Annotated in this window: 43 protein-coding genes and 2 pseudogenes (2 of these 45 running past the window's edge); 22 read left to right on the plus strand and 23 right to left on the minus strand. The window is 62.5% G+C overall.

All coding sequences use genetic code 11. The annotated features are described in order from the left end of the window. Positions 1-501, minus strand: the 5' end (the start) of a protein-coding gene (locus tag I8746_RS08480) for an aldehyde dehydrogenase (RefSeq protein WP_161774042.1). It extends 993 nt beyond the left edge of the window; only the first 501 of its 1494 coding nucleotides appear in the window; its start codon is at positions 499-501; its stop codon lies beyond the left edge, outside the window. A gap of 403 nt (positions 502-904) precedes the next feature. Here I8746_RS08480 and peaA point away from each other — a divergent pair, with 403 nt between their 5' ends. The 5 genes from peaA (at position 905) to I8746_RS08505 (ending at position 7235) form a co-directional block, all read left to right on the plus strand. Further along, the gene (gene peaA / locus I8746_RS08485; protein ID WP_221100452.1) at positions 905-2470 is read left to right on the plus strand and encodes a quinohemoprotein amine dehydrogenase subunit alpha; all 1566 of its coding nucleotides are present in this window, start codon (positions 905-907) and stop codon (positions 2468-2470) included. A 48-nt stretch (positions 2471-2518) separates the two neighbouring features. Continuing rightward, entirely contained in the window at positions 2519-3949 is a 1431-nt protein-coding gene (gene peaB / locus I8746_RS08490; protein WP_019437499.1) for a quinohemoprotein amine dehydrogenase maturation protein, read from the plus strand. Between the two features lies 1 nt (position 3950). Further along, the gene (qhpC, locus tag I8746_RS08495) at positions 3951-4274 is read left to right on the plus strand and encodes a quinohemoprotein amine dehydrogenase subunit gamma (RefSeq protein ID WP_014590799.1); all 324 of its coding nucleotides are present in this window, start codon (positions 3951-3953) and stop codon (positions 4272-4274) included. Between the two features lie 31 nt (positions 4275-4305). Next, a complete protein-coding gene (gene peaD, locus I8746_RS08500; RefSeq protein WP_221100453.1) occupies positions 4306-5427 on the plus strand; it encodes a quinohemoprotein amine dehydrogenase subunit beta in 1122 nt (373 codons plus the stop codon). Positions 5428-5561: 134 nt separating this feature from the next. Next, positions 5562-7235: a fatty acid CoA ligase family protein gene (locus tag I8746_RS08505; protein ID WP_012052164.1), complete on the plus strand. Its 1674-nt coding sequence runs from the start codon at positions 5562-5564 to the stop codon at positions 7233-7235. A gap of 134 nt (positions 7236-7369) precedes the next feature. Here I8746_RS08505 and mobA read toward each other — a convergent pair whose 3' ends face one another. The 3 genes from mobA to I8746_RS08520 form a co-directional block, all read right to left on the minus strand. After that, the gene (mobA, locus tag I8746_RS08510; protein ID WP_012052165.1) at positions 7370-7945 is read right to left on the minus strand and encodes a molybdenum cofactor guanylyltransferase MobA; all 576 of its coding nucleotides are present in this window, start codon (positions 7943-7945) and stop codon (positions 7370-7372) included. 61 nt (positions 7946-8006) lie between these two features. After that, on the minus strand, positions 8007-11135 hold the full coding sequence (locus I8746_RS08515; protein WP_012052166.1) for an efflux RND transporter permease subunit: 3129 nt from the start codon (positions 11133-11135) through the stop codon (positions 8007-8009). Positions 11136-11146: 11 nt separating this feature from the next. Then, complete coding sequence (locus I8746_RS08520) at positions 11147-12322, minus strand: efflux RND transporter periplasmic adaptor subunit (protein ID WP_017148311.1); 1176 nt, start codon at positions 12320-12322, stop codon at positions 11147-11149. Positions 12323-12567: 245 nt separating this feature from the next. On the opposite strand from I8746_RS08520, the gene I8746_RS08525 reads away from it, so the two are divergent. The 4 genes from I8746_RS08525 (at position 12568) to ilvA (ending at position 16989) form a co-directional block, all read left to right on the plus strand. Continuing rightward, positions 12568-13269 (plus strand): response regulator transcription factor, encoded by a 702-nt coding sequence (locus I8746_RS08525; RefSeq protein WP_003253889.1) that lies wholly within the window; start codon positions 12568-12570, stop codon positions 13267-13269. 6 nt (positions 13270-13275) lie between these two features. Beyond that, positions 13276-14574, plus strand: a complete 1299-nt coding sequence (locus I8746_RS08530; protein WP_012052168.1) for an ATP-binding protein — start codon at positions 13276-13278, stop codon at positions 14572-14574. A 243-nt stretch (positions 14575-14817) separates the two neighbouring features. Further along, the gene (locus I8746_RS08535; RefSeq protein ID WP_003253887.1) at positions 14818-15249 is read left to right on the plus strand and encodes a PACE efflux transporter; all 432 of its coding nucleotides are present in this window, start codon (positions 14818-14820) and stop codon (positions 15247-15249) included. Positions 15250-15429: 180 nt separating this feature from the next. Then, on the plus strand, positions 15430-16989 hold the full coding sequence (ilvA, locus tag I8746_RS08540) for a threonine ammonia-lyase, biosynthetic (protein ID WP_012052169.1): 1560 nt from the start codon (positions 15430-15432) through the stop codon (positions 16987-16989). A 126-nt stretch (positions 16990-17115) separates the two neighbouring features. Here ilvA and I8746_RS08545 read toward each other — a convergent pair whose 3' ends face one another. The 3 genes from I8746_RS08545 to I8746_RS08555 form a co-directional block, all read right to left on the minus strand. After that, positions 17116-18297: a hypothetical protein gene (locus I8746_RS08545; protein WP_012052170.1), complete on the minus strand. Its 1182-nt coding sequence runs from the start codon at positions 18295-18297 to the stop codon at positions 17116-17118. A 51-nt stretch (positions 18298-18348) separates the two neighbouring features. Next, a complete protein-coding gene (locus tag I8746_RS08550) occupies positions 18349-18828 on the minus strand; it encodes a VOC family protein (RefSeq protein ID WP_004577478.1) in 480 nt (159 codons plus the stop codon). 110 nt (positions 18829-18938) lie between these two features. Continuing rightward, positions 18939-20558 carry an NADP-dependent glyceraldehyde-3-phosphate dehydrogenase gene (locus I8746_RS08555; RefSeq protein WP_012052171.1) on the minus strand — a complete coding sequence of 540 codons (1620 nt, stop codon included), beginning with the start codon at positions 20556-20558 and terminating at the stop codon, positions 18939-18941. A gap of 451 nt (positions 20559-21009) precedes the next feature. Here I8746_RS08555 and I8746_RS08560 point away from each other — a divergent pair, with 451 nt between their 5' ends. The 3 genes from I8746_RS08560 to I8746_RS08570 all read left to right on the plus strand — a co-directional run bounded on the left by I8746_RS08560 (position 21010) and on the right by I8746_RS08570 (position 24408). Then, entirely contained in the window at positions 21010-22164 is a 1155-nt protein-coding gene (locus I8746_RS08560) for a hypothetical protein (protein WP_017148312.1), read from the plus strand. A gap of 229 nt (positions 22165-22393) precedes the next feature. Next, positions 22394-23512 carry a glycosyltransferase 61 family protein gene (locus tag I8746_RS08565; RefSeq protein ID WP_221100454.1) on the plus strand — a complete coding sequence of 373 codons (1119 nt, stop codon included), beginning with the start codon at positions 22394-22396 and terminating at the stop codon, positions 23510-23512. 47 nt (positions 23513-23559) lie between these two features. Beyond that, a complete protein-coding gene (locus I8746_RS08570) occupies positions 23560-24408 on the plus strand; it encodes an AraC family transcriptional regulator (protein ID WP_012052174.1) in 849 nt (282 codons plus the stop codon). Here I8746_RS08570 and I8746_RS08575 read toward each other — a convergent pair. Next, complete coding sequence (locus I8746_RS08575; RefSeq protein WP_221100455.1) at positions 24373-24954, minus strand: LysE family translocator; 582 nt, start codon at positions 24952-24954, stop codon at positions 24373-24375. The two genes, I8746_RS08570 and I8746_RS08575, sit on opposite strands and share 36 nt — an antisense overlap. Before the next feature lie 291 nt (positions 24955-25245). Here I8746_RS08575 and I8746_RS08580 point away from each other — a divergent pair, with 291 nt between their 5' ends. After that, complete coding sequence (locus I8746_RS08580) at positions 25246-26817, plus strand: TerC family protein (protein ID WP_012052176.1); 1572 nt, start codon at positions 25246-25248, stop codon at positions 26815-26817. On the opposite strand, the gene rarD is transcribed toward I8746_RS08580, so the two are convergent. Further along, complete coding sequence (gene rarD / locus I8746_RS08585) at positions 26780-27667, minus strand: EamA family transporter RarD (RefSeq protein WP_003253870.1); 888 nt, start codon at positions 27665-27667, stop codon at positions 26780-26782. The genes I8746_RS08580 and rarD overlap by 38 nt on opposite strands. Before the next feature lie 33 nt (positions 27668-27700). After that, positions 27701-29287, minus strand: a complete 1587-nt coding sequence (locus I8746_RS08590) for an EAL domain-containing protein (RefSeq protein WP_088512683.1) — start codon at positions 29285-29287, stop codon at positions 27701-27703. 298 nt (positions 29288-29585) lie between these two features. Between I8746_RS08590 and hppD the strand changes: the two genes are divergently transcribed. Continuing rightward, a complete protein-coding gene (gene hppD / locus I8746_RS08595) occupies positions 29586-30662 on the plus strand; it encodes a 4-hydroxyphenylpyruvate dioxygenase (RefSeq protein ID WP_003253865.1) in 1077 nt (358 codons plus the stop codon). 20 nt (positions 30663-30682) lie between these two features. Here hppD and I8746_RS08600 read toward each other — a convergent pair whose 3' ends face one another. Both I8746_RS08600 and I8746_RS08605 read right to left on the minus strand, forming a co-directional pair. Next, the gene (locus I8746_RS08600) at positions 30683-31489 is read right to left on the minus strand and encodes a CSS-motif domain-containing protein (protein WP_012052178.1); all 807 of its coding nucleotides are present in this window, start codon (positions 31487-31489) and stop codon (positions 30683-30685) included. 129 nt (positions 31490-31618) lie between these two features. Further along, positions 31619-32305: a type 1 glutamine amidotransferase domain-containing protein gene (locus tag I8746_RS08605; protein ID WP_012052179.1), complete on the minus strand. Its 687-nt coding sequence runs from the start codon at positions 32303-32305 to the stop codon at positions 31619-31621. A gap of 139 nt (positions 32306-32444) precedes the next feature. Between I8746_RS08605 and I8746_RS08610 the strand changes: the two genes are divergently transcribed. Then, on the plus strand, positions 32445-34562 hold the full coding sequence (locus I8746_RS08610; protein WP_221100456.1) for a PAS domain-containing sensor histidine kinase: 2118 nt from the start codon (positions 32445-32447) through the stop codon (positions 34560-34562). A 6-nt stretch (positions 34563-34568) separates the two neighbouring features. Here I8746_RS08610 and I8746_RS08615 read toward each other — a convergent pair whose 3' ends face one another. From I8746_RS08615 to gspG, 7 genes are all read right to left on the minus strand, one after another. Beyond that, positions 34569-36185, minus strand: coding sequence for a response regulator (locus tag I8746_RS08615; RefSeq protein ID WP_012052181.1), 1617 nt, complete (start codon positions 36183-36185; stop codon positions 34569-34571). Positions 36186-36263: 78 nt separating this feature from the next. After that, entirely contained in the window at positions 36264-37319 is a 1056-nt protein-coding gene (locus tag I8746_RS08620; RefSeq protein WP_221100457.1) for a tetratricopeptide repeat protein, read from the minus strand. A 224-nt stretch (positions 37320-37543) separates the two neighbouring features. Further along, positions 37544-38959, minus strand: coding sequence for an efflux transporter outer membrane subunit (locus I8746_RS08625; protein WP_003253851.1), 1416 nt, complete (start codon positions 38957-38959; stop codon positions 37544-37546). Beyond that, complete coding sequence (locus I8746_RS08630; RefSeq protein ID WP_003253849.1) at positions 38956-42135, minus strand: efflux RND transporter permease subunit; 3180 nt, start codon at positions 42133-42135, stop codon at positions 38956-38958. The genes I8746_RS08625 and I8746_RS08630 overlap by 4 nt, the downstream gene beginning before the upstream one ends. A gap of 12 nt (positions 42136-42147) precedes the next feature. Further along, on the minus strand, positions 42148-43389 hold the full coding sequence (mexE, locus tag I8746_RS08635; RefSeq protein ID WP_003253847.1) for a multidrug efflux RND transporter periplasmic adaptor subunit MexE: 1242 nt from the start codon (positions 43387-43389) through the stop codon (positions 42148-42150). A 191-nt stretch (positions 43390-43580) separates the two neighbouring features. Continuing rightward, a complete protein-coding gene (locus I8746_RS08640; protein WP_161774062.1) occupies positions 43581-44771 on the minus strand; it encodes a type II secretion system F family protein in 1191 nt (396 codons plus the stop codon). Positions 44772-44782: 11 nt separating this feature from the next. After that, positions 44783-45208, minus strand: a complete 426-nt coding sequence (gene gspG / locus I8746_RS08645; protein WP_012052184.1) for a type II secretion system major pseudopilin GspG — start codon at positions 45206-45208, stop codon at positions 44783-44785. Positions 45209-45393: 185 nt separating this feature from the next. Here gspG and I8746_RS08650 point away from each other — a divergent pair, with 185 nt between their 5' ends. The 4 genes from I8746_RS08650 to I8746_RS08665 all read left to right on the plus strand — a co-directional run bounded on the left by I8746_RS08650 (position 45394) and on the right by I8746_RS08665 (position 50809). After that, positions 45394-45987, plus strand: a complete 594-nt coding sequence (locus I8746_RS08650) for a lytic transglycosylase domain-containing protein (protein ID WP_014756921.1) — start codon at positions 45394-45396, stop codon at positions 45985-45987. Positions 45988-46161: 174 nt separating this feature from the next. Continuing rightward, complete coding sequence (locus I8746_RS08655; RefSeq protein ID WP_010954289.1) at positions 46162-47613, plus strand: HAMP domain-containing sensor histidine kinase; 1452 nt, start codon at positions 46162-46164, stop codon at positions 47611-47613. A 306-nt stretch (positions 47614-47919) separates the two neighbouring features. Further along, positions 47920-49413 carry a sensor histidine kinase gene (locus I8746_RS08660; RefSeq protein ID WP_012052187.1) on the plus strand — a complete coding sequence of 498 codons (1494 nt, stop codon included), beginning with the start codon at positions 47920-47922 and terminating at the stop codon, positions 49411-49413. Next, the gene (locus tag I8746_RS08665) at positions 49382-50809 is read left to right on the plus strand and encodes a sigma-54 dependent transcriptional regulator (protein ID WP_017148317.1); all 1428 of its coding nucleotides are present in this window, start codon (positions 49382-49384) and stop codon (positions 50807-50809) included. Before I8746_RS08660 ends, I8746_RS08665 begins: the two co-directional genes overlap by 32 nt. 14 nt (positions 50810-50823) lie before the next feature. Here the strand turns inward: I8746_RS08665 and I8746_RS08670 are convergent, their stop codons facing one another. The 3 genes from I8746_RS08670 to I8746_RS08680 form a co-directional block, all read right to left on the minus strand. Continuing rightward, positions 50824-51126 (minus strand): hypothetical protein, encoded by a 303-nt coding sequence (locus I8746_RS08670; protein ID WP_012052189.1) that lies wholly within the window; start codon positions 51124-51126, stop codon positions 50824-50826. Between the two features lie 86 nt (positions 51127-51212). Next, positions 51213-52565 (minus strand): GntP family permease, encoded by a 1353-nt coding sequence (locus I8746_RS08675; protein ID WP_003253832.1) that lies wholly within the window; start codon positions 52563-52565, stop codon positions 51213-51215. 111 nt (positions 52566-52676) lie between these two features. Next, a complete protein-coding gene (locus I8746_RS08680) occupies positions 52677-53216 on the minus strand; it encodes a gluconokinase (protein ID WP_003253831.1) in 540 nt (179 codons plus the stop codon). 206 nt (positions 53217-53422) lie between these two features. On the opposite strand from I8746_RS08680, the gene I8746_RS08685 reads away from it, so the two are divergent. The 3 genes and pseudogenes from I8746_RS08685 to I8746_RS27510 form a co-directional block, all read left to right on the plus strand. Then, positions 53423-54442, plus strand: coding sequence for a LacI family DNA-binding transcriptional regulator (locus I8746_RS08685; RefSeq protein ID WP_012052191.1), 1020 nt, complete (start codon positions 53423-53425; stop codon positions 54440-54442). A 318-nt stretch (positions 54443-54760) separates the two neighbouring features. Beyond that, a pseudogene (locus I8746_RS27505) lies at positions 54761-55438 on the plus strand (PAS domain-containing protein); the annotation flags it as partial. A gap of 105 nt (positions 55439-55543) precedes the next feature. Continuing rightward, positions 55544-55975 (plus strand): annotated as a pseudogene (locus tag I8746_RS27510) (methyl-accepting chemotaxis protein); the annotation flags it as partial. Here the strand turns inward: I8746_RS27510 and I8746_RS08695 are convergent. Next, positions 55950-57671, minus strand: the 3' portion of a protein-coding gene (locus tag I8746_RS08695) for a transporter substrate-binding domain-containing protein (protein ID WP_014756915.1). 1551 nt of this gene lie beyond the right edge of the window; only the last 1722 of its 3273 coding nucleotides appear in the window; its start codon lies beyond the right edge, outside the window; it ends in the stop codon at positions 55950-55952. The pseudogene I8746_RS27510 and the gene I8746_RS08695 overlap by 26 nt on opposite strands.

Below are 57671 nucleotides of genomic sequence, written 5' to 3' on the forward strand. Positions count from 1 at the left end.
GCCAACCACGCCCACTGCCTCGCGGCGCACGAAGCCGTGGAACTGGTCGTTAGGCATCAGCGGCATGGACGCTTCGACGGTGCTACCCTCGATCTTGGTGGCCCAGCCCGCCATATAGCGCAGGAAGTCGATGGCCAGTTGCACGTCCATCACCTGGGCCACGGCGGCGCTCTTGCCATTGTTCAGGCATTCCAGTTCGGCCAGCTGGCGCGCATCGCGCTCCATCAGGTCGGCCAGGCGCCACAGCAGGTTCTGCCGCTCGCGCGGGCGCATGCGGCTCCAGGGCGAGTCGTCGAAGGCCTGGCGCGCAGCGCGCACGGCGCGGTCGACATCTTCGGCCTCGGCGGCCGGCACTTCACCCAGCACCTCGCCGGTGGCCGGGTTGCGGAACGACAGGGTGCGACCGCTGGCGGCGTCCTGCCAGTCGGCACCGATGCGCATCTTCAGCTTGCGTTCGAGAAAGGCGCGGGTGGCGGGCAGGATGGGCAGTTCGGAAAGCATGGGGCTGTGCCTCTTGTCATTGGATGTGACGGGCACTGGCGCAATGGCCGTGCCAACCTGGGCCGATGGCCGCAAAGCGTTGTGGGCGTTGGGTTTTGCCTGAGCGCAAGGCTGCGATTGCCAGGTTGCGCTGTTGCACATTGAGACGGTGTGAGACGGTGGTGAAACAGTGGCTGTTCGGTCTCTTCGCGGGCCCTGTCTCAACATGAAACACCCTGTCGCGAAATGGCACGCTGCAAATGGCCATCCCGGCTCCTGGCCAAGCCCCGAAAACCGCTTAAAGGGTTGAAAGGAAACGCTTTTACCCTAACTGGCACAGTTCCTGTATCACAACCGTCACATGCACACCTGCTGTACCAAAGCGTGCGAAAACGATAAGAACAACAACCGTGGAGGTCTGACCTTGAAGACGACTCGACTCCGGCGGCATGCGGGCAAACTGGCGCTGGTCGCCGCCGCGCTGCTGAGCACCCAGGCCATGGCGGCCGAGCAGGGCCCGAGCCTGTTGCAGAACAAGTGCATGGGGTGCCATATCCCCGAAGGCAACGACACCTATAGCCGCATCAGCCACCAGCGCAAGACGCCGGAAGGCTGGCTGATGAGCATCGCCCGCATGCAGGTGATGCATGGCCTTCAGATCAGCGACGACGACCGTCGCACGCTGGTCAAATACCTGGCCGACAAACAGGGCCTGGCGCCCAGCGAAACCGATGGCGTGCGTTACGCCATGGAGCGTCGGCTCAATACCGTCGAGCACTTCGACACCCAGCTCAGCGAGACCTGTGGCCGTTGCCACTCGGGTGCCCGTGTCGCTTTGCAACGGCGCCCGGCCAAGGAGTGGGAACACCTGGTCCACTTCCACCTTGGCCAATGGCCGTCCCTTGAATACCAGGCCCAGGCGCGTGACCGCGACTGGCTGCCGATCGCCCTGCAGCAAGTGGTGCCGGACCTTGCCAAGCGCTTCCCGATGGACAGCGCGGCCTGGGACGAATGGCAGAAGGCCAAACCCAAGGCGGACGTACTGCCGGGGCAGTGGGCATTCAGTGGCCATATGCTGGCCAAGGGCGATGTACGTGGGGTGATGAGCGTCACGGCCGGAGAGGGCGATACCTTCAAGGTCGAGGTCAAGGGTGCTTACGCCGACGGTACACCGTTCAACGGCAGCGGCTCGGCCATCCTGTACAACGGTTATGAATGGCGGGGCAATGTGAAGGTTGGCGATGCCAACCTGCGCCAGGTGTTCGCCGCGCTGGATGGCGAAATGAAAGGCCGTATGTTCGAAGCCGATCACGATGAGCGCGGCCTGGACTTCAGCGCCGTAAAAGAAGGCAAGGCGCAGTTGCTGGCGGTACAACCGGCGTTCATCAAGGCCGGAGGCGAAAGCGAAATCACCCTGGTTGGCAGTGGCCTGACTGGCAAGCCGGACCTGGGTGCCGGGGTGGAAGTGACCGAAGTGCTGGAGCAGACCCCGACCCTGGTAAGGGTCAAGGCCCGTGCCGCGGCCGATGCCAGGCCAGGGCTGCGCGAGGTGGCGGTAGGTGCGCTCAAGGGCGTGAACCTGGCGGTTTACGACAAAGTCGATGAAGTGAAGGTCGTGCCGGCGTTCTCCATCGCGCGCATTGGCGAGAACGGTGCCTCCGTGCCGAAAGTGCAGGGGCGTTTCGAGGCCGAAGCCTGGGGCAAGGATGCCAATGGCCAGCCGCTGCGTATCGGCTACCTGCCGGCCAGCTGGAAGGTCGAGCCGTTCAACGAGCGTGCTGTCGAGGATGAAGACGTCAATTTCGCCGGGCAGATGCAGGCCGACGGTGTGTTCGTGCCAGGCGGTGCCGGGCCCAACCCTGAGCGCAAGATGATGACCAACAACGCCGGTAACCTGAAGGTCATCGCCACGCTGGCCGACGGTGGCCAGACCGGCGAAGGGCACATGATCGTCACCGTACAGCGCTGGAATAACCCGCCGCTGCCGTAACGGCAGGCTACAACGGTTTTCCAACGGATCGATTATCGGGAGGTCGCCATGGGCGTACTACTGAACCTGGTCGAACGCAACCTGCACGAAGTACAGGTTGATGCCGACCGCATGCTGTTCCATATCCCCAGCAGTTCGCTGTTCACCGCTGACGCGGTGACCGGCGGCATCATCGACACCTTGCGCCAGCAAGGCTGCTCGGCCGAGGAGCTGATGCAGCGCCTTGGCCAGCAGTTTGCCGGCGACGATATCCAGGACACCCTGCGCGAGCTGATCGCGCTGGAGCTGGTCAGCGACGGCTCGCCGCTGACCCCGGAAATCGCCCTCAGGCAAGTCGAGCGCACCGCTCTTAACACCGTGGTGCTCAACGTCAACACCGGTTGCAACCTCAGCTGCACCTATTGCTACAAGGAAGACCTGGACAAGCCTTCCGCCGGCAAGAAGATGAGTACCGCCACCGCCGAAGCCTCGGTGGAGATGCTGCTCAAGGAATCACCCAACGAGCAGCGCTACAGCGTGGTGTTCTTCGGTGGCGAACCGCTGTCCAACCGGCCGTTGATCGAACACATGGTGGCTTACTGCGAGCGGCGGTTCGCCGAAGCGGGCAAGCAGGTGGAGTTCATCATGACCACCAACGCTACTTTGCTGACCGAAGAAATCATCGATTGGCTCAACGCCCACCGTTTTGGCCTGTCGATCAGCATCGATGGCCCCAAGACCGTGCATGACCGCAACCGTATCACCGTGGGCGGGCAGGGCACCTATGACGTGGTGCGGCGCAAGGCCGACCTGCTGCTGTCGCGCTACACCAGCCGGCCAGTGGGTGCGCGGGTTACGCTGACCCGTGGCATTACTGACGTTGAAACCATTTGGAACCACCTGTTCAACGAAATGGGTTTCGCCGAGGTCGGCTTTGCCCCGGTTACCTCTGGCGACATGGCCGACTTCAACCTCACTGGCGACGAGCTGGTGCAAGTCTTCGCCAACATGAAGGCGCTCGGCCGGCGCTACCTGGAGGCGGCACTGGAGCACCGCAACATCGGGTTCTCCAACCTGCATCAGCTGATCACCGACATCCACGAAGGCCACAAGAAGGCCCTGCCGTGTGGCGCCGGGTTGAAGATGCTGGCAGTGGACCACGAAGGTGAGTTGAACCTGTGCCACCGCTTCACCGGCTCCAGCCTGCCCACCTTCGGTAACGTGCACCAGGGCGTGAAGCAGGCGCAGCTCAACGACTTCCTGTCGCAGCGCCTGGACCGCAGCAACACCGGCTGTGAAAGCTGTCGCATCCGCAACCTGTGCTCCGGCGGCTGCTATCACGAAAGCTATGCGCGCTACGGCGACCCGCAGCACCCGACGTATCACTACTGCGAGCTGATGCGCGACTGGGTGGACTTCGGCATTGAAGTCTACAGCCGCATCATGGCCGCCAACCCGGCCTTCATCGATCGCTACATCACCCCGCGGAAGGCGCACTGACATGAAGCACTTGAAGCCCCTGAACAACAAGGCGCGCATCCTGGAGCAGGCCGCCGCCGAAGACCGTGTCGAGGAAGTGATGGCAATGAGCGCGGTGGCCGGCTGCACGGCCACTACCGACCCCGGCTGGGAGGTGGACGCCTTTGGCGGCGTGAGCTCGCTGTGCCAGCCGATGGAGGCCGACCTTTATGGTTGTTCCGACCCTTGCTGGTGGCCGGCCCAGGTGCCGGACATGATGAGCACCTACCAGGACTGGAACGCCCAGGCGACCAACTCGGCAGAGGACTGGCGCAACCTCGGCACCGTGTTCCCGAAAGACAAGTGACGGCCCAACAAGAATGACAAGGGGAAACCGCATGAAAGCTGGACGCTGCGCGCCATTGGCGCTCACCATCGCCGCCATGGCTTGCGCCGGGCTGGCACAGGCCGACGACACTGGCCCGGCACTCAAGGCTGGCCACGAATACATGATCGTGACCAACTACCCGAACAACCTGCATGTGGTCGATGTGGCCAGTGACACGGTCTACAAGAGCTGCCGGATGCCGGACAAGTTCGGCCCTGGCACCGCAATGATGGCGCCGGACAATCGCACCGCCTACGTGCTCAACAACCATTACGGCGACATCTACGGCATCGACCTGGACACCTGCAAGAACACCTTCCACGCCAACCTGTCCAGCGTAGCCGGTGAAGTCGGCCGGTCGATCTATTCGTTCGCCATCAGCCCAGACGGCAAAGAGGTGTATGCCACGGTCAACCCGACCCAGAGGCTGAACGACCATTACGTGGTCAAGCCACCCCGGCTGGAGGTGTTCAGCACCGCCGATGGCCTTCAGGCCAAGCCCGTACGCAGCTTCCCGATGCCGCGCCAGGTGTACCTGATGCGCGCCTCCGACGATGGCAGCCTGTACGTTGCCGGGCCGGACATTTACAAGATGGACGTGAAGACCGGCAAATACTCGGTAGCCCTGCCGCTGCGCAACTGGAACCGCAAAGGCTACAGCGCCCCGGATGTGCTGTACTTCTGGCCGCACCAGAGCCCGCGCCATGAGTTCACCATGCTGTACACCATTGCCAAGTTCAAGGATGACAAGCAGGACCCGGCCACCGCCGAACCGCTGTATGGCTACCTGAGCATCGACCTGAAGACCGGCAAGACCCACACCCAGGAGTTCGCCGACCTGACCGAGCTGTACTTCACCGGCCTGCGCTCGCCCAAGGACCCGAACCAGATCTACGGCGTGCTCAACCGCCTGGCCAAGTACGACATCAAACAGCGCAAGCTGATCAAGGCGGCTAATCTGGAGCACACCTACTACTGCGTGACGTTCGACAAGAAGGGCGACAAGCTTTACCTGGGCGGCACCTTCAATGACCTGGCGGTGTTCAACCCAGATACGCTGGAAAAGGTGAAGAACATCAAGTTGCCGGGTGGTGACATGTCTACCACGACGCCGCAGGTGTTCGTTCGCTAAACCGGTGTGTGCTTCTTCGCGGGTAAACCTACAAAGGACGGCGCCACATTTGAGGCCGGTGGAGGTTTTTGTAGGAGCGGGTTTACCTGCGAAGAGGCCAGCACAGAAAACACAAGAACAACAAGAGAACGCCCATGCCCCAGCCAAGCTACACCCAGGGCAACCAGGACAAGCCCCTGCTGACCCAATGCATCGGCGACGCCTTCGACGCCACCGTGGCCCGCTTCCCCGAGCGTGAGGCGCTGGTGGTTCACCATCAGGCCCTGCGCTACACGTGGCGGCAACTGGCCGACGCCGTCGACCAGCACGCCCGCGCGCTGATGGCCCTGGGCGTGCAGCCCGGTGACCGTCTTGGCATCTGGGCACCCAACTGCGCCGAGTGGTGCATTACCCAGTTTGCCAGCGCCAAGGTTGGCGCGATCCTGGTCAACATCAACCCGGCCTACCGTTCCAGCGAACTGGACTACGCCCTTGGCCAGTCCGGCTGCCGCTGGGTGATCTGTGCCGATGCGTTCAAGACCTCCGATTACCACGCCACGCTGCAGGGCCTGCTCCCGGGCCTGGCCAACGGCCAACCGGGCGCGCTGATCTGCGAGCGCTTCCCCGAGCTGCGTGGCGTGGTCAGCCTGGCGCTGTCGCCACCGCCGGGCTTCCTGGCTTGGCACGCATTGCAGGCCCGTGCCGAGGTTGTCAGCGGCGAGGCCCTGGCTGCGCGCCAGGCACAACTGCGTTGCGACGATCCGATCAACATCCAGTACACCTCAGGCACCACCGGTTTCCCCAAGGGGGCCACCCTTAGCCACAGCAATATCCTCAACAACGGGTACATGGTCGGTGAAAGCCTGGGCCTTACCGAGCACGATCGGCTGGTGGTGCCGGTGCCGCTGTACCACTGCTTCGGCATGGTCATGGCCAACCTTGGCTGCATGACACACGGCAGCGCACTGATTTACCCCAGCGATGCCTTCGACCCGCTGGCCACGCTGCGGGCAGTGGCGCAGGAAAAAGCCACTGCGCTGTATGGCGTGCCGACCATGTTCATTGCCGAACTGGACCATCCGCAGCGTGGAGAGTTCGACCTGTCGAGCCTGCGCACCGGGATCATGGCCGGCGCGACCTGCCCGATCGAGGTGATGCGCCGCGTGATTGGCGAGATGCACATGGCCGAAGTGCAGATTGCCTATGGCATGACCGAGACCAGCCCGGTGTCCTTGCAGACCGGTGCCGCTGACGACCTGGAGCGTCGCGTGACCAGCGTCGGTCGCACCCAGCCCCGGCTGGAGAGCAAGGTGGTGGACGCCGAAGGCAACACTGTCCCGCGTGGCGAGATCGGCGAACTGTGCACCCGCGGCTACAGCGTGATGCTGGGTTACTGGAACAACCCCAAAGCCACCGCCGAGAGCATCGACGCAGAGGGCTGGATGCACACTGGCGACCTGGCGGTGATGGACGAGCAGGGCTATGTGCGTATTGTCGGACGTAGCAAGGACATGATCATTCGCGGCGGCGAGAACATTTATCCGCGCGAGCTGGAGGAGTTCTTCTTCACCCATCCGGCGGTGGCCGATGTGCAGGTGATTGGCGTGCCGTGCAGCAAGTACGGTGAAGAGATCGTGGCCTGGGTGCGGCTGCATCCGGGGCATGCTGTCAGTGAGGACGCGTTGCGTGAGTGGGCGAGGGCGAGGATTGCGCACTTCAAGGTGCCCAGGTACTTCCGTTTTGTCGACGCGTTTCCGATGACGGTTACGGGCAAGGTGCAGAAGTTCCGGATGCGCGAGATCAGTATCGAAGAGCTGTCTGCCAGATGACCTTTTACGTGCCCAAGGTGAACGCCTTGCTCAAGATTCGAACATCCTGCGCGGTCGCCCGTAGGAGCGGGTTCACCCGCTAAAGGGCCGGCCCTGCTGGCCAGTGAACTACCTGTGTTAACGGTGTCATGCCCTCAGTCCTGCAGCCGTTCCGGGCTGTTGAAGTTGCTTAGCCGGCGATCACTCTCGGCGCACTCCAGCCCCTGCACCGCCTCGCGCAGCAAGGCCTTCTGCAAACTCCGCTCACCCGCTGCCCAGGCCTGCTCCAGCGCCGGCAACACCCGCTTGGGCAGTACGCTGAACATCGGCTGCCAAAAACCACCCTGACGCACCATTGCCGCGCTGTTACCGGCCACTGCCAGCCGCAGCAGGCCCTCGATCAATTCGCGATCAACCAGCGGCGCATCGCAAGCCAGCACCACCACCCACCCATGACGTGCCACCTTGAGCCCGGCAATCACCCCCGCCAGCGGCCCTGGGAAGTCGGCTTCTGCATCGCCCACCAACCGGTCGGCGTATGCCCGGTAATCCGCCTGGTTGCGATTGCAGGAAATCACCAGGTCGTCGCTCAGTGGCCGCACCACTCGATGAACATGTGCAATTAACGGCTCGCCTCGCCAGTCCACCAGGCCCTTGTCACGGCCGCCCATGCGCTGGCCGCGGCCACCGGCGAGAATGAGGATGGAGCAGGGGGGGCGTGCATCAGGCATGAAAAAGGGTTCCGGGCAGTCATTGCCGGGAACCCTCCCATTTCACGCGGGGCTTGTCCAGTCAGCTTTCGCGGGGCACGGGTTGCCCGTCGCTGTCATGCGCCTGGCGTCGCCGGGACAGGCGCATCACCACCACGAAGAACACCGGCACGAACACCACTGCCAGCGTGGCGCTGAGCATGCCGCCGATCACCCCGGTGCCAATCGCTTGCTGGCTGGCAGAGCTTGCGCCGCTGGCGATGGCCAGGGGCACCACGCCGAGGATGAACGCCAGCGAAGTCATCACGATCGGCCGCAGGCGCAGGCGAGCCGCTTGCACGGCGGCGTCGACGGCGTCCACGCCCTGGTCTACCAGATGTTTGGCAAACTCGATGATCAGGATGGCGTTCTTCGCCGACAGGCCAATCAGCGTGATCAGGCCAACCTTGAAGAAAACGTCGTTGGGCATACCGCGCAAGGTCACCGCCAGCACCGCACCGAGCACGCCGAGCGGAACGACCAGCAGCACCGCAGTCGGGATCGACCAGCTTTCGTACAGCGCAGCCAGGCACAGGAACACCACCAGCAGCGACAGCGCCATCAGCAGCGGGGCCTGGCTACCGGACAGCCGCTCCTGCAATGACAGGCCGGTCCATTCCAGGCCGGTACCGGCCGGTAGCTGCGCCACCAGCCGCTCGACTTCGGCCATGGCTTCGCCCGAGCTGTAGCCGGCGGCTGGCTCGCCAGAGATCGACACCGCCGGGTAACCGTTGTAGCGGGTCAGTTGCACCGGGCCGCTGACCCACCTGGCCTGAACGAACGCACCCAGTGGCACCATCTTGCCGCTGTCGTTGCGCACGTGAATGTTCAGCAAGTCTTCGACCTGGCTGCGCTGGTCACCTTCGGCCTGCACCACCACCCGCTGCATACGGCCCTGGTTGGGGAAATCGTTGACGTAGCTGGAGCCCACTGCCACGTCCAGCACCGTGCCGATATCGGCAAACGACACGCCCAGTGCATTAGCCTGACGGCGGTCGATTTCCAGTTGCACCTGCGGGCTTTCCGCCAGCGAGGCTTCGCGCACGTTGGTCAGCACCTTGCTTTTGCTGGCGCTTTCGAGCAACTGGTCACGGGCTGCCATCAGCTCGGCGTGGCCCATGCCGCCACGGTCCTGAAGGCGAAATTCGAAACCGGTCGACTCACCGAGGCCGTCGATGGGGGGCGGCAGCACCGAATAGGCTATCGCGTCCTTGAGCTGGGTGAAGGCCATGGTCGCGCGGTCGGCGATCGACTGGGCGCTGTCGTCGGCGCCGCGCTCGGACCAGTCCTTGAGGGTGGTGAAGGCCAGCGCCGCGTTCTGCCCGCTACCGGAGAAGCTGAAGCCGAGGATCAAGGTGGTGTTGCCCACGCCCGGTTCTTCGGCGTTGTGCGCCTCGATCTGCGCGGCTACCTGTTCGGTGCGCATGCGGCTGGCGCCCGGCGGCAGTTGAATGTCGGTAATGGTGTAGCCTTGGTCTTCGGTGGGCAGGAACGCCGTAGGCAGCTGGCTGAAACCGTAGCCCAGCACCGCCAGCAGCACCGCGTACACCAGCAGGTAGCGGCCGCTGCGCTTGAGCGCCTGCACCACCCAGCGCTGGTAGCCGTTGCTCATGCGTTCGAAGCGGCGATTGAACCAGCCGAAGAAGCCTTTGCGTTCATGGTGCTCGCCCTTGGCCACGGGTTTGAGCAAGGTGGCGCACAATGCCGGGGTCAGGCTGAGGGCGAGAAACGCCGAGAACAGGATCGACACCGCCATCGACAGCGAGAACTGCTGGTAGATCACCCCCACCGAGCCTTGCATGAAGGCCATGGGCAGGAATACCGCCACCAGCACCAGCGTGATGCCAACGATTGCACCGCTGATCTGGCCCATGGCCTTGCGTGTGGCGTCCTTGGGCGGCAAGCCTTCTTCGGCCATGATGCGTTCGACGTTCTCCACCACCACAATGGCATCGTCGACCAGAATGCCGATGGCCAGTACCATGCCGAACAGTGTCAGCACATTGACCGAGAAGCCCATGGCCAGCATCACGGCGAAGGTGCCCATCAATGCCACTGGCACGACCAGGGTCGGGATCAGTGTGTAGCGCAGGTTCTGCAGGAACAGGAACATGACTGCGAACACCAGCAGCATGGCTTCGAACAGGGTGTTGATGACCTGCTCGATCGACACCTTGACGAACGGCGAGGTGTCGTAGGGGATGTCGTACTTGACGCCTTCCGGGAAGTAGCGCGCCAGGTCCTGCATCTTCGCCCGTACCAGGGTAGCGGTTTCCATGGCGTTGGCGCCGGGTGACAACTGCACGCTGAAGGCCGTGGCCGGTTTGCCGTTCAGGCGCGTGCCGTACTGGTATTCCTGGGCGCCGATTTCAACCCGGGCGACATCCCCGATGGTGACCGTGGAGCCGTCCGGGTTGGCACGCAGGACAATGGCAGCAAACGCTTCGGGGCTGCTCAACTGGCCTTTGACCACCACGTTGGCGGTGATTTCCTGGGTGCTGCGGCTGGGCAGATCGCCGATGCTGCCAGGGGCCACCTGGGCGTTCTGCGCGGCGATGGCTTCGGCCACATCGTTGGGTGTGAGGTTGAAGCCAATCAGCTTGCGCGGGTCGATCCAGATGCGCATGGCGCGTTCGGAGCCATACAACTGGGCCTTGCCGACGCCCTTGAGGCGGCGGATTTCGTCCATCACGTTACGTGCCAGGATGTCCGACAGCGCGGTTTCATCGAGTTTGCCGTCTTCGGAGGTGAGGGTGGCCAACAGCAGGAAGCCGGTGGACACTTTCTCCACCTGCAGGCCTTGCTGGGTGACCGGGCGTGGCAGGCGCGACTCGACCACCTTCAGGCGGTTCTGCACGTCGACCTGGGCCAGGTCCGGGTGGGTGCCCGGGGCGAAGGTGGCGGTGATGGTGGCGCTGCCCAGGCTGCTCTGCGATTCGAAGTACAACAAGTTGTCGGCGCCATTGAGCTCTTGCTCGATCAGGCTGACCACGCTTTCGTCCATGGTCGCCGCCGAGGCGCCTGGGTACACGGCGTAGATTTCCACCTGCGGCGGTGCCACGTTGGGGTACTGGGCGACCGGCAGCTGCGGGATGGCCAGCGCGCCGGCCAGCAGGATGAACAGTGCGACCACCCAGGCGAATACCGGGCGATCGATGAAGAATTGCGGCATGAATCAGGCCCTCACTGGCCGGTATGCTGTGCGATGGGCGGGGCAGCGGGTGCGTTGTCGACCTGCACCTGGTCACCGGCCTTGACGTGCTGCAGGCCTTCGACCACCACCCGTTCGCCGGCCGCCAGGCCCTCGCTGACGACCCAGCGGTCGCCTTGGGCGCTGCCCAGTACAACCTGGCGGTCGCTGACCCGGGCGTGCTGGTCTACCACCAGCACCTTCGGCACACCGGCGCTGTCACGCAGGATGGCGCGTTGCGGCACGCTCAGGCCCTTGGGTTGCACCGCTTGCTCCAGGCGTACCCGCACGTAGCTGCCAGGCAGCAGGTCGAGGTCCGGGTTGGGGAACTCGCTGCGCAGGGTGATCTGGTTGGTGCTGGGATCGACACTGATGTCGGAGAACAGCAGCTTGCCCGGCAGCGGGTAGGCGCTGCCGTCATCCTGGATCAGCGTGGCGCGTGCCTGGCCGTCGCCCACCTGCTGCAATTCGCCAGCGCGCAGGGCGCGGCGCAGCGCGTTGAGCTCACGGGTAGACTGGGTGACATCGGCATGGATCGGGTCCAGTTGCTGGATGGTCGCCAGCGGGGTGGTTTCGTTTTGCCCGACCAGCGCGCCTTCGGTGACCTGGGCGCGGCCGATACGGCCGGAGATCGGCGCGGTCACGGTGGCATAGCCGAGGTTCAGCCGGGCGCGCTCCAGCGCCGCCCTGGCTTCGGCCACTTCGGCATCGGCCTGCAGGAAACTGGCCTTGGCGTTGTCGTATTCCTGGCGGCTGACGGCTTTGTCGTCGACCAGCTCGCGGTAGCGCTGCTCTTGCAGGCGCGCCTGGTACCGGGTGGCCTCGGCCTTGGCCAGCGTGGCGCGGGCGCTATCGTGGTCGGCCTTGAACGGTGCCGGGTCGATCAGGAACAGTACATCACCCTGCTTGACGTCGCTGCCTTCGCGGTACACCCGCTTGAGCACCACGCCTGCGACCCGCGCACGCACTTCGGCGGTGCGTGGCGCGAGGATACGGCCGCTGAGTTCGCTGCTGATGGCCAGTGGCTGCAGTTGCAGGGTTTCCACGCGCACTTGCGCAGTGGGGGCCTGGTCGTCTGGCTCGGCGCTGTCGCTGCAGCCGGCCAGGGACAGGCTCAGCAATGCCATGAGCGCCAACGGGCGCAGGCACGGGGAGAGGGTAGTAGGCATGCGGATCTTCCGATGATGACCGTGTATATGCTAAGTCAGACGCTGCCTGGGCGGCTGTTAATACCTGTAGGGCGAGTGTGAAAAAGTGTGAAGAATGATCCTGTCGAGTGGTTGGGTTCTATATTCTGCATGGGCCTGTGCTGGCCTCTTCGCGGGTGAAGCCGCTCCGACGGGGACCTGCAGGAGCGGGTTCACCCGCGAAGCGCTCGCCACAGGCTTACTTCAACCCAGACGCCCAAGCACCTATGCCGAATATTTTCCTGGTCGAAGACGACAGCGCCCTGTCCGAGCTGATCGCCAGCTACCTGCAACGCAACGACTTCCATGTCCAGGTGATCGCCCGGGGCGATCATGTGCTGGACGAGTACCGTCGGCAAAGGCCTGACCTGGTCATCCTTGATCTGATGCTGCCGGGCATCGATGGCCTGCAGCTGTGCCGGCTGCTGCGCCAGGAGTCGCAGACCCTGCCAATCCTCATGCTGACGGCCCGCGACGACAGCCATGACCAGGTGCTTGGCCTGGAAATGGGGGCCGACGACTACGTGACCAAACCCTGTGAGCCACGCGTGCTGCTGGCCCGCGTGCGCACGCTGCTGCGCCGCAGCAGTGTCAACGAACCGCGCCTGGAAAACGACCTGATCCTGATTGGTGGCCTGCGCATCGACCTGGCCGAGCGCACGGTGAGTTGGCGCGGCGAGGAGGTGGAGCTGTCCAGCGGCGAGTACAACCTGCTGGTGGTGTTGGCGCGCAATGCCGGTGAGGTGATGAACCGCGACCGTATCCTGCAACAACTGCGCGGCATCGAGTTCAATGGCACCGATCGCTCCGTTGACGTGGCCATTTCCAAACTGCGGCGCAAGTTCGACGACAACGCCGGCGAAGCGCGCAAGATCAAGACCGTGTGGGGCAAGGGCTACCTGTTCAGCCGTGTCGAGTGGGAGTGCTGATCGGCCATGCTCAAGATCCTGGTGCGGTTGTACCTGGTGATCATCGTCGCCTACGCCGGCGCATTGCTGTTCATCCCTGACACCATTGTCGGCCTGTTCCGCGACCGGTTCATGGCCTACAACCTGGACCAGGCCAAGGGTGTACAAGCGTTGATCGTGCGCCAGTTCCGCCAGGCCCCGCGCGAGCAGTGGCCAGCGGTGGAGCAGGAACTGGCCAGTGATTTCGCGCCGCTGGAACTGCAGCTGCTGCGCAGGGATCAGGCCGGTTTGAGCGATGAGGAGCAGGCGCGCCTGGAGCATGGCCTGTACGCAGTGCGCATTGCCGAGTGGGGCTATTACGAGACGGTGCTGGCGCCGCTGGACAAGGAGTGGCTGGTACGCCTGCATTCCCCGCCAGACCCGCTGGACATCAACGTGCTGTCGTGGGGCGTGACCGTATTGATTGGTGCAGCCATGCTGGGTTGCCTGCTGCTGTGGGTTTGGCCGCACTGGCGTGATCTGGAGCGCCTCAAGGAGACCGCTCGGCGCCTGGGCCAGGGGCAGATGGCTGAGCGTACGCACATTTCGCCTCACTCCAACATTGGTGAGCTGGCCGGGGTATTCGACACCATGGCCAGTGACCTGGAACGCCATGTCAACCAGCAGCGTGAACTGCTCAATGCGGTATCGCACGAGTTACGCACGCCACTGACCCGGCTGGACTTCGGCCTGGTGCTGCTGTTCGACGAAGTGCCGCCAGCCAGCCGCAAGCGCCTGCTGGAGCTGGTCGGGCATGTGCGCGAGCTGGATGAACTGGTGCTGGAGCTGCTGTCCTACAGCCGGTTGTACAATGCCGATCAGGCGCGAGAGCGGGTGGAGGTATCGCTGCTGGAGCTGGTCGACAGTGTGCTTGGGGGCTTTGCCGAGGAACTCGATGGCCGGGGTATCCAGTGGGAAGTGCGCGCCGAGGGTGAGTTGCCGCGCTTTGTACTGGACCCGCGACTGACGGCGCGCGCGGTGCAGAACCTGGTGCGCAATGCCATGCGTTATTGCGATGAAAGCCTGTTGCTGCGCCTGCGCCTGGAAGCCGATGGCGCCTGCTTGCTGACGGTTGAGGATGACGGGATTGGCGTCCCTGTGGAGGAGCGCGAGCGGGTGTTCCAGCCGTTCTACCGTCTGGACCGCAGTCGCGATCGCAACACCGGTGGTTTTGGCCTGGGGTTGGCCATCAGCCGCCGGGCGATCGAGGGGCAGGGTGGTACCTTGACCCTGGCGCAGTCGGCGCTGGGTGGGGCGCAGTTCAGGATTCGTTTGCCCGCCGGATGATGTTTCACCTGGTCTGCCAACTGGCTTGATCCCAACGCAAAGCGGTCTTGGCTTCATGCAACACCTGGGCAGGGACGGCGCCGCCACGCGTTGTTCGGCCCCAGCGGGTCCAGCCCTTCAACGCCTATGGCGAACGCTTTACCTCACAGCCGGGCGGCCACGCGCGAAGTTGTCCAGCGTTCGGGCTTTTTCTTGGGGGCTACATCTTGTAGCTTTACAGGTCGTTCATTCAGGGAGCTGAACATGCAAGGCAAGGCCCGCAAGATCGTCCAGGCCATTCTCTATGAGGCCATCGCCGTCGCCTGTGTGGCGCCCGCGCTGGAGCTGGCGTTCGGCGCCGGCATGGCGCAGTCGACCGTGCTCTCGGTGCTGATGTCGGGTATCGCGATGAGCTGGAACATGGGCTACAACTGGGTGTTCGAACGTTGGGAAGCACGCCAGCACAAGCGTGAGCGCACCTTCTTGCGGCGCCTGCTGCACGCGCTGGGTTTCGAGGGTGGGCTGGTGGTGATTCTGCTGCCGCTGGTGGCGTACTGGCTGGACGTGAGCCTGTGGGCGGCACTGCTGACCAACCTGGCGCTGTTCGTGTTCTTCTTCGTTTACGCCTTTGTCTTCCAGTGGGGCTTCGACAAGGTGTTCGATGTGCCGCTTTCGGCGCAGCAGGCCAAGTGTTGACTTCTGGCCGCGAGGCAGGCTAAGTTCCTACCCATGAACACATTCCCGCACGTGAACGCCATTATTATTACCGCCATTATCAGCTTGGCGGGCTAGCGCGTACGTGCACCGAACCCGCCCTGGAGGCGGGTTTTTTCTCTCTGACTCCTGGGCAACGTAAAAACAGCCAAGGAGTCATCGATGACCAGCTTCAGTGTCCCTCGTACTACCGTCACCCCCCAGCAACTGCTGTCGGAGCAGGTGCGGCGCATTCTTGCCGCGCCGGTGTACGACCTGGCCATCGAAACGCCCCTGCAAGCGGCCCCGGCCTTGTCTGCCGCCCTGGGCAACCAGGTGTTGCTCAAGCGCGAAGACCTGCAGCCTACGTTTTCGTTCAAGATCCGCGGTGCCTACACCCGCCTGTCGCGTCTGACCGATGTGCAGCGTGAGCGCGGGGTGATCACCGCTTCGGCGGGCAACCATGCCCAGGGCGTGGCCTTGGCGGCATCGCATCTGGGTATCAAAGCAACGATCGTCATGCCCACCACCACGCCATCGTTGAAAGTGGAAGGCGTGCGTTCGCGCGGCGGGCATGTGGTGCTGCATGGCGAGAGCTTCCCGCATGCGCTGGCCCATGCACTGAAGCTGGCCGACAGCGAAGGCGCGACCTTCGTGCCACCGTTCGATGACCCGGATGTGATCGCCGGGCAGGGTACCGTGGCCATGGAAATCCTCCGTCAGCGCCCGGGGGCGCTGGACGCGATCTTTGTGCCCGTGGGCGGTGGTGGGTTGATCGCCGGGATCGCCGCCTATGTGAAGTACCTGCGCCCTGAGGTGAAGGTGATCGGCGTCGAACCGGTGGATTCCAACTGCCTGCAGGCTGCCATGGCCGTCGGCGAACGCGTGATCCTGCCGCAGGTCGGCACCTTTGCCGATGGCGTGGCGGTGGCGCAGATCGGCGCCCATTGCTTCGAGCTGTGCCGCCACTTCGTCGACGAGGTGGTGACGGTGAGCAGTGACGAGCTGTGCGCGGCGATCAAGGATATCTACGACGACACCCGTTCGATCACCGAGCCGTCCGGGGCCTTGGCCGTGGCCGGGATCAAGAAGTACGTGGCGCGTGAAGGTGTGCAGGGGCAGACCCTGGTGGCCATCGACTCCGGGGCCAACGTCAATTTCGACCGCTTGCGCCACGTGGCCGAGCGGGCCGAGCTGGGCGAGCAGCGCGAGGCGATCATCGCCGTGACAATTCCGGAACAGCCGGGCAGCTTCCGGGCCTTTTGCCAGGCACTGGGCAAGCGGCAGATCACCGAATTCAACTACCGCTTCTACCCTGGCAAGGAGGCGCGCCTGTTCGTGGGCGTGCAGACCCACCCGGTGCACGACCCACGTGAGCAGTTGCTGGCCAGCCTGCGGGAGCAGGGGTACAGCGTGCTGGACCTGACCGACAACGAGCTGGCAAAGCTGCATGTGCGCCATACCGTGGGCGGGCATGCCGCGTCAGGGGCTGATGAGCGGGTCCTGCGCTTCGAGTTTCCCGAACGGCCAGGGGCGTTGCTGGGGTTTCTGGAGCGGTTGGGCAAACGTTGGAACATCAGCCTGTTCCATTACCGCAACCATGGTGCGGCGGAGGCGCGGGTGTTCGCTGCTTTGGAAGTGCCAGCGGACGAATTGGCGAGCTTGCCGTTGACGCTGGACGAGATGGGGTACCGGTATTGGGACGAGACTGACAACCCGGCGTACAAGCTGTTCCTGGGCTGAGGCACCTGTGTGGCCAATGCAGGCGTGTCTAGCCGCTTGCTTGCCGCCTTTGTTCGCAGCGTGATCGCCCGGTCCAAAGGGCAGGGCGATCTCCTGCAAGAAACTGCGCGAGCCAACGAGTGGGTTTCAACGCTCGCGCATGAAAAAGCCGGCAACGAACTTGCGGAATGTTTCCAGGCTTTTGAAGTCGGCGTAGCGCTTGAAGTTCTCGGTATCCGGCTCGGGGCCGATGGGCTGTTCCAGCAGCGACACTGACAACACCCGGTCCTGGTCCGAGGTCAGCACCAGCTCATCCATCACCTGCCCACCGATCACGGGGCGACGCATCTGCACTTTCACCCCTTTACTGGCCATCCAGTCGATCAGCGACACCAATGCCTTGAGCGGCTCGCGCTCTTCATCGCGGTACACCGGGAACAGGTGGGCGCGCGACAGCACGGGCACACTGGCCACATGAATCAGCTCATAGAAATGGCTGCCGGCGCTGGTCGGCGAGTAGATCATCAGCGCCAGCAACGGCCCGGTGGTGCGGCTCCCGCCCCAGTACAGGTGATGCCCCTGGAAGTCGAAGCCGTCCTCGCTGCGGTTGTTGAACAACTTGCGCCCTTTGATCTGGTCGACGCAGTCCAGCAGCAGACCGTGGCGGCGGTGGTTGCCGAACACAGACGCTTCGCGCAGGCGGGACTTGAGCATCATCATGTGCTTCATGTCCAGGCGGGTTTCCAGGTAGTTGCTGGCGGGCACCCGCTCCAGCAACGGATAGCGGCTGGCCACGCTGCGCAACTCGGCAAACTGCGTGGTCAGGTCTTTTTTCAAGTGGGTGGCGTAGAGGTTGAGCCCGCTGGTTTCAATCCAGGTTAGCAGCAGTGACAGCAGGCGCTGCTGTTCGCGTCTGTCGTTGCCGTCGCCGGCGCCACCGGCCGTGCCAGCACGGAAGTCGCTGATCAGGCGCAAGGGTGTATCGGGTGGCAGCCAGGCGGCAGGTGGTGCGGGGTCGTTTTCACGTTCGGCGGCTTCCCGCTCGTCCTTGGTGAACGGGCAGCCAGGCGCGTGCTCGGCGGTGCCTGGGTTGTTCTTGAGGAAAAGTGTGCCGGTGCTGCCGTTGAGGGTGACATTGAGCACCGGCAAGGCATCGTTGCGGCAGTCGCAAGCCAGCCACTGGTTGGCGTTGCGTACTTTCATCAGTAGCTGGTTGGCCTGTAGCAGGCGCGGGCCGGCGAGGCTGCCGGTGGCAAAGCCGACCAGCAGTTCCTCTTCAGCGGGGGTCAGGCTGCGCACCTGGGTGGCGGTTTTGTCGATGATTCGCATGAAGCAGCTCCAAGCTACGAGCCTCAAGCTTCAAGCAAAGTCGCGCGGCTTTCAACTCGCCGCTTGGCTACCGCCGAACATCTTCGCGGCACGGGCGCGAATCTCGTCGGGGGTCAGGTCCTCTTTGTGGGTGGACACGAACCAGATGTTGCCAAACGGATCTTTCAGGGTGCCGCTGCGGTCACCGTAAAACTGGTCGGTCAAGGGATGTAACTGGATGCCCCCGGCGGCCAGGGCCTGGGCGTAAACCTTGTCGCAGTCTTCAACATACAAGTGCAGGCCAACACCCGCACCGCTGAGCTTCTGGCTGGCGGTGAGGCCGCCTTCCATGTCGCAGGGGTCGCCCAGCATCAGCGACGAATCGCCGATTCTCAGTTCGGCATGGCCAACGCGACCGCCCGGGGCATCGAGGCGGAACATTTCCTTCGCGCCAAAGGCTTGCTTGTAGAACTCGATGGCCTTGGCGGCGTCGTTGATGGCCAGGTAGGGCGTGATGCTGTGCTGGCCTTCGGGGATGGGTTTGACTGCCATGTTCGACTCTCCTGTGCAATGGGCGCCGAAAGGCGCCCTGTTGCTTAGAGTCGTTCGCCCAGATGGAAAATCGACAGTGACGCTAGATCGATTGTCTATAAGCGCGGCGGTCAGAAGATGTAGTCGGTGGTCAGGAAGCTTGACTGGCGGTTGCGAATGATCTCGCTGATCAGCGCTTTGTTGGCCTCCTGGAAGCGGGTGGCGACCAGCGTCCGGATGGAGAACACACGCAAAGCGTCATCCACCGAGAGCGTGCCCTCGGCGCTGTTCTTGCGGCCGTTGAACGGGTAGGTGTCAGGGCCGCGTTGGCACTGAGCATTGATGTTGATGCGCCCGACCTGGTTGGCGAAGATGTCGACGAGGCTGCCGATGGTGGCCGGGTCGTTGCCGAACAGGCTCAGTTGCTGACCGTAGTCGGAGTCCAGCACATAGTCGATCACTGTCTGCAGGTCGCGGTAGGGCACCACCGGTACCAGCGGGCCGAACTGCTCCTCGTGGTACACGCGCATTTCTTGGCTGACCGGGTACAGCAAGGCCGGGTAGAAGAATGAGCCGCGGCTGTGCCCGCCATTTTCGTTGAGCACGCGCGCGCCCTTGGCCGTCGCATCGGCAACCAGGCCATCGAGGTAGTCGACCTTGCCAGGCTCGGGCAATGGTGTCAGCGCCACGCCAGGTTCCCACGGCATGCCGGGCTTGAGCGCCGCCAATTTGCGCTGAAACTTGTCGAGGAAGGCCTCGACCACATCCTCGTGCACGAACAGGATCTTCAGTGCCGTGCAGCGCTGGCCGTTGAACGACAACGCCCCGGTGACGGCCTCTTCGACAGCGTTGTCGAGGTCGACCTGGGGTAGCACGATGCCCGGGTTCTTGGCGTCCAGGCCCAGTGCGGCGCGCAGACGATGCGGGCGTGGGTGCAGTTTTTTCAGGTCGCTGGCGGCCTTGTGGGTGCCGATGAAGGCGAATACATCGACCTTGCCGCTGGCCATCAGCGCGCTCACCGTTTCCCGGCCGCGTCCATAGATGACATTGATCACGCCTGCCGGGAAGCTGTCGCGGAACGCTTCGAGCAAGGGGCGGATCAGCAGTACGCCGAACTTGGCCGGCTTGAACACCACCGTGTTGCCCATGATCAGCGCCGGGATGAGCGTGGTGAAGGTCTCGTTCAGCGGGTAGTTGTAGGGCCCCATGCACAGGGCCACGCCCAGTGGGGCGCGACGGATCTGGCCGAGGGTGCCTTGTTCCAGCTCGAAGCGGCTGGAGCGGCGGTCCAGGTCCTTGAGGGCGTTGATGGTGTCGACGATGTAGTCGCAGGTGCGATCGAATTCCTTTTCTGAATCCTTCAGGTTCTTGCCGATCTCCCACATCAGCAGCTTGACCACGGCCTGGCGCTGTTCACGCATGCGGGCAAGGAAGGATTCCACATGCTGGATACGCTCGGCCACGCGCATGTTCGGCCAGGCGCCACGGCCTTTGTCATAGGCCTGCACGGCAGCATCGAGGGCGGTCAGCGCGGTCTCGGCATCCAGCAGCGGGGCGCTGCCCAGTATGACCTGATGCTCTTCGTCGCCTTGCTTGAGCCACACCGGGCTACGCACCGTGGCCAACGGGCCGTCCCAGCGCCTGAGTTCACCGTTGACCAGGTAGTCGCGTTGTTCCAGTGGGGCTCCCAGACGCCAAGTTTCCGGGATGTTCTCGGCGCTGGGGAAGAGTGAATCGAGCAAACGGTCCATGGGTACTGCACCTCACATCAAAGGGCGGTTTTCAAGTCAGTTGAATCGTTTCAGCTTGGAGCATGCACTGGCTGCCGGAAAAACACCAGTCTGGTTCAACATGGCCATCCATGCCTGCCCGGCAATCCGTCAGCGGCCTGAGAGACGTTGATGCAAGTCGTCAAAGGTTATTCATGGATAGCGAAGTGGCCAGCGGAGCTTGATGGGCACGGTTATAGCAAATGTGTTGTTGAGCGTCGGTTTGATGCGGGGAATTTGACGCCATGAAACTTGATCTAAAGTCAGCCAGAAGCCGCTTGCCAAAGCGTTTGCAGGCATCTTAAATTGTTACTGAATGTGATAAGAAAGTTGCAAGCCACACTATAAAAATCAAAGTGTTAAGTGTTTTTGCTGGATTTTTCTCTTTTTCCGATTGGCCAATAGAGCACTTCAAAAGGACGTCGAAGAAGAAATGAAAAAGACCTTGACGACTGTGGCGCGCAAGCTCCTGTCGCCCTCCATGCGCTACGAAATCAGGCTGCTGGCCAGCAAGGTGCGAGAAATGATGGCGCGTGCCTGTCTCTGGCGTTGGGAAGTCGCCAGGTTTCGCCCGCAACAGGAGAGCCCGTACGAAATCCTCTACATCGGCCGCAAGCAGCAACGGGAAATGGCCAAGCTGCTGATCGGTGGCAAGGGTCAGGGCAGCGCATCGATGGTAGACGGTGCAAGTGCCACGGCGGCTGCCAGCCACGTCGTGGTCATCAGCGAAATGCCCACGTCGGGGGCGCTGTCAGTGCCGCACTACCTGAGCGCCGTGGTGCCCTTGGGGCGCCCTCTGGAAGACATCACGGCCCGCTACGACAGCGAACTGCGGCGCAGCATTCGTAAGAACCGGCCGCTGTATCACATGCGCCAAGCCCTTTCGGACGAAGAAATCGCCATGGCCGACCGGGATTTGCTGCGCCCTTATGCTTCGGCCCGGCAGGGCATTCATGCCGCGCAGTTTCCTACCGAAGAGGTGTTCCGTATTGCCAAGAGTGTCGGCCGGCTAGACTTGATCATGCTGGGCGATGAGGTGATCGGCTGCCACCTGGGGTGTGAAGTGGTACGCGGCGGCAAGCGTTACTGGAGCACGTTGCGCTTTGGCTATTGCGAGGCGGTGTTTTCCGATGCGAAGAAATTGCGCGAGGTGAATTCGATCACCACCTTCATGGCGCTTGAATGGGCACTGGAGCAGGGCTTCGATTATTACGACATCGGCCTGTGTCTGGCGCGCCCGGACGACGGCCTGCTGAAGTGGAAGCGCCGCCGCGGTGGTGATATCGATTCGCTGGGTAACCATGCGTACCTGTTTGTCCGCCTGCCCAAGACCGGTACGGCAAAGTTCCTGTGGGACACGCCGATGTTCGCGGTCGAAGGCGACAAGCTGACGTTGCATTTGGGGCTCCCGGATGGCCCAAGCGATGAGGAAGTTGCCAGTCGCTATCACGAAATGGTGTTTGGTGGCCTGCACAAGATTTATCTCTATGGCGGCAGCGGGGCAGGCGAACCGTTTGTGCAAACGTTGCGCAGCCGTTACGCCAGCTTGCAGTCACCGCCCACCATGGAAAGAGTCACGAGTAATTGAGTAACTGCCAGGGATGCTTTGATCTGGCGCCTAGGCGCTGTAAGAAAAGCCTTGATACTGGTTCATGCTGCGTTGAAAACCGCCTCGGAATGCTCATGTACTCCAGTACAGTCGGGCGCGACCCCGGCCGTTCCTCGGCTGTTTTCGCCTTGCCTGACCTGCGTCTCAAGACTTTTCGTACAGCGCCTAGCGCCGGGCTCCACATTTCGCCATCAAGGGAGGACGCTTCATGGGAAGCGACATCTCGCAGTTCAGTGCATCGCCCGCAGGCAGGCAACACAGCTGGACCTTGGCCGCCTACCGCCACATGGCGCGCAAACGGCTGGGTGGAAAAGCGGCGACCGATCTCAAGAGCGTCGCCACCAAGTGCTGGGACATCGCCCCGGGCGAAGCCACGGTTTCGCCACCGGCCATTTTCCTGCCTGGCCAGCTGGAGCGGGTAACGGGCTGGGAAGGCAAGCGGTTTTACCCCTACGTGCACCCGGCGCAGACCATGGAGGGGGGCGTCAACACATTGCAAGGGCCAACCCGCGGCTACTTGATCAAGGATGTATGGCTGGTCGAGGGGGCGTTGTACAAGGGCAAGGCCAGCCATTGGCTGTCACAGAAGCCGAGTACCTTCCCGACCATCCTCATCGACAATGAAATCGACCGCGCTGCAATCTACTGCACACAAAACGGTAACGCCTGGTTCGGCACCTGGTTGATGGAAGATTGTCCGACCTATGCGCTGGCCTGCAACGAGGGCATCCCGGTGACCACCGCCCCCTCTGCCAGGTATCCGCTGTTTACCCAGGCACCGGCCTATGAAGACTGGCTGGACATGAAGCCTTTGCGCCTGCGCAGTGCGTTCTTCCGTGAGCTGGTGCTGTTCGATGACCAGAGCAACAACCGCAGCCGGCATGCTCGCTACCGGGCCATGGGTGACAAGCTGCTCTCGCATGTGTCGTACACGCAGCACCCGGGGGTTTTCCTGTTGCGGGGCGGTGATGGTGACCTGCGCCTGTTGCGCAACGAGCTGGAGCTTGCCGAACACTTGCGTACTACCCGCGGTTTTCGCATCGTCAACCCGCTGAAGTCCGATGTGCCGAGCATTGTCGCGGCCTGCGCCGGGGCTAAAGTGGTCATTGGGGTGGAGGGTAGCCAGTTGGTGCATGGCGTGAATGTGCTGCAGGCTGGAGGCTGCCTGCTGACTTTGCAGCCGCCGAACCGTTTCGTCAGTTACTACAAATACCTGACGGATCGTGACCAGCAGCATTTTGGCTTTGTGGTGGGCCTGCCGGAAGGCGACGGTTTCAGGATCGATATTGACGAAGTGGAGCGCACGTTGGATCTGTTCCCACGATAAGTGTGTAGTATCGGTGCATGGATCCGCGGCGGGCAGGGCAGTAGAGGATGATCGAGGTATCACGGTTTTGGCGCGACCCTGCCTTGCCGTTCGTCGAAGCCCGACGGGTAGGGGACGGGCGCAAGGTGTGCTACGCCGCGCACTCTCACGAGAGCTTCTCCATCGGGGTGATCACGGGGGGGCGTAGCACTTACATCAACAGTGACCAGTGCGTTGAGGTGGGGGCGGGTACCACGGTGTTGATGAACCCGGGCGTGGTGCATACCTGCAACCCTGTTGCCGGGGAATCCTGGTCTTACCTGATGCTGTTCGTCGATCAGCCTTGGTTGCAGGCAGTGGGTTTTACCCTGCCAACGCAGACCTGGAGCCGCTCACCTGTATTGTACGGGCGGCTGTTGCAGGCCTTTGCCGACCTGTTCGACGCCAGGCTGCCTGATCGGGAAACCCGCCTGGCGGCCCTGTTCAGCGAGCTGCCGGGCATGCTTGCCCGTAATGCCAGCGAGATTGACCAGGGCAATCCACGGCTGGATGCAGCGGCTGCTTTCATACGCGCCCACCGCAGTGACCCGCTCAGCCTCGAAGACATCTGCGGGGCTTGCGGCCTGTCCCGTTCCTACCTGATTCGTGCCTTTGGCCAACGCTTCGGCCTGACGCCCCATGGTTACCTGCTAGACCAGCGTGTACAACTGGCCCGGGCGCAGTTGCGCCAGGGCCGTTCAATTGCTGAAGTTGCACAGGAGGCCGGGTTCGCTGATCAGGCACACCTGCAGCGGGCATTCAAACAGCACCTGGCGGCGACACCGGGGCATTACAGAAATGCCGTCGCTAGCCTGGGCGCTCCTGCAGGAGCCGTGCATGCCTTAAAGGATCAGGTAAACCGCACTGGCGACCAGTAACACAGCCAGGCTCCGATTGAGCATGCGCAGGTGACGTGGGTTGTCCAGGTACTGGCGAATCACGCTGCCGGCCCAGGCCCAGCAGGCCACCGAGATGAAACAGATCGGCCCGTAGATCCAGGCAAACAGCCACAGCAAGTGCTTTTCACCACCGGTGTAGGCACCCACCCCGGCAACGGCGGCCAACCAGGCTTTGGGGTTCAGCCACTGCATTGCTGCGCCGTGCCAGGCTGAAGGGGCTTGGGTAGGCTGTGCGTTGTTCAGGTTACCGTCGTCACTGGCCAGCTTCCACGCCATGTACAGCAGAAACGCCACCCCGCCCCAGTGCAACATCAGGCCCAGCAAAGGCCAGCGAAGCAGCAGTTGATGCAGGCCCAGCCCGACCAGCACCAGCAGCAGGCAGAAACCCAGCGTGGCACCGGCCACATGCGCCAGGCTGGCGCGCAGGCCATGGCGGGCACCGCTGCCAAGGGCGACGATGTTGACCGGGCCGGGGGAGATAGAGGCCGCAAGGGCGAAGGCGGCCATGGACAGGGATAGGCTCATGAGGAAGATCCACGTGGTTGGGGAGGCGTTATCCTCGCGTCGCCGACGGTCTGATGTATTGAACAAAAGTACCCGCGCACGACTCGCGCCTGCAGGGCTAATGGTGATGCAGGGTTGTTACAGGTTTTGTAATAGTTTTGCGCTACAACAGAAACGTGCTGTGCTTGTAGCATCGTTCTCCCAATTTGTTATCAAGGTCTATATGAGCACCTTCGCGGAGCCCCCCAGTCTTCGGCCTTTCTGGCCATCCTTCTCCCGTCCTTGTGACGTGTTCCACGTGAGTACCCGCTAATGGAATGGTTAGCCGACCCCACGGCCTGGCTAGGCCTGTTGACGCTTATCGTCCTCGAACTGGTGCTGGGTATCGACAACCTGGTGTTCATCGCCATCCTTGCCGACAAGTTGCCGCCCCATCAGCGCGACCGCGCGCGGGTCATTGGCCTGAGCCTGGCGCTCATCATGCGCCTGGGCCTGTTGGCCAGCATTTCGTGGATGGTCACCCTGACCGCACCGCTGTTCGAAGTGTTCGGCAAGAGCTTCTCTGGCCGTGACCTGATCATGCTGTTCGGTGGTGTGTTCCTGCTGTTCAAGGCCACCATGGAGCTGCACGAACGCCTGGAAGGTCACGTGACCCAGGCCAGTGGCACGCTGCGCCATGCCGCGTTCTGGCCGATCGTTGCCCAGATCGTGGTACTGGACGCGGTATTCTCGCTGGATGCCGTGATCACGGCGGTGGGCATGGTCGATGAGCTGTCCGTGATGATGATCGCGGTGATCTTCTCGATCGGTATCATGATCGTTGCCAGCAAGCCGCTGACCCGCTTCGTCAACGCCCACCCCACGGTGATCATGCTGTGTCTGGGCTTCCTGATGATGATCGGTTTCAGCCTCACCGCCGAAGGCCTGGGCTTCCATATCCCGAAAGGCTACCTGTACGCGGCCATCGGCTTCTCGATCCTGATCGAGCTGTTCAACCAGCTGGCGCGCGCCCGTCGCAAGCGCAGCCTGCAACAGCACAAGCCGTTGCGTGAACGTACTGCTCATGCCGTGCTGCGCCTGCTGGGCGGCCGCCGGGTCGAGGCTGACGAGGTCGGCGAGGAGATTGCCGACCTGGTCGAGGGCGGCGGGGAACAGGTGCTGTTCGACCGCCGTGAGCGGGTCATGATCAGCGGCGTGCTGAACCTGGCCGAGCGGCCGATTCGTACGGTGATGACAGCCCGTGCCGAGGTTGATGTGATCGACCTGGCGCAACCGGCCGACGCCATTGCCCAGGCCCTGGCCAATTCGCCGTACTCGCGCCTGCCGCTGATCCGCGATGGTCGCGTGGACGAGCCCCTGGGCTTTGTGCACAAGAAGGAACTGCTGAAGGAACTGCTCTCGGGCAGCCAGCCCGACCTGGAAAACATGGCCCGGGCGCCGTTGAACCTGCTGGAGAGCTTCAGCATCCTCAATGCCCTGGAGCAAATGCGCGGTCAGTCGACCCATATTGCCTTCGTGGTCAACGAGTTCGGTGACTTCACCGGGCTGTTGACCATGACCGACATCCTTGAGTCGATTGCCGGTGAGCTGCCGGATGCCAGTGAAGTTGAAGGCCCGGGCATCGTCCAGGAGGGGGAAGGCTTTGTGGTCAGCGGCGCGCTGAACCTCAGCCAGGTGCAGGCGCGTACTGGCTTCAGTGCCCGTGCTACCGAGGATTACCAGACCCTTGCGGGCCTGGTGATGAGCTTGCTCGACCGCCTGCCGATGGTCGGTGATCGGCTAGCCTGGAATGGCTGGATGCTGACCGTGGAGGCGGTTGAAGAGCGACGGGTACGCCAGGTTCGGCTTACACCGAGCGGCGACGCTGACGCAGCAGGTGCTTGAAGCCCTCAAGCACCAGCACCAGTACTGCGGCCCAGATTGGCAGGTAGGTCAGCCACTGATCCGGGCCGATGGTTTCGCCCAGCAGCAACGCCACGCCCACCAGCAGCACGGGTTCGACGTAGCTGAGCAGGCCGAACAGGCTGAATGGCAGCATGCGGCTGGCCAGCACGTAGGCGATAAGCGCCGAAGCGCTGATCGCGCCAAGGATCGGCACCAACACATACAGCCCCGGGTGTGCTTGCAGGTCAGCGCTGGAAAGTGGGCTCTGGATCACGAAGTACAGCGCCCACGGCAGCAGCAGGCACATGTCGCACCACAGGCCGCCCAGGTGGTCGGTGCGGCAGCGTCGGCGCAGCACGAAGTAGACCGGGTAGCCGATCGTTACCAGCAGGGTTTCCCAGGCAAAACTGCCATTTTGGTACAGCTCGTGGCCCACGCCCAGTGCGGCGCAGGCCACGGCTACCGTCTGCAGGCGTGACAGGCGCTCGCCATAGACCAGCCGCCCGGTCAGGACCATGGCCAGTGGCAGCAGGAAGTAACCCATCGACACTTCCAGGCTGCGCCCGTGCAGGGGCGCCCAGAGAAACAGCCACAGTTGCACCCCCATCAGCCAGGACGTGCCGACCATGCCGAGCAACAGCACCGGCGTGCGTTTTACCCGGCCCATCAGTTCGCCCACTCGCTTCCAGTCTTTCGAGACAAGCATGAACAAGGTGAGGCAGGGCAGTGTCAGCAGGGTGCGCCAGCCAAAGATTTCTTCGCCATCGAGTGGCTTGAGCAGGGAGGTATAGAAGTACATCACAGCGAACAGGCAGGACGCCATGACCGATGAAACAATGCCTTTTGACACGAATGCCTCGAATACGGGAATTGAGCGGGTTGATCAGCCGCGCATGATCTCAGGGGGCGCCTCTTGCGGCAACTGCGTTACGCCCGGGCGAGTGGCCAAGGCTTCGAGGAACTGGGCGGCCGGCATGGGCCTGGCAAACAGGTAACCCTGCTGGAAGTCCACCCCATGCTTGGCCAGGTAGTCGCGCTGCAGGTCGGTTTCCACACCCTCGGCAACGATGCCCAGGTCCAGCTTTCCTGACAGTTCAATGATGCTCTCGAGTATGTGCACTGACAGCGCATCGGCGCCGATCATGGCAACGAAGCTCTGGTCGATCTTCAGGTAGTCGACCTTGAATTGCCGCAGGTAGTTGAGGCTCGACTGGCCGGTGCCGAAGTCGTCGAGCGCGATCATCACGCCCATGGCATGCAGCTTTTCGAACAACTCAAGGGTGACCGGCGTGGGCTCGATCAGCTTGCGCTCTGTCAGTTCCAGGGTCAGCACCACCCGGCCGGGCGGAAAGTGCTGCAGGAACGTGCGACAGTCATCCAGCAGGCTGAGGTCGCGGCAGTGGTCAGCGGTGATGTTGACACCAATATGGAAGCCGTCTTCCAACAACCCGGCATAAGGCGCCAGGCTTTGCGCGGTATGGGTCAACAGCGCGCGGGTCATGGCGACAATCTGCCCGCTGTGTTCGGCATAGGGGATGAACAGGTCGGGGCGAACCAGGCCTTCTCGTGGGTGGTGCCAGCGCATCAGCACTTCCGCACCGGCCCAGCGGTAATCGCCCTTGCGCACCACCGGCTGAAAATACGGCAGGAATTCATCGGCCTGCAGGGCACGGTCCAGTTCGGCACGCGGTGAGGTGGCGCGGCGAATCTGCCAGCGGCACGCCAGCGCCGCCAGGGCACCCAGTACCAGCAACAGACTGAGCAGGCCAGGGTAGTGGCTGCGCAACAGTTGGCCTTGCTTGTCGGCACTGTAGCCGCCCTGCACGCTGAAAGGGTAACGCGTCGAGCCTATCAGCACGTTGGCGCTGGGGGCGGCAGGGGAGACGCCTTTGTGGACCACGCCGTCCTTGCCCATCCACGCGTCGCCCACGCGGATTTGCAGTTCTTCATCGGGCCCGATCAGGCGCAGTGCTGTCAGCAGGTGGTCGCCATCCACCGTGGTGATTGCGCCGTGGTCGCCGTCGCTGGCACGGTAGACCAGCAGCGGGTGGCCCGGCGTAACCGAGTTGCCGTCCATCAGCCATAACTTGCCGTCGACGTAATCGCCAGGATTGACCGGTTCATCGAACTCGCCGAACAGCGAGGTGCAATACAGGTTGTTGTGCCTGAACAGGTTGGTCGAGCGCACGAAGGCATTGCGGGTAACCTGGGCCCGTAGCATGAGCTGGGCCTGCTCGCATGAACTGTCAGTCAGTGGAAGCAGCGAATTGGCGGCTCGGGACAGGTTGTCGAGGATGTGTTCGACGTGCTCCAACGCCTGGCGGGTGGTGGCGTGGCTGCTGGCCTGCATTTCACGCTCGACCTGCCAGTTCATCACGGCCAGGCCGCACATGACCGGCAGAAGGCCGACGACCCAAGGCAAGAGCGTGCGCCAGCTGAGTGCGGCGCGGCGTTTGGCGGTAAGGGGCATGCTGACCTGACTATCATGGCGTAAAACGAGAGGATAGCCGTTTGTCGCCGCGTGCGAGCAACTAAAACGCGACAAACCATTTTACGCAATGTAGAATCGATTTACGAATACAACAATAAGGTCCTTCACCTCCGAAGGATCAAGCCCGCCGAGAATGGGTCCATATGACATACCATGGGTTCAAGCTGATCATAGGTGACTTCCTCGCCCGCAGCGTGCGCGGTATCCCGTGCTCACCGCCGTTTCTGTTCCACATCCTACGCAATCTATAATTTTCGCAGCAGATGAGGACACGAACATGGCTGATATCTTCGACAATCCAATGGGCCTGATGGGCTTTGAGTTCATCGAACTGGCTTCGCCGACCCCTGGCGTACTTGAGCCTGTATTCCAGATACTGGGTTTCACCAAAGTGGCCACCCACCGCTCCAAGGATGTGCACCTGTATCGCCAGGGTGGCATCAACCTGATCCTGAACAATGAACCCAAAAGCATCGCTTCGTACTTCGCCGCTGAACACGGCCCGTCGGTATGTGGCATGGCTTTTCGCGTGCGCAATGCCCATGAGGCTTATGCCCGCGCCCTGGAACTGGGCGCCCAGCCGGTAGAAATCGAAACCGGCCCGATGGAATTGCGCCTGCCTGCGATCAAGGGTATCGGGGGGGCACCGCTCTACCTGATCGACCGCTTCGAGGAAGGCAGTTCGATTTACGACATCGATTTCAACTTCATCGAAGGCGTGGATCGCAACCCGGTGGGTGCTGGCCTGAAAATCATCGACCACCTCACCCATAACGTCTACCGCGGGCGCATGGCCTACTGGGCCGGGTTCTACGAGAAACTGTTCAACTTCCGTGAAATCCGCTACTTCGACATCAAGGGCGAATACACCGGCCTCACCTCCAAGGCCATGACTGCGCCTGATGGCATGATCCGCATTCCGCTCAACGAAGAGTCGTCCAAGGGCGCGGGGCAGATCGAAGAGTTCCTGATGCAGTTCAACGGTGAAGGTATCCAGCACGTGGCCTTCCTGACCGATGACCTGCTCAAGACCTGGGATGCCCTGAAGGGGCTGGGCATGCGCTTCATGACCGCGCCACCGCAAACCTACTACGAAATGCTGGAAGAGCGCCTGCCTGGCCATGGTGAGCCGGTCGACCAACTGCAAGCGCGTGGCATCCTGCTCGATGGCGCCTCGCAGCCCGAAGACAAGCGCCTGCTGCTGCAGATTTTCTCGGAAACCCTGCTTGGCCCGGTCTTCTTCGAGTTCATCCAGCGCAAAGGTGACGATGGCTTCGGTGAAGGCAACTTCAAGGCGCTGTTCGAATCCATCGAGCGTGACCAGGTACGCCGCGGCGTGCTGAGCACAGACTGATCGCCCCTGGAGTACCGTCGTCAGCTTCGTTCGGCGGCGGTACCCCGTCTGTTGGCACGTGCCCTGAACAGGGCCAGGTAGACGATCGAGCCGGTCACGATCCCCACCAGCATCAGCGAGGGGGCGATCTGCAGCACTGACTGGCGGATTTCCTGAGCGGTGAAACCCTCCGGGTAGCCACCTTTGACCGTATATCCATATTTGGCCGACATTGCGCTTGTAAAGAATTCGGACTGTGAGGGGCGCTTAAGGTCACGGCTGTCACCATTGCTCCATATGTAGCGGTCGCCAAATTCGACCAGCAGTGTCAGCCCATCCAGAAAACCATCCAGCTCGTTGCGAATCTGCATGGCATAGGCTGTCACGATTACGCTATTGCTTTTGCCCTTCTGGTGAAAGTCGACCAGCAGCTTCTGACGCGTATCAGGAGGGCCGTAGGACAGTGCGACTCGCTGGCCGGACGACGCGAAGGATGAATAATGCTCCAGCGAACCTGAAGCCGTGCTGCAGTAGGGTTGATTGTCTTTGAGTAAGGTCAGTGACCTGATCATGGAGCGAATGGCAACCTGGTCCTGCAAGGCACTTTTGACGCTATCGCAAGATTCCCCTGCAAAGGGCAGGGTGCGCAGGGCCGTCTCGTGCATTCTGTCCAGTGCATTGTCGACGCTGAAAACCGCCTCCTGAACGGAAATGTTGGCGTTTTCTGCAAGTTTTGCTTCCAGCTGAAAAGCCATCACCAGCAAACCGGAAACCACAGGCACCAGCGCCACCGCAATGAGTAGCAGCAGCTCTACCATGCTGCGCCCCGCGTGCATGATTTTCGACATAGGCTAATAGTTCTCCGCTCTGAAACTGTTCGTGGTGAACAGCTGAGCCCTGAGCCTATGTATTTGCTGTCCGCGCTGCTGTAGTCCGGCTGCAGCTGAAGCGGTAGGAAATCGAGCGCCTTGATGTAGCTAAGTGCCCTTGAGCTTTTTCAGCACTGTCTCGGCCAGCAAGGCAGTGGAAGCGGGGTTCTGCCCGGTGATCAGCCTATCATCGTCGACCACGTACGGCTTCCACGGCTCATCATGTTTGCTGTACTCACCGCCGCGAGCTACAAGTTCGTTCTCCGTCAGGAACGGCACTTTGTCGTCCAGTTCGGCCAGTTTTTCCTCTATGTTGGAAAAGCCGGTCACCTTACGGCCTTTGAGGAGCAGGCAGTTGTTACTCAGCTTGATGCTCAGCAGGCCGACAACGCCGTGACAGACTGCTGCGACAATGCCACCTTTTTCGTAGATTTTGCGTGCCAGTTCCTGCAGAGCCTGGTTTTCTGCGAAGTCATACATTACCCCATGACCACCGGTGTAATAGATGACGCTGTATTCGTCAGCCTTCACCTGCCCTGGGGCCAAGGTACTGCCAAGGCGCGTCATGAAACGCTTGTCGTCGTACCACTGCCAGTCCAGGTCAGGGGCCATCTGCAGGCTGTGCGGATCGACGGGAACGTAACCGCCCTGTGGACTGACATAGTCGACGGTGTAGCCGGCCTTTTCGACTTTCTCGACAAAGTGAACGGCTTCACCCAGCCACAACCCGGTCGCCCGTTTGAGGGTTGGATACTTCGCTGTATTGGTCAGTACCACCAGAATTTTCTTGCTCATGACCCTGCTCCCGTCGCCAACCTGAATGGGCCGGTGCTCCCTGGCCCGAGGGAAAACCTAAATAGCATAGCTGTCACCTGCAAGTGCGCCATGGTGTGCGGGACATGCTGTGCTAATTTGAACAAATCCACGGGCGAGCATGCCAGGCTTGGCGGCGCTGTGGTCAACCCTTAGCATTGCTGGAGTCACGGTATTGGTCGCAAACGATACGCCACGCGAGCCTGCGTCGCAGGTCATCCTGCAGTCGCCTGTTTTGCCATTGATCGCGCCGATGGGGGAGCGTATTGCCCAGTTCGACTGGTGGCGTACCTCGCTTGGGCCATTGTCGCGCTGGCCGGCTTCGTTGCGCATTGCCGTGGACATGATGCATTTGTCACCCTTCCCGTGTGCGGTGGTCTGGGGGCCCGACCTGTGTGTAGTGCATAACGATGGCTACCGGGCGTTGCGGGCATTACCGGATGCGCTGGGCATGGCGTTCGATACCCTGTGGAGTGATATCTGGCCTGCAGTGGGACCCTGGGTGTTCAAGGCACTGGAAGGCCAGTCGAGTTTTGTCGAGGACCTACCCTTGCGTATCGTCCGCAGTGAAGGCGCCGAACCGCTATGGTGCGCATTCGGTTATGCCCCCCTGCACGATGAACTCGGTAACGTGGCGGGGTTTCTGCATACGGTGATCGAGACCACGGCCAGCGTCGAGGCCCACCGCCATTGGCGTGAGCAGGTGCAGAGCTTTGAACGCCAGGTTGAGCAGCATGTGGCCGAGCGAGAGCAGTTCTGGTTGCTGTCGCGCGAAGCGATGATGATGCTCACCCCTGAATTGAAACTGCATGCTGCCAACCCGGCCTGGTACCGCATTCTGGGCTGGACAGAAGAACACGTGCAGGCGATGTCGGTGATGCAGCTGGTGCACCCGACAGAGCGTGCCGAAGTGCAATTGGCAGTGTCCGAGCTGCTGCAATGCAGCCACGCGGAGCAGTTGGAGATCCGCCTGCGACACCGCGATGGTCACTACCACTGGTTTCGCTGGAGTGCGCGGTTTGACGGCAGCCTGCTGACTGCGGTTGGCCGCGACATCACCGCAGACCGTGAGGAGGCTGCGCGTCAGGCAGAGATGCTGATGCACAACAGCGAGCGTATGGAGGTGGTTGGCCAGTTGGCAGGCGGCATGGGCCATGAAATGAACAACTTGCTGTCCGGTATCGGTGGCAGCCTCGAACTGCTGCAGCGGCGCCTGCAGGAGGGGCGGCTGGAGCGTGTGGAGGCCTACGTGGACGTTGCGCGCGACGCGGTACAGCGGGCCATGGACCTGACCCATCGGTTGATCGCATTTTCCCGCCATCAGCCACTGGCCCCTCGGCCACTGGACTTCAAGCGGCAGTTACGTTTGAGCGAACCCCTGTTGCTGCGGGCGTTGGGGGCAGAAATGCGTTTGCACTGGCAACTGGACATTGCACCTTGGGCAGTGAGCCTGGACGTGCCCCAGCTCGAGAATGCCTTGGTCAACTTGTGTGCCAATGCGCGTGAAGCGTGCCTGGAACAAGGGAATGTCACCATCAGCAGCGTGAACGAACGGCTGACTGCGTTTTTCCCGGATGAAAGTGGCTTGCCGCCAGGCGACTATGTGGCGTTGCATGTCGAGGATGATGGCCATGGCATGGCAGTGGTGGATATCGCCAGGGCTTTTGAGCCGTTTTACACAACCAAACCTCTCGGGCGTGGGGCCGGGCTTGGTCTGTCGATGGTATATGGCTTCGTCCGTCAGTCGGGCGGGTATGCCTGGATCGAGTCGGCGCCAGAGCAGGGCACCAAGGTGTCCATGCTTTTCCCCAGGTGCCATGAGCCGGTTCCGGATGAGCCCGTGCCGGTACCGCTTTCGCAGCACATGGCACTGGGCAAGCGCCTGCTGCTGGTGGATGACGCGCTTGATCTGCGCGCGGTCATGCGCGAGTACCTGACTGAGCGTGGATTTGACGTCACGGATGTGGGCGATGCCAATAGCGCACTGGAGCGCTTCCGCCATGGCGGCCCTTTCGATCTGGTCATCACCGATATCGGATTGCCGGGCGGGTTCAGTGGCCGGCAAGTGGCGAAGGCCATGCGCATGCAGCTTGCACAGCAGAAAATACTGTTCATCACCGGTTATGCGGATCAGACCATTGAAGCGCAATTGCTCGATCAGCCGGGCACGGCATTGTTGAACAAGCCGTTTTCGCTGGCGCTGCTTGCCGATGAGGCGCTACGCATGCTTGAGGCGTAAGGCGCTTCAAGGCTTGCCTAGAATCTGTGTCACTCGCGCCTGCAACTGCTGCAACTCGAAGGGCTTGCAGATCAGGTGCATGCCTGCGCCCAGGAAGCCTTCGCGGGCCATGGCCGTTTCCGCGTAACCGGTGATGAACAGCACCGGTAATCGAGGCCGCAGGTTGCGGGCAATTTCTGCCAGTTGCCGGCCGTTCATGCCGGGCAAGCCCACATCGGTGATCAGCAAATCCACCGGTTGTGCCGAGCGCAGCACCTTCAGTCCCTCGTTGGCGTCGGCTGCGCTTTGGCAGGGGAAGCCGTTTTCGCCCAGTGCCTGGCAAAGCAATTGGCGCACATGGGGATCGTCCTCGACAATCAGCACGTGTCGGCTGCAGCCGTCTTGCCTGGGCGGCACAGGCTCGCTGGATGGCAGGGCCTGGTCGACATGGCGTGGCAAATACAGCTCCACCTGGGTTCCCTGGCCAATCTCGCTGCTGAGGGTGATATGCCCATGGGACTGCTTACTGAAGCCGTACACCATCGACAACCCCAAGCCAATGCCCTGGCCGGTCGCCTTGGTGCTGAAGAAGGGTTCGAAGGCGTGCTCCAGCGTGCTTTGCGCCATACCTTGGCCGCTGTCGATGATTCGCAGGCGCACATAGTCGCCAGTGCGCAAAGCGCCGTCAGCGAATTGCTCGGTAGCGATGTGATGATTGTTCGCCTCGATGCGCAGCAGGCCACCGTTGGGCATGGCCTCGCTGGCATTGAGCAGCAGGTTGCCGAGGGCTTCTTGCAACTGCTGGTCATCCGCCTCCACAGGCCACAGGTCTTTGGCCGCGTGCACTTGCAGGGTTATCGACGGGCTCAGGCAAGCTTCGAGGCGCTCTGTCTTGAGCAAGGTAGGCAGGTCTATACGTTGGCTGTGCAGCGATTGGCGGGAAGAGAAGGCAAGCAGGCGGTGGGTCAGGCGGGCGGCGCGTGAAACGGCCTCGCGGCCCATGCACAGAACGCCATCCAGTCCCTCGCTGCGGCCTTTGCTCAGGCGCCGCTGGATAAGTTCAAAGCTGCCGCTGATGCTGGTGAGCAGGTTGTTGAAGTCATGCGCCACGCCACCGGCCAGTTGGCCGATGGCCTCCATCTTGCGTGCCTGGCAGCGGGCGAACTCACCGCGGTCCTGCTCTTCTTCCGGCGTTGAAGGCCGGCTGTCCAGGCGCTGCTGCATGCCATGGAGTTGATCACGTGTAACGTACTGTCGCCGGCGGTTGCGCAGCGCGGATCGGGTGATGTGCAGTAACTGGGCATTTTCGTAGGGCGCGCCCAGCCATAGAAGATTGCCCACCGGATGATGACTCACGCCAGCGGCCGACCAGGCGCTCTGGCTCAGCAGCACGATGGGCAAATCCGACCAGCTCGGTTGCTGGTCGATGAATGCCTGCAGCAAGGCGCTTGGGCCTTGGCTGAACACCTGCTCGGCAATGATCGCCAAGCCTGCGCCTTCGGCCAGACGCGCCTGCAGGTTGGCCAGGTCGACCGCGCAGAGGCTGTTGATGCCGGCGGAAGTCAACAGACGTGAGGTATCCGCCGCCAGTTGTGGCGGTGCGAGGATCAAGGCACGTTCATCCAGCGCCAACGAACTGGCCAAAACGACTCTCCTTTAGGGTGGCCTGATACCCACTGGACCCTGGCGCAGGCTCAGGGTTCAACTGAATCCAGGCACTGCCTACAGGCCCTGTTGCAGCGCAGGGTCGTCCGGGTTCTGGCGCTCCAGCTCGGCTAGCGAAACTTGCACGTTCTGCAGTTGGCCGGACTCTTTCCAGTACTGGATCAGCAGCACCCGCGCCCGGCGATTGGCTGGCTGGCGATTGAGCACGGTTTCCAGTTGCTTCTGGGCGGCGTCGAGCTGGTCCAGCTCATGCAGGGTGACCGCCAGGGTATAACGGTAATCGGCGTTGTCCGGGTCCAGTTCGACGGCGCGGGACAGGGCCAGCAAGGCGTACTCGCGCTGTTCGTGGCGCTTCAGCCAAAGCCCAAGCTCATACTGCAGAAAGGCCGAGTCGGGGCTCAGCGCCAGGGCTTTGCCCAGCACCTGGCGGGAGGCGTCGTGGTGGCCCTGGCGCTCAAGCAGGCGTACCTGAGTCGCCAGGGCATCGAGGTTGTCGGGGGCAACCGCGAGCGCACGTTGCAAGGCCACAGCAGCGTGCGTGTAGTTGTTTTCGTGCAGGTACAGGCGCGCCAGGTGCACTTGGGCGTCGGCATCTTCAGGCTGTTGCTCGAGGGCTTGCTGGTATTGCTCCAGGGCTGACTGCAGGGGGCCGAAATAGAGGCCGATGGCGTCGGGATCGAGGCCCAGCAGGGCATCCACGGCGGCAAAACGCACGCTTTGCTCACGGTCGTCCAGCAGCGGGCCGAGTACCAGGCTGCGCTGTGCTGGCGGTAACAGGCGACGGATACTGGCAATGGCCGCTCGACGCACCAGCGGCTCGCCATGTTCCAGGTCCTGGCGGGCCAGTTTCAACGCCTGCGGCGAGGGGTAGTTGGGCAACTCGGCGTACAGCGCCGCACGGCGGATCGCAGGCAGGTCGGTTCGTTGCAATTGCTGGTACAGCACCCGTGCGGCACCGGGCTGGCCGTCGTGGGCCTGGCGCAGCGCCTTGGCGTAGCTGTGTGCTGGCAAGGTCGGCGGGGTTGGCGGGGCGTCGTGCCACAGGTAGCCGAACAGGGCCGATACCAGAATCGACAACAGCAGGGCGATCAGGTAGCGGTTGCGTCTGGGCATCGGACGATCCGTGGCGGCGGGAAGGGCAGAGCTTGGGCCAGCCGGGGGGTAAATGCAACCGAACCGGGCACGCCGTTGGCCAGTCGCCAGGCCTGCGGTGGCATTCCATGCACTGCGTATTGGGGTGAATACGATGGCAAACATAAAAAAGCCCCGCGGGCCATGGCCTGCGGGGCAAACGGTTGGGGGAGGAGCCAACCAAAGGAGTCGTTGAGGCAGTGGAATCAGTGTGCGCTGGCCACCGTCTCCGGTTGCCAGCCGCCACCCAGGGCCTTGTAGATCGAGACGATGCCGCGATAAAGGTCGACTTCACCCTGAGCTTGTGCATCTTCAGCACTTAGCCGCTCACGTTCGGCATCGAGCAGTACCAGATAGTCCACGGTACCCTCGCGATAGCGAATCGAGGCCAGTTCTGCAGCCTTGCGGCTGGCGTCGCTCTGGCGCATCAGCGACAGCAGACGCTGCTGGGTCTTGTCGTAATCGCTGAAGGCGTTGGCCGACTCTTCCAGTGCCAGCAGCACCTGCTGTTCGTAGTTGGCCAGTGCCCCTTCGGCATCGGCCTTGGCGCCGCGCAGGCGGGCCCGCACGCTGCCCAGGTCGAAGGCCGCCCAAGTAATGCTCGGGCCCAGTGCCCAGGCGTTGGCCGCCGAAGAGCCGATCTGCGAGCCGCGGGCGGCGGTAAAGCCGAGGAAGCCACTGAGGCTGACGCGCGGGAACAGGTCGGCGGTGGCCACGCCAACGTTGGCGGTGGCGGCCGCCAGCTGGCGCTCGGCGCTGCGGATGTCCGGGCGGCGGCGCAACAGCTCACCCGGGTCACCGACCGGCAGCGCCTTGGCGATGGCCGGCAGGGCCTTGGGCGACAGGTCTACACTGAGCGCGTCAGGGCGCTGGCCGAGCAGGGTGGCGATGCGATGCCGCGCCCGTGCCTGTTCGGCTTGCAGTTGCGGCACGGTGGCTTCGACCCCGGCCAGGCGGGCATCGGCACGCACCACGTCGAGGTCGTTGCCCACGCCGGCATCGCGCAGGGTTTCGGTGATGGTGCGCGATTCCTGCTGGGTCTTGAGGTTGGCCAGGGCGATTTTCTCGCGCAATTGCGCGCCACGCAGCTGCCCATAAGCATCCACCAGCTCGGCGATCAGGCTGACCTGCAACTGTTGCAGGTCGGCGGCGGCCACCGCTTCCTGGGCTTCGCTGGCTTCGATCTGGCGCTGGATGCGCCCGAACAGGTCAAGCTCCCAGGCCATGTCCAGGCCCAGGTCGTAGCGCTCGCTATTGACCCGCTCGGTGGTCTGGCCGGGGATCTGGCCTTTGCCGAGATCGCTGCTGGCACGGCTGGTGACCACCGGGAACGGGTCGTTTTCGGCGTCCTCGCGAATCGAGCGAGCCGACTTCAGGCGGGCGAAAGCTACGCGCAAGTCACGGTTGCCGTCCAGCGAAGCCTGCACCAGCTGGTTCAGCACCGGGTCGTCGAACTGCTTCCACCACAGGCTCTCGAAGCGACTACGGTCGTAGGCCTTGGCCTGCACATCGCTGCCCAGTTGAGCAGGTTCGGTGGCTGGCGCCTGGTAGTCCGGGCCTACCGCACAGGCCGCCAGGGCCAGTGCCAGCAAGCTTGGGGTCAAGGGTTTGAGCAGGTTCATGCATGGTTCTCCAGCACTTGAGCGTGTTCAGCCTTGCGGGCCTGGCGACGCTCGACGAAACGGCGGATCAGGAAGAAGAACACCGGGGTCAGGAACAGGCCGAACACGGTCACGCCGATCATCCCCGAGAACACCGCCACACCCATGGCATGGCGCATTTCCGAACCAGCACCGGAGCTGAACACCAGGGGCACTACCCCCATGATGAAGGCGATCGAGGTCATCAGGATCGGCCGCAGACGCAGGCGGCAGGCTTCCAGCACCGCAGCCAGCGGATCGAGGCCCTTGGCCTGTTCGTCCTTGGCGAACTCGACGATCAGGATCGCGTTCTTGCACGCCAGGCCCACCAGTACGATCAGGCCGATCTGGGTGAAGATGTTGTTGTCGCCACCCGAGACGATCACACCGGTGATGGCCGACAGCAGGGTCATCGGCACGATCAGGATCACCGCCAGCGGCAGGCTCCAGCTTTCGTACTGGGCGGCCAGCACCAGGAACGCCAGCAGCACGCACAGCGGGAACACCAGCAATGCGGTATTGCCCGAGAGGATTTGCTGGTAGGTCAGGTCGGTCCACTCGAAGGTCATGCCGTTGGGCAGTTCCTCTTTCAGCAGCTTCTCGATCGCAGCTTCCGCCTGACCAGAGCTGTAGCCCGGGGCAGCAGCGCCGTTGATCTCGGCAGTGATGAAGCCGTTGTAGTGCATGACCCGGTCCGGCCCGGAGGTGTCGCTGACCTTGAGGAAGGTCGCCAGCGGGATCATCTCGCCAAGGTTGTTGCGCACCTTCAGTTGGCCGATCTGCTCGGCATCAAGGCGGAACTGCTGCTCGGCCTGGACGTTGACCTGGTAAGTGCGGCCAAAGCGGTTGAAGTCGTTGGTGTACAGCGAGCCCAGGTAAACCTGCAGGGTGTCGAAGATGTCGGTGATCGCCACTCCGTGGGTCTTGGCCTTTTCCCGGTCGATGGCGGCATCGACTTGTGGCACGTTGACCTGGTAGCTGGTGAACAGGCCTGCCAGCTCTGGGACGTTGTGGCTTTTGGCGATGATGTTCTGGGTTTCCTTGTACAGCGCTTCGTAACCCAGGTTGCCACGGTCTTCGATTTGCAGACGGAAGCCGCCAATCGTGCCCAGGCCCTGTACCGGCGGCGGTGGGAAGATGGCGATGTAGGCGTCCTGGATGTCGGCGAACTGGGCATTCAGCGCGGCTGCGATGGCTGCCGCCGACTGGCTCGGGTCCTTGCGCTCATCGAATGGCTTGAGCGGGGTGAACACGATGCCGCTGTTAGGGCTGTTGGTGAAACCGTTGATCGACAGGCCCGGGAAGGCTACCGAGTCGGCCACGCCAGGCTGCTTGAGGGCGATTTCGCTCATGCGCTTGATCACCGCTTCGGTACGGTCGAGGCTGGCCGCGTCTGGCAGCTGGGCGAAGGCCACCAGGTACTGCTTGTCCTGGGCCGGCACGAAACCGGTCGGCGTGGACGAGAAGCCGAGGTAGGTCAGGCCCATCAGGCCGGCATACACGAACAGGGCGATGCCGCTGGAGCGGATGACCCGGCGCACGCCACCGACGTAGCTGTGGCTGGCCCGGTCGAAGAAGCGGTTGAAAGGGGAGAACAGCCAGCTGCCCAGCAGCTTGTCGAGGAACCGCGAGAAACGGTCCTTGGGTGCGTGATGGTCCTTGAGCAGCACCGCGGCCAAGGCTGGCGACAGGGTCAGCGAGTTGAACGCCGAAATGACGGTCGAGATGGCGATGGTCAGGGCGAACTGCTTGTAGAACTGCCCGGTCAGGCCGGAAATGAACGCTGCAGGTACGAACACCGCGCACAGCACCAGGGCGGTGGCGATGATCGGCCCGGTCACTTCGCTCATGGCTTTTTGCGTGGCTTCCAGCGGCTTCAGGCCCAGCCCGATGTTACGTTCGACGTTCTCCACCACGACGATGGCATCGTCCACCACGATACCGATGGCGAGCACCAGCCCGAATAACGACAGTGCGTTGAGTGAAAAACCGAACAGGTGCATGACCGCGAAGGTACCGATCAGCGAGACCGGCACAGCCAGCAGCGGGATGATCGAGGCGCGCCAGGTCTGCAGGAACAGGATCACCACCAGCACCACCAGCACCAAGGCTTCGAACAGGGTGTGCACCACTGCTTCGATGGAACCGCGCACGAAGATGGTCGGGTCATAGACGATGCTGTAGTCCATCCCTTCCGGGAAGTCCTTTTTAAGCTCGGCCATTTTCGCCCGCACTTCGTCGGAGATCTCGATGGCGTTGGAGCCTGGGCGCTGGAAAATCGGGATGGCCACCGCCGGCTGGTTGTTCAGCAGCGAGCGCAGGGCGTACTGGCTGGAGCCGAGTTCGACCCGGGCGATGTCTTTCAGGCGGGTGATCTCGCCATCGGCACCGGCGCGGATGATGATGTTCTCGAACTCTTCCTCGTTGACCAGACGGCCCTGGGTATTGATCGACAGCTGAAAGCTGGTCGAACCTGGGGCAGGTGGCGCGCCCAGCTGGCCGGCGGCCACCTGGCGGTTCTGCTCACGGATTGCCGCGACCACATCACTGGCTGTCAGGTTGCGCGAAGCGGTCTTGTTCGGGTCCAGCCAGACGCGCAGCGAGTAGTCGCCCATGCCAAACAGCTGCACGTCGCCTACGCCGCCCAGGCGCGCCAGCTCGTCCTTGATGTTGAGGATGGCGTAGTTGGACAGATAGAGCATGTCGTAGCGGTTGTCCGGCGAGGTCAGGTGCACGACCATGGTCAGGTCAGGCGAGGCCTTGTCGACGGTGATACCGATACGGGTCACTTCCTCGGGCAGCTTGGGCTGGGTACGGGTGACGCGGTTCTGCACCTGCACCTGGGCGTTGTCCAGGTCGGTACCCAGGGCGAAGGTGATGGTCAGTGTCAGCTTGCCGTCCGCAGTGGACTGGGAGGACATGTACAGCATGTTCTCCACACCGGTAATGGCCTGCTCCAGCGGCGCGGCAACGGTTTCGCCGATGACCTTGGGGTTGGCGCCGGGGAAGTTGGCGCGCACCACCACGGTGGGCGGCACCACTTCGGGGTATTCGCTGATCGGCAGCTGGAACAGCGAGATAGAACCCGCGATCAGCAGCACCAGCGACAGCACCGCGGCGAAGATCGGCCGGGTAATGAAGAATTTCGAGAAGTTCATCGGTAGGGTCCCTTAACCGCGTGGCGCCTGGGCGCTGGCGACTTTCACGTTGTTGCCCGCCACCTTCGGCGCCGGGTTGCTGGCCTCCAGGGCCTGACGCTGCTGGGCGAGGGCGGCGAGGGTTTGCTCGCTGGCCATCTGTGTTTCTTCCGGGGTTACCGGCGAACCAGGGCGCACGCGCTGCAGGCCCTTGACCACGATGCGGTCGTCCTTGCCCAGGCCGCTGCGCACGATGCGCAAGCCTTCCAGCTTTGGCCCCAGTTCCACGGCGCGGTAGGTGGCTTTGTTGTCCTTGTCCATGACCAGCACAAACTTCTTGCCAAGGTCGGTGCCCACGGCTTCGTCGTTGATCAGCATGGCGTCGTACTGGGCGCTGCCGACCAGCTTCAGGCGCGCATACAGGCCCGGGGTGAACTGGCCGTTGCTGTTGTCGAATACCGCGCGGCCGCGGATGGTGCCGGTGCGCGGGTTGACCTGGTTGTCGACGAAGTTCATCTGGCCCAGGTGCGGGTTGCCGCTTTCGTTGGTCAGGCCCAGGTATACCGGGGTGCTCTGGCTACGCTGGCCTTCACGGGCCAGCTGGGTGTACTTGAGGTACACGCGCTCGTCGGCGTCGAAGTAGGCGTAGACCTTGTCGGTGGACACCACACTGGTCAGCGGGGTGACATCGGCGGTGACGATGTTGCCGGCGGTGAACTCGGCGCGGCTGACACGGCCGCTGATGGGCGCGGTGACGCGGGTGAAGCTGAGGTTCAGGCGTGCCAGGTCGAGCTGGGCCTGGATCGCATCGACGCCGGCACGGGCTTCGGCGGCGGCACTGCTGCGCGATTCGGCCAGTTCGGCGGAGATGGCGTTGCTGTCACGCAGGCGTTCACCACGGCGGGCTTCGTTGGCGCTGCGGATGGCGGTGGCCTTGGCCTGTTGCAGTTGGGCTTCGAGACGGCGGACTTCAGCCTGGAACGGGCGCGGGTCGATCTGGAACAGCAGGTCGCCTTTCTTGACCTGGGCGCCTTCGGTGAAGGCGACCTGGTCGATCTGGCCGGAGACCCGCGGGCGCACTTCGACGGTTTCCGGGGCTTCGAGGCGGCCGGTGAACTCGTCCCATTCGGTGATCGGTTGTTCGATCACCTTGGCCACACTTACCTTCGGCGCGGCGGGAGCCTGCACGGCGTCGGGGGTTCGACCGCAAGCGCTGATCACCACCACTGCCAGGGCAGCGAGGGGGAAGCGCAAAGGTTTGAGTGATTGTTCCATGGAGAACTCCGCCAAAGTATTAGTAGTGGGCGGAGTGTGAGTGTGTTGCGCGCGAGGCACGAATCGAACGGGACGAAGGTTAATATCACGCTGAATGATAAGTGGGGATCAACTATCGATGGCTGCCAGGGTTGCACGCAGGGCACCGCCTGTGCGGGCACTACGTTACGCGAAAGCCTGGGCCTGGCCATTCAGTGAATACTTGAGGCCAGCTCGAAGATTGGCATGTACATGAGGATCACGATCAGGCCGATCAGCAGGCCGATGAAGGTCATCAACAGCGGCTCGAACAGTTTGACGAACCATTCCACCCAGCGGCCGATTTCCTGATCATGGAAGTCGGCGCAGCGCTCCAGCATCTCGCCCAGGTTGCCAGACTGCTCGCCAGCGCGCAGCAGGCGCAGGGATACCGGCGTCACCAGGTGCCCGGCCGCGAGTGCATCGGAGAGCGGCAGCCCTTCGCCCACCCGCTGGCTGGCCTGCTCCAGGCCCTGTGCTGCTGCGTTGCCGAGCAGGCCGCGGGCCATGCCCATGGCGGTGAGGATGGGAATCCCGCCTTGCAGCAGGATGCCCAGCGAGCGATAGAAACGCGCCAGCTCGTACATCATCAGGCGTTGGTGCAGTGCTGGCAGGCGCCGCAGTTGGCAGGAGGCCCAGTACCGTACACGCGGGTGCCGGCGTAGCAGCCAAAGCGCCGCGACCCCACCGGCGGTACCCAGCGCCAGTGGCGCTTGCTGGGCATGCAGAAACAGGCCGACCTGCATCAGCACCCGGGATAGCCAGGGTAGTTCGGTGCCCATGCCCTCGAACACCTGGCTGAACCGCGGCACCACATAGCCGAGCAGGAACAGCACCACACCGCCCCCCACCAGTAACAGCAGTAACGGGTAGACCGAGGCACCCACCAGTTTCTGCCGGACCAGGTCCAGGCGCTGGCGATAGCTGATGTAGCGGGTGAGGGCGTCGCCCAGAGCACCGGTGCGTTCGCTGGACTGCACCAGCGCCACATACAGCGGCGGGAATACCCGCGGTTGCTGGCCCAGCGCCTGGGACAGTGAGCGGCCTTCGTACAGCTGGCGCACCAGCTCGGCGAGCACCTTGCGCGCTGTCGCTGCCGGGCTCTTCTCCGCCAGGCTCTCCAGTGCGTCGATCAGCGGCAGGCCGGCATTGAGCAAGGTTGACAGCTCTTGGCTGAACAGCACCAGGTCGAACGCCGCTTCACGGCGCCAGGCCATGCCGCGCAGGGCGCCGCCGCTGCTGCGCAGGCTGAGCACACGCAGGCCTTGGTCTTCGGCCTGGCGGCGGGCCTGGTCGGCGTCCTCGGCGTCGATCTGCAACTGCACCACGCCCTGCCTACCCAGGGCCTTGAGGCTGTAGCGCATGGCTGCTCTCCTTACTGCCAGCTGGTAACTTCGGCATTTTCGCCATCGCCACCCGGCTGGCCGTCCTTGCCCATCGACAGCAGGTCGTACTCACCGCCGTTCTCGCCAGGTTGCCGGTAGATATAAGGGCGGCCCCACGGGTCTTGCGGCACGGCCTTCTGCAGGTACGGGCCGGTCCAGCGAGCCTCGCCACTGGGCGCGACCACCAGCGCCTGCAAGCCTTGTTCGCTGTTGGGGTAGTGGCCGACCTCCAGACGGTACAAGTCCAGGGCCTTGCTCAGCCCCTCGATCTGCGCCCGCGCTACCTTGGCCTCGGAGCGGCCTAGCTGACTGAAGTACTTGGGGGCGACGATGCCGGCCAGCAGGCCGAGTACTACCAGTACCACCAGGAGTTCAAGCAGAGTGAAGCCACGTTGCGGGTTGGTTCTGCGCTGCATGGTGAAACCCTCCACTGCATGGGGACAAGCGTTGACATGCACCATGCAACAGCCGTGCACGTCTGCCTTGGGGCCTTGCGCCATGCGGCACAGGAAGCGGCACAGTGCTTGCGTCGTGGTGAATGTCCTCGGGTTTTCCGGGGCATTTCCCCCACATCGGGGGCCACGACGAAGAGGCGACCGGCATGCGTGGACTCATCCTCGGTTTGATCTGGCTGGCGGCAGGTGCTGCCCAGGCCGATGTGTACATCTCAATCGATGCCAAGGGTGGCTACGTACTAACCAATGTCCATCGACCAGGGCGACACTATGAGAAGGTGATCAGCGAGCCGCTGGCCCAGGGCGGGCCGGTCAACGCGCAGATGATCACCGGCCGCCCTTACGCCAAGGTAGTCGCCACGGCTGCGCGCCTCCACAACCTGCCGCCGGCGCTGCTGCACGCGGTGATCAAGGCCGAGTCCGGCTACAACCCCAAAGCCCGTTCGCGGGCGGGTGCGGTGGGGTTGATGCAACTGATGCCGGACACCGCCCGCGAGATGGGGGTGCAGGACCGCCTGGACCCGGAAGACAATGTGCAGGGCGGGGCACGCTACCTCAAGCAGATGCTCACCCTGTTCGACAACGACATCACCTTGGCCGTGGCGGCCTACAACGCCGGCCCGGATGCTGTGCTGCGGCGTGGTGCCGTGCCGCCGTTTGCCGAGACACGGCGCTATGTGCCGACGGTGCTGCGGGAGTATCGAAAGTTGCAAGGGTTGGCTGATGATTCGTCTTTGTAACAACGGGCGTGCAGCTCACGGATTCCTGCAGGGGACGCGCCACCCTCAGGCTGTTTCGGGTAGTTGAAGTGAGGAGGGAATAAATACCCTTCGGCGGATGCCATCAATTTAATATTATGGTTTCCCCAAGTCTGGGCTATAACCTTCTGAAGGTGCCCAGCTGAGGAGTCCGTTATGGACGTCGCCCCTCGTTCCGTCACTCTTGAAGTGCCTGCCGGTAGCGAGCTGGCCGCCCCGCGCAAGCCATTCAACCTGCTGCGCTGGTATGCCTGGGTCAGTCTGGCCATCATTCTCTCGGTGGCTGCCGGGCTGGGGCTGATTTCCAGCCGCTTCATCATCGACGAGAGCGTCGAGCGTGATGCGTTACTCACCGCACAGTTCATCACCTCCATTGCCGATGCCGAAGTGCGCCATGTGTCGATCCCCAATGTGCGGACCATGGGCGAACTGCTCGATCCGCGCACCGACCGCAATAACTTGCCCGACGTCGACCCGCAAGCCCGGCGCAAGGCCCGCGGCGAGTTCCTTGACCATATCGCTCACCTGCCCGATATGCTGCTGGCCAATATTTACGCCTTGGACCGCACAGTGATCTGGTCCAGCAACCCGGCGCTGATCGGCAAGCTGATCGAAGGCGACGAAGACCTGGATCAGGCTTTCGAGTACAAGATGCGGGTCTCGGCCAGCTACCACAATTTCGAACAGGCGCGCGCCGAGCAGAAGTTCATCACCCCGCCCAAGCAGTTGTTCATTGAGAACTACATTCCGCTGTTCGATGCCGATGGCGATCGGGTCACAGCGATGGTCGAGATTTACAAGGAGCCCCACGACCTGATCGTACGCATCGAACGTGGCCTGATCCTGATCTGGTTGGCTATCACGGTCGGCGCTGCACTGGTCTATGTCGGCCTTTACGGCATCATGCACCGCGCCGCACGGCTGCTGGCGGTGCAGCAGAAACGACTGATCAGCAGCGAAACCTACGTGGCACTGGGTGAGGTGTCTTCGGCGGTGGCCCATAGCTTGCGCAACCCACTGGCCAGTATCCGCTCAAGTGCCGAACTGGCCCAGGCGTTCGACGAAGGCCCGGCGCAACGCCAGGTCAACGATATCATCAGCCAGGTCGATCGCATGTCGCAGTGGATCCGCCAGATGCTGCAGTCACTGCGCCCGCTGAACGACGAGGTATTGGCAGTGGACTTGCCGCAGGCGTTGCAGGAAAGCCTGCAGACCTACGCTGTGCCGCTGGCGCGCAGCGGGGTAAGCCTGGACCTGCAACCCTTACCGGCCGTGCAGGTGTTGGGGCACCCGGTATTGCTGCGCCAGGTATTCAGTAGCCTGATTGCCAATGCCTTGGAGTCGATGGAGCAGGGCGGGCGGTTGCGTATCGAGGTGGTACGTCACAACCGGCGCAGCCTGACTTTGCGCCTGTCCGACAATGGCAAGGGCATGAACGAAGAGCAGCAGCGTATGGCTTTTCGACCGTTCTTTACCACCAAACAGGGTGGGCTGGGGGTGGGGCTGGTGTTGGTGAAACGCATCATGGAACGTTTCGGTGGTACGGTCCGGCTCAGCAGCAGCGAAGGCCATGGCACGCGGGTTTCGTTAAGCTTCCGGCTGGCCTGAATATGTCAAATGACATCAATATGATTTAGTAAGATATTGATATAAAAAGGATTTAAGTTTTTGGGTGATAATCACCCAGATGTGGGGAATCATCCTATAATTATTCTTAATAAGTTTTTGCAACCTACTGAAAAATAAAGTTTTTAATTTGGTATGGTCTTGCTGGCCAAGTTTTTGCAGCGAAGTTTGTGAAGCGCGACACGCGACAAATGGCAGCTGCGACTGCCCAGGTGGATTGCTACCCAGTGGCTGCTGCCATTGGCCTTGATGCAGTTCTGAACGTACGCCCTGCGCGGGAACCACGCGATGCAGATGCTGGAAGACGAAGCGCCCGACAAGGCCAATGCGACCGCCAGCGGACGGGCCGTACCCTTGCGTGAATTCAACCTGCTGCGCTGGTTTTCGGTGATCAGCCTGTTGATCATTACCGCGGTGGCAGGTGGGCTGGGTTACGTTTCGACGCGCTTCGTGGTGCGCGACAGCGTGCAGCGCGATGCCATGCTCACCGCGCAGTTCATTCAGGCAATGGCCCAGGCTGAAGTGCGTCATTCGCAATTGCCGCCTGGCACCACCATGGGCGAATTGCTGGACCCGCGGCTGGACCTGCAGCACTTGCAGTTCACCCCGGCCTTGGCCGAATCGACCCGCGTCGAGTTCCTCGATCATGTCGAGCACCTGCCGGACACTTTGCTGGCCAACGTCTATGCCCGCGACCGCACCATTGTCTGGTCCACCAACGTAGAGCTGATTGGCAAGCAGATAGAAGTTGATGGCGATCTTGAGCGCGCCTTCCGCTCGCGCAAGGCGGTGTCGGCCAGTTATCACAAGGCCGCCGAGGATCGCGAAGAGCAGAAGTTCCAGCGCGCACCGCGTTACCTGTTCATCGAGAACTACATCCCGCTGTTCGACAGCCAGGGTGAGCAGGTATTGGCCATGGTGGAAATCTACAAGGAGCCGCAGGACCTCATTCGGCGCATCCAGCGTGGCTATGTGCTGATCTGGGCCTCGACACTGGTGGGTGGGGCGTTGATTTACTTCGGCCTGTTCTGGATCGTGCGCCGTGCGGCGCGCATGCTGCATCTGCAGCAGGAGCGGCTGGTGGCAAGCGAAACCTACGTGGCGCTGGGAGAAATGTCGTCGGCCGTGGCTCACAGCATGCGTAACCCGCTGGCCAACATTCGCTCCAGCGCCGAACTTGCCCAGGAAACAGCCAACCCTGCTGCGCAGAAGAACATCACTGACATCATCAGCCAGGTCGACCGCATGTCGCGCTGGGTGCGCGACCTGCTGGTGTCGCTACGCCCGGCCAGTGACGAACCCGAGGCCGTGGACTTGGTGGCGGCCATCGAGGACACCCACCTGGCCTTCGCCCAGCAGATCGAACGCAACGGCGTGCGCTTTCATTTCGAAGGGCCTGATGTGCAGTGGGTGGTCAGCCAGCCGCTACAGCTTACGCAAATTCTCAACAGCCTGTTTTCCAACGCCCTGGAGGCCATGCCCGCGGGCGGGATGCTCAATGCCCAGGTCAATGTGCAAGAAGGCCAGCGTGCCGAGTTCGTGCTGACAGACACGGGCAAAGGCATGAGCCAACAGCAGGAACGGATGGTGTTCAAACCGTTCTTCACGACCAAACAGGGTGGCCTCGGTGTAGGCCTGGCCCTGGTCAAACGCATCATGGAACGTTTTGGCGGCTCGGTCAGCCTGAGCAGCCGCGAAGAGGAAGGAACCCGCGTCAGCCTTACATTCAATATTGCAGCGGGAGGGGAACATGGAGCACAGCATCCTGGTCGTCGAGGATGATGAAATCCTTGCCGACAACATTCGCACCTACCTCAGCCTCAAGGGCTACGAAGTCATCGTGTGCCACAGCGCGGAGCTGGCGCTGGAGCAGATCAAGCGGGCGCAACCTGACGCGGTGCTGACCGACAACTCGTTGCCAGGCATGAGCGGGCACGACCTGCTGCGGACGCTGGTGGCCCGCGCGCCGGACCTTAAAGTGATCATGATGACCGGCTACGGCAATGTCGAAGATGCCGTGCAGGCGATGAAGGAGGGCGCCTTTCATTACCTGACCAAGCCGGTAGTACTGGCCGAGCTCAAACTGACCCTGGACAAGGCCCTGGCTACCGAGCGTATGGAGCGCACACTGTCATTCTACCAGGAGCGTGAGGCGCAGAAGTCCGGGTTGCAGGCATTGATCGGCGAGTCGCCGGTGATGCTCACCCTCAAGCACACCCTGCGCCAGGTGCTCGATGCCGAGCGGCGCATGGCCAGTGACGACCTGCCACCGGTGCTGATCGAAGGCGAGACCGGTACGGGCAAGGAACTGGTGGCCCGTGCCCTGCATTTTGATGGTTCGCGCAGTAAAGGGCCGTTCATCGAGTTCAATTGCGCTTCGATCCCTGCCAACCTGCTTGAGGCTGAACTGTTTGGCCACGAGAAGGGCGCGTTCACCGATGCCAAGGAGCGCCGGGTGGGGCTGGTGGAGGCTGCCGATGGCGGCACCCTGTTCCTTGACGAGATCGGCGAAATGGACCTGGTGCTGCAGGCCAAGCTGCTCAAGTTGCTGGAGGACCGCAGCATCCGCCGGATTGGTGCGGTGAAGGAACGCAAGGTGGATCTGCGGGTGATCAGCGCCACCAACTGTAACCTGGAGCAAATGGTGCAGCAGGGCAAATTCAGGCGTGACCTGTTCTTCCGGCTTCGCATTATCGCCCTGAAGGTGCCGCGCCTGTATTCACGCGGGCAGGACATTCTGCTACTGGCGCGGCATTTCCTTGCCCACCATAGCCGGCGTTACGGCAAGCCGAACCTGCGCTTTTCCGCCGAGGCCGAAAGCCTGATGCTCGGTTATAGCTGGCCTGGCAATGTGCGTGAATTGCGCAACATGCTGGAGCAGACCGTGTTGCTGGCGCCGAACGAGGTGGTCCAGGCGCATCAGTTGAACCTGTGCATGACCTTGGTTGACGAGCCGTTGGCGCAACAGCCGATGGCGGCCATGTTCGAAATGCCGCGGCACGAGCCAGAGCCGGGTACAAGCCTGCCTGACATGGAGCGTGACCTTGTCTGCAAGACCCTGGACCGCACCGACTGGAACGTGACCAAGTCGGCGCGGATGCTTGGGTTGTCGCGGGATATGCTGCGTTACCGGATCGAGAAGTTGGGGCTGACCCGGCCTGACAAGCGTCAGTGGTAGTACAGGCCGTGTCGTCAGGGGTTACCTGTGCCCGAGCTGCCTTCTCCTTGCCGGCCGGTACCTTCCGATCCACTGCCATCCATTCCCGGCAGATCGCGGTTGTCATTCTGCTGCGCCGGCGGGCTTTGCGGTTCGTTGCCCTGTATGCGCGGGTCGGTGTCCCGCGGCAAAGGCTTCTCGATCGGGTTGAGGGTGCTGTCCACGCCTGGCTGTGGCGCCGTATTGTGCGGGTCGTCGGGGTAGGTCGGACCGGTGCCGACAGCAAAGGCCAGCGGCGAGGCGAGCAGGGCAATCGACAGGATGATTGAGCGGGGCATGGCAGGCTCCTTTGCTATACGGGTAAGGCTCATACTTCTCTTCGGCCTTACCCGGAACGTCAAGGTGCCATTACCCCGATCAACGGTCACACCACCAGCGACAGCAACATGATGAAAATGATGCCGACGATGGACAGGATCGTCTCCATCATGCTCCAGGTCTTGAAGGTTTCTGCCACGGTCATGTTGAAGTACTGCTTCACCAGCCAGAAGCCGGCGTCGTTCACATGCGACAGGATCAGCGAGCCGGCACCGGTGGCCAGTACCAATAGCTCACGGTTCACCCCCGGCACCAGGTCGATCACCGGCGCCACGATACCCGCGCCGGTGATGGTGGCGACCGTGGCGGAGCCGGTCGCGATGCGAATCACCGCCGCCACCAGCCATGCCAGCATGATCGGCGAAATTTCTGCCTGCACAGCCATCTGCCCGATCACGTTGCCTACGCCGGTGTCCACCAGCATTTGCTTGAAGCCACCGCCAGCGCCGACGATCAGCACGATGGCGGCAGTCGGTGCCAGGCTCTGGTCGAGCATCTTCATGATCTGCTGGCGGTTGAAGCCGCGGGCCGAGCCGAAGGTGTAGAAGGCCAGTAGCAGGGCGGCGAGCAGGGCGGTGATCGGGTGACCGATCAGGTCCATCCACTGGCGCACGATGTGCTCGGCCGGCAGCACCACGTCGGCGAACGTTTTCAGCAGCATCAACGCGACCGGCAGCAGTACGGTGATCAGGGTGATGCTGAAGCTTGGCAGGTTGCCCTGATCGGACTCCTTGGCGATCTGGTCCATCAACTCCTGGGACGGGTTGCCCGGGATGTAGCGGGAAATGAAGTTACCGAACAGAGGGCCGGCGATGATCGCGGTGGGCAGTGCGACGATCAGGCCGTAGAAGATGGTCTTGCCAATGTCAGCGTGGAAAATGCCGATCGCCAGCAAGGGGCCCGGGTGTGGTGGCACCAGACCGTGCACCACCGACAGGCCGGCCAGCAGCGGAATGCCGATTTTCACCAACGAGACGCCCGAGCGCCGGGCGACGATGAACACCAGGGGAATCAGCAGCACAAAGCCGATTTCGAAGAACAGCGGGATGCCCACCAGGAAGGCGGCGAACATCATCGCCCAATGCACGTTCTTCTTGCCGAAGGCGCGAATGAGGGTTTGCGCGATCTGGTCGGCACCACCGGAGTCGGCCATCAGCTTGCCGAGCATGGTGCCCAGGGCGAGCACGATACCGACGAAGCCGAGTACGCCGCCAAAACCGTCCTGGAACGATTTCATGACCTTGGCCACCGGCATGCCGGAAGTCAGGCCCAGGAAGCCGGCCGCGAGGGTGAGGGCGACGAAGGGGTGAACCTTGAAGTGGGTGATCAGCAGGATCAGCCCGACGATGGTAACCAGCGCGTCGAGCAGCAGGAAGGTATCAGTAGCCAGTCCGAACATGGTTTGAAGGCCTCGGTCTTATCGTTGTTTTGGGCGTAGCTTTTTGGAGTCTTTGCCGCGTTTACGGGGTGGGGTAGCGCTGTCTTTGGTGAGACGGAAAAGCCGCCGAGGTCAGGCGGTTTGCGCCAGGCCCGGCTCACCGCAGCGCTTTAGCCAGTGGTCCACCGCTTCGGCCAGTGCTTCGATCGGTTGGGTGGCGTCCAGTGCCAGCGTCAGTGGCTCGCCGCGTGGCGATTCCAGGGCCGCGAACTGGCTGTCGATGAGGCTGGCCGGCATGAAGTGCCCTGGGCGAGCCAGCACGCGTTTTTCGGCCTCGGCAGGCGACAGTTCGAGGAACACGAACACCAGCCCGGGCATGGCATCGCGCAGGGTGTCGCGGTAGCGGCGCTTGAGTGCCGAGCAGGTCAGGATCGGGCGTTCACCGGCCTGGGTGGTGGCTTGCAACTCTTCACCAAGGCGGACCAGCCAGCCGGCACGGTCGCTGTCGTCCAGCGGGATGCCAGCGCTCATCTTGCGGATGTTTTCGGCAGGGTGGAAAGCGTCGCCTTCGATCAGGCGGCCGCCGCTTCTGGCAGCGATGGCGGCGCCGATGCAGCTTTTGCCACAACCGGCCACGCCCATCACCACAATGGCGGACAGGGGAGAATTCATCAGTACCTCCTGCGGGTGAGGTAGCGCTGTCTCGCCGTTGACGAACAGCCATCTCCCCGGTGTTATTGGTCTTGTCCTTACGCAGTATGGACGCCTGGTGGCAAGCGCGTAGTGGCTGCTACCAAAGATTACATTGCCTGCATCCTGAGACAGCGCTACCTTAGTGGCCGTTCCCTCTCCTTGCAAGTAGTAAAATTACAACATTCATGTCCCGCACCGGCTCCCGAACTACAGGTCGTCCCACCCTGGCTGAAGTTGCCAGGCTTTCCGGGGTCTCCCCGATTACCGCTTCGCGCGCCTTGCGCGGGGTCAGCACGGTTGCGCCTGACCTGGTGGAAAAGGTCATCGCCGCAGCGGCGAACCTTGGCTATGTGGCCAACCCGGCGGCGCGGGCGCTGGCCTCAGCACGCAGCCAGTCAGTGGTGGTGTTGATCCCGTCGTTGTCCAACCAACTGTTCATCGACACCCTGGAGGCCATTCACGAGGTCATGCGCCCTCGTGGGCTAGAGGTGCTGATCGGCAACTATCACTACGACCTTGCCGAAGAAGAGAACCTGATCCGCAATTACCTGGCCTATCAGCCCTGCGGTATTTTGCTGACCGGCTTCGAGCGTAGCGATGCTGCGCGGCAGATGCTGGCTGCCAGCGGCGTGCCGTGTGTGCACATGATGGAACTCAATGGTGAGCCAGGGGCTTTGTCAGTCGGCTTCTCGCAGCATCAGGCCGGGCGTGCTGCTGCACGGCACCTGATCGAGCGCGGGCGCAAGCGCCTTGCATTCATTGCCGCGCAGCTGGACCCGAGGGTGATGCAGCGTGCCGAGGGTTTCCGTCAGGCTTTGGCAGAGGCTGGTTTGCAGGCTGCGGAGCTGGAGGTATTGGCCCCGGAGCCATCGTCGATTGCCCTGGGCAGTGTGCTGTTCAGCCAGCTGATGCAGCAGGCGCCGGATGTCGACGGTATCTTCTTCTGTAACGACGACCTGGCTCAGGGCGCGGTGCTGCAGGCCTTGCGTCAAGGGGTGGAGGTGCCACGCCAGGTGGCGATGGTCGGTTTCAACGATTTGCCTGCGTCGGCGCATATGGTGCCGCGGCTGACCTCCATTCGCACACCACGGGCTGCGGTGGGGCGGGGCGCGGCACAGGCGCTGCTGGCGTTGCTGGATGGCAAGCGGGTGACGAATGCGCAGCAGGATCTGGGCTTTGAGCTGATGGTGCGCGAGAGCTCCTGAGAGCGTCCGCCAAGGCGTTCGCGCGCGAATCCCACAGGAATGATTGGCCCGAAACGAAGGTGCAGCGGGTTTACCTGCGAAGCAGGTGATGCGGGGCATGGCACCGGCTGTGCCGGTGTTCGCGGGTGAACCCGCTCCTACAGGCGCTGTCGATGCCACGACTTGCCAGCGGCGATCTATGCTCAGAAAACCGCGCATAGGGAGCCCCGCGTCATGTTCGATTTCCACCGCAAGTCTGATTTGGCAGAAATCCAGCGCAGCCGCCAGGCGTTGGCCAATGCGCAAGCCAAACTGGCCGCTATCGGCCGTTCCATGGCAATGATCGAGTTCGCCCCTGACGGCACTATCCTCGACGCCAACGAGCGCTTCTGCCAGGCCATGGGCTACAGCGCCGACGAACTGCGAGGCAAGCACCACAGGCTGTTCTGTGAGCCGGACTATGCAAAAAGCGCCGAATACCAGCAACTGTGGCGCGAGTTGGGGCAGGGCAAGGCAATCAGCGGTACGTTCGAGCGCATCGACAAGGCGGGGCGCGAGGTCTGGCTGGAAGCCAGCTACATGCCCGTGCTGGACGAGCACCGGCAAGTCACCAGCGTAATCAAGGTGGCGTCGGACATCACCCAGCGGGTGGTGCTGGAGCACGAGAGCGAAAGCCTGCTCAAGGCCATCAGCCGCTCCATGGCGGTGATCGAATTCACCCCGCAAGGCCGGGTGATCAAGGCCAATCAGAATTTTCTCGACACCATGGGCTACCGCCTTGATGAAGTGGTTGGCCGCCATCACGGGCTGTTCTGCCTGGCGCATGAACGCGAATCGGCCCAGTACCGGGAGTTCTGGGCTTCGCTGAACCGTGGCGAATACCACTCGCACCGCTTCGAACGCGTCAACAAGCACGGCCAGACTGTTTTCCTGGAGGCCTCCTACAACCCGATCTTCGACAGCAAGGGCCGCCTGTGCAAAGTGGTCAAGTTTGCCAGCGACATCACCCATCAGGTCTGCACCCAGCAAAGCGCCGCCCATGCCGCCCATGCCAGTTCGGTGCAGACCGATGCCTGCGCGCGCAAGGGTACCGAAGTGGTGCAGCAGACCGTGCAGGTAATCGAGCAGATTTCCCAGGAGCTTAACGACGCAGCGCGCAGCATCGATGCGGTAAACAAGCAGTCGGATGTGATCGGGCAGATTGTGCTGACCATTCGTGGCATTGCCGACCAGACCAACCTGTTGGCCCTTAATGCAGCCATCGAGGCCGCGCGTGCCGGCGAGCACGGGCGAGGCTTTGCCGTGGTGGCCGATGAGGTGCGCAACCTGGCCGCGCGAACCAGCAAGGCCACCCTGGAAATCGTCGATGTGGTGCGGCAGAACCACGACCTGTCGCTATTGGCAGTGGCCAGCATGCAATCGAGCCTCAACCGTACCGGTCACGGCGTGGCACTGGCCAATGAGGCGGGGACGGTGATCATGGAAATTCAGCAAGGTTCACGCCACGTCGTGGACGCCATCAGCCAGATCAGCTCGACGCTGCAATTGCATTGAGCGCCTCGCGCATCTCGTCAAGCAGCGCCTGCAGGCTGACTTGCAGTTGCCCGCGTTGCTCAACGGTTGGCAGCCCTCGTGCGTGGGCGTGTTCGATGGCTTCACAGTCTTTGACCACGGCGCGCACCCTGATCATTTTGGCGCCACCCTTGATGCGGTGGGCCAAGGCGCGTACGGCTTCATCAGGTGCGTCTGTGGCCAAGGCACGCAGGGCGGCCAGGTCTTCACTGACGCTTATCGACAACTGCTCCAGCAAATGCCGCGTCAACTGTTCGTCGTCCTGGGTCAGGTGGCGCAATTCGGCCAGGTCGAACCCACTATGGAAAGGCTCCGGCGACGGCTGTTGAGGGCGCAGCTGGGGCAGATGGGTCTTGAGCGTACGCAGACCAATCGGCTTGAACAGGCATTCGTCCATGCCGCTGGCCAGGCAGCGAGTACGCTCCTCGGCCTGGGCGTTGGCGGTCACGCCAAGAATACGCCCTGCTGGCAGGCCGCGTTCGCCCTCCAGGCTACGAATGCGCCGGGTGAGTTCATGCCCGTCCATGACCGGCATGCTGCAATCGGTGATCACCAGGTCGAAGCGCGCTTCTTGCCAGCGTGCAAGGGCGATCTCGCCATTCTCCGCCAGTGTCACATGGTGCCCCAGGGTTTGCAGTTGCCGTTCCAGCAATAGCAGGTTGGCTGGGTAGTCGTCGACCACCAGAATATTGAGCGGGCCGCTGTTGCTTTCATGTGTCGTGAGTTGCGGGTCCGCTTGTGCCGGTGCTTCGCAGACGGGTAACCGCAGGCTGACTTGTACCCGGGTACCAACGCCCTCGACGCTCTGAAGACTCAGGGCGCCGCCCATCAGCTCGGCCAGGGTACGGCTGATGACCAACCCCAGGCCTGCCCCTTGACGTGCCCTTGGGCCATCGACCTGAACGAAGGCACTGAACAGCCTGGCCTGGTCGGCGGGGCTGATGCCGATGCCGGTGTCACGCACATTCAGCTCGATGGCCAGAACGCCGTGGCCGGCAACTTTGGGCAGCAGCAGGCATGCCTGCACTTCACCACGGTCGGTGAACTTGATGGCGTTGCTGATCAGGTTGGACAGAATTTGCTTGAGTCGCAGTGGGTCAGCCAGCACCCATACCGGCTCTGCAGGCAGCTCGCCCTGCAGATGCAACCCTTTGGCCCGGGCATTGCCTTCGAACACACGCAGCGTGGCGCGCACCAGTTCGACCAGATTGGTAGGCACCGGTTGCAGGCTGATATGGCCGGATTCGATGCGGGAAATGTCGAGAATATCGCCAATCAGCTCTAGCAGGCCAATGGCCGAATCATGGGCGGTCTGCAAGGTCTGGGCGTCGCTGCGGCCGCTGCGGCTATCTTCCAGGGCCAGTTCCAGCAGACCGATCACCGCATTCATCGGCGTACGAATCTCATGGCTCATGGTGGCCAGGAAGGTGCTTTTGGTCTGGCTGGCCTGTTCGGCATCGTCTTTGGCCTGGCGTAACTGTTCCAGCAGCCCACGGCTCAGCGCGAGCTGTGCCTGCAGTGCGTGCTGTGCCTCGGTTCGCTGGTTGATCAGCTTGCGCAGGTAGCTGTTCCAGAACACCACCCCGGCCAGCAGCAGGGCCGACAGCACCAGCACCTGCAAAGCCAGGGTGCGGTAGTCGCGCCATGGGCTGTCGCTCACCAGTGTGCTGGTGCGCCA

Origin of the sequence: Pseudomonas sp. USTB-Z, from assembly GCF_019691255.1 — a bacterium.
Taxonomy (GTDB): Bacteria; Pseudomonadota; Gammaproteobacteria; order Pseudomonadales; family Pseudomonadaceae; genus Aquipseudomonas; species Aquipseudomonas alloputida.

What these genes read in the sequence shown, in the direction of transcription:
- I8746_RS08650 (WP_014756921.1), top strand. Translation starts at nt 45,394, where the DNA reads ATGCGTGGACTCATCCTCGGTTTGATCTGGCTGGCGGCAGGTGCTGCC.
- I8746_RS08630 (WP_003253849.1), bottom strand. Translation starts at nt 42,135, where the DNA reads ATGAACTTCTCGAAATTCTTCATTACCCGGCCGATCTTCGCCGCGGTG.
- I8746_RS08550 (WP_004577478.1), bottom strand. Translation starts at nt 18,828, where the DNA reads ATGGCAGTCAAACCCATCCCCGAAGGCCAGCACAGCATCACGCCCTAC.
- I8746_RS08530 (WP_012052168.1), top strand. Translation starts at nt 13,276, where the DNA reads ATGCTCAAGATCCTGGTGCGGTTGTACCTGGTGATCATCGTCGCCTAC.
- I8746_RS08520 (WP_017148311.1), bottom strand. Translation starts at nt 12,322, where the DNA reads ATGCCTACTACCCTCTCCCCGTGCCTGCGCCCGTTGGCGCTCATGGCA.
- mexE (WP_003253847.1), bottom strand. Translation starts at nt 43,389, where the DNA reads ATGGAACAATCACTCAAACCTTTGCGCTTCCCCCTCGCTGCCCTGGCA.
- I8746_RS08515 (WP_012052166.1), bottom strand. Translation starts at nt 11,135, where the DNA reads ATGCCGCAATTCTTCATCGATCGCCCGGTATTCGCCTGGGTGGTCGCA.
- I8746_RS08685 (WP_012052191.1), top strand. Translation starts at nt 53,423, where the DNA reads ATGTCCCGCACCGGCTCCCGAACTACAGGTCGTCCCACCCTGGCTGAA.
- mobA (WP_012052165.1), bottom strand. Translation starts at nt 7,945, where the DNA reads ATGCCTGATGCACGCCCCCCCTGCTCCATCCTCATTCTCGCCGGTGGC.
- I8746_RS08505 (WP_012052164.1), top strand. Translation starts at nt 5,562, where the DNA reads ATGCCCCAGCCAAGCTACACCCAGGGCAACCAGGACAAGCCCCTGCTG.
- I8746_RS08565 (WP_221100454.1), top strand. Translation starts at nt 22,394, where the DNA reads ATGGGAAGCGACATCTCGCAGTTCAGTGCATCGCCCGCAGGCAGGCAA.
- qhpC (WP_014590799.1), top strand. Translation starts at nt 3,951, where the DNA reads ATGAAGCACTTGAAGCCCCTGAACAACAAGGCGCGCATCCTGGAGCAG.
- I8746_RS08575 (WP_221100455.1), bottom strand. Translation starts at nt 24,954, where the DNA reads ATGAGCCTATCCCTGTCCATGGCCGCCTTCGCCCTTGCGGCCTCTATC.
- I8746_RS08660 (WP_012052187.1), top strand. Translation starts at nt 47,920, where the DNA reads ATGCAGATGCTGGAAGACGAAGCGCCCGACAAGGCCAATGCGACCGCC.
- I8746_RS08555 (WP_012052171.1), bottom strand. Translation starts at nt 20,558, where the DNA reads ATGGACCGTTTGCTCGATTCACTCTTCCCCAGCGCCGAGAACATCCCG.
- I8746_RS08535 (WP_003253887.1), top strand. Translation starts at nt 14,818, where the DNA reads ATGCAAGGCAAGGCCCGCAAGATCGTCCAGGCCATTCTCTATGAGGCC.
- I8746_RS08545 (WP_012052170.1), bottom strand. Translation starts at nt 18,297, where the DNA reads ATGCGAATCATCGACAAAACCGCCACCCAGGTGCGCAGCCTGACCCCC.
- I8746_RS08560 (WP_017148312.1), top strand. Translation starts at nt 21,010, where the DNA reads ATGAAAAAGACCTTGACGACTGTGGCGCGCAAGCTCCTGTCGCCCTCC.
- ilvA (WP_012052169.1), top strand. Translation starts at nt 15,430, where the DNA reads ATGACCAGCTTCAGTGTCCCTCGTACTACCGTCACCCCCCAGCAACTG.
- I8746_RS08670 (WP_012052189.1), bottom strand. Translation starts at nt 51,126, where the DNA reads ATGCCCCGCTCAATCATCCTGTCGATTGCCCTGCTCGCCTCGCCGCTG.
- I8746_RS08590 (WP_088512683.1), bottom strand. Translation starts at nt 29,287, where the DNA reads ATGCCCCTTACCGCCAAACGCCGCGCCGCACTCAGCTGGCGCACGCTC.
- I8746_RS08525 (WP_003253889.1), top strand. Translation starts at nt 12,568, where the DNA reads ATGCCGAATATTTTCCTGGTCGAAGACGACAGCGCCCTGTCCGAGCTG.
- I8746_RS08620 (WP_221100457.1), bottom strand. Translation starts at nt 37,319, where the DNA reads ATGCCCAGACGCAACCGCTACCTGATCGCCCTGCTGTTGTCGATTCTG.
- I8746_RS08570 (WP_012052174.1), top strand. Translation starts at nt 23,560, where the DNA reads ATGATCGAGGTATCACGGTTTTGGCGCGACCCTGCCTTGCCGTTCGTC.
- I8746_RS08680 (WP_003253831.1), bottom strand. Translation starts at nt 53,216, where the DNA reads ATGAATTCTCCCCTGTCCGCCATTGTGGTGATGGGCGTGGCCGGTTGT.
- I8746_RS08580 (WP_012052176.1), top strand. Translation starts at nt 25,246, where the DNA reads ATGGAATGGTTAGCCGACCCCACGGCCTGGCTAGGCCTGTTGACGCTT.
- I8746_RS08675 (WP_003253832.1), bottom strand. Translation starts at nt 52,565, where the DNA reads ATGTTCGGACTGGCTACTGATACCTTCCTGCTGCTCGACGCGCTGGTT.
- peaB (WP_019437499.1), top strand. Translation starts at nt 2,519, where the DNA reads ATGGGCGTACTACTGAACCTGGTCGAACGCAACCTGCACGAAGTACAG.
- I8746_RS08605 (WP_012052179.1), bottom strand. Translation starts at nt 32,305, where the DNA reads ATGAGCAAGAAAATTCTGGTGGTACTGACCAATACAGCGAAGTATCCA.
- I8746_RS08625 (WP_003253851.1), bottom strand. Translation starts at nt 38,959, where the DNA reads ATGAACCTGCTCAAACCCTTGACCCCAAGCTTGCTGGCACTGGCCCTG.
- I8746_RS08610 (WP_221100456.1), top strand. Translation starts at nt 32,445, where the DNA reads ATGCCAGGCTTGGCGGCGCTGTGGTCAACCCTTAGCATTGCTGGAGTC.
- I8746_RS08655 (WP_010954289.1), top strand. Translation starts at nt 46,162, where the DNA reads ATGGACGTCGCCCCTCGTTCCGTCACTCTTGAAGTGCCTGCCGGTAGC.
- I8746_RS08665 (WP_017148317.1), top strand. Translation starts at nt 49,382, where the DNA reads ATGGAGCACAGCATCCTGGTCGTCGAGGATGATGAAATCCTTGCCGAC.
- gspG (WP_012052184.1), bottom strand. Translation starts at nt 45,208, where the DNA reads ATGCAGCGCAGAACCAACCCGCAACGTGGCTTCACTCTGCTTGAACTC.
- I8746_RS08640 (WP_161774062.1), bottom strand. Translation starts at nt 44,771, where the DNA reads ATGCGCTACAGCCTCAAGGCCCTGGGTAGGCAGGGCGTGGTGCAGTTG.
- I8746_RS08600 (WP_012052178.1), bottom strand. Translation starts at nt 31,489, where the DNA reads ATGTCGAAAATCATGCACGCGGGGCGCAGCATGGTAGAGCTGCTGCTA.
- hppD (WP_003253865.1), top strand. Translation starts at nt 29,586, where the DNA reads ATGGCTGATATCTTCGACAATCCAATGGGCCTGATGGGCTTTGAGTTC.
- peaD (WP_221100453.1), top strand. Translation starts at nt 4,306, where the DNA reads ATGAAAGCTGGACGCTGCGCGCCATTGGCGCTCACCATCGCCGCCATG.